At 53.5% G+C, this 54,832-nt stretch carries 63 protein-coding genes, 3 tRNA genes, 1 pseudogene and 1 riboswitch (1 of these 68 cut by a window edge); of the genes and pseudogenes, 34 read left to right on the top strand and 33 right to left on the bottom strand.

The genetic code is table 11. The features are described 5' to 3' along the window. From TRICHSKD4_RS04200 to TRICHSKD4_RS04190, 3 genes are all read right to left on the bottom strand, one after another. Positions 1-266: the 5' end (the start) of a tripartite tricarboxylate transporter permease gene (locus tag TRICHSKD4_RS04200; protein WP_009466187.1), read on the bottom strand. The gene continues 1,249 nt to the left of window position 1, outside the view; the window shows 266 of its 1,515 coding nt (coding positions 1-266); its start codon is at positions 264-266; its stop codon lies beyond the left edge, outside the window. A gap of 1 nt (position 267) precedes the next feature. Beyond that, positions 268-762, bottom strand: coding sequence for a tripartite tricarboxylate transporter TctB family protein (locus TRICHSKD4_RS04195; RefSeq protein ID WP_009466186.1), 495 nt, complete (start codon positions 760-762; stop codon positions 268-270). Between the two features lie 86 nt (positions 763-848). Further along, the gene (locus tag TRICHSKD4_RS04190; RefSeq protein WP_009466185.1) at positions 849-1,832 is read right to left on the bottom strand and encodes a tripartite tricarboxylate transporter substrate binding protein; all 984 of its coding nucleotides are present in this window, start codon (positions 1,830-1,832) and stop codon (positions 849-851) included. Between the two features lie 97 nt (positions 1,833-1,929). On the opposite strand from TRICHSKD4_RS04190, the gene TRICHSKD4_RS04185 reads away from it, so the two are divergent. From TRICHSKD4_RS04185 to TRICHSKD4_RS04170, 4 genes are read left to right on the top strand one after another with little or no spacing between them, the layout of a single operon-like run. Beyond that, on the top strand, positions 1,930-2,592 hold the full coding sequence (locus TRICHSKD4_RS04185; RefSeq protein WP_009466184.1) for a response regulator transcription factor: 663 nt from the start codon (positions 1,930-1,932) through the stop codon (positions 2,590-2,592). Further along, a complete protein-coding gene (locus tag TRICHSKD4_RS04180) occupies positions 2,592-3,971 on the top strand; it encodes a sensor histidine kinase (protein WP_009466183.1) in 1,380 nt (459 codons plus the stop codon). Before TRICHSKD4_RS04185 ends, TRICHSKD4_RS04180 begins: the two co-directional genes overlap by 1 nt. Beyond that, positions 3,941-4,960 carry an ABC transporter substrate-binding protein gene (locus TRICHSKD4_RS04175; RefSeq protein WP_009466182.1) on the top strand — a complete coding sequence of 340 codons (1,020 nt, stop codon included), beginning with the start codon at positions 3,941-3,943 and terminating at the stop codon, positions 4,958-4,960. Before TRICHSKD4_RS04180 ends, TRICHSKD4_RS04175 begins: the two co-directional genes overlap by 31 nt. Before the next feature lie 31 nt (positions 4,961-4,991). Continuing rightward, positions 4,992-5,768 (top strand): AAA family ATPase, encoded by a 777-nt coding sequence (locus tag TRICHSKD4_RS04170; protein ID WP_009466181.1) that lies wholly within the window; start codon positions 4,992-4,994, stop codon positions 5,766-5,768. Here the strand turns inward: TRICHSKD4_RS04170 and TRICHSKD4_RS04165 are convergent. From TRICHSKD4_RS04165 to TRICHSKD4_RS04155, 3 genes are all read right to left on the bottom strand, one after another. Then, positions 5,765-6,586 carry a citryl-CoA lyase gene (locus TRICHSKD4_RS04165; protein ID WP_009466180.1) on the bottom strand — a complete coding sequence of 274 codons (822 nt, stop codon included), beginning with the start codon at positions 6,584-6,586 and terminating at the stop codon, positions 5,765-5,767. The two genes, TRICHSKD4_RS04170 and TRICHSKD4_RS04165, sit on opposite strands and share 4 nt — an antisense overlap. Beyond that, the gene (locus TRICHSKD4_RS04160; protein WP_009466179.1) at positions 6,583-7,776 is read right to left on the bottom strand and encodes a CaiB/BaiF CoA-transferase family protein; all 1,194 of its coding nucleotides are present in this window, start codon (positions 7,774-7,776) and stop codon (positions 6,583-6,585) included. The genes TRICHSKD4_RS04165 and TRICHSKD4_RS04160 overlap by 4 nt, the downstream gene beginning before the upstream one ends. A gap of 178 nt (positions 7,777-7,954) precedes the next feature. Next, positions 7,955-8,030, bottom strand: a tRNA-Asn gene (locus tag TRICHSKD4_RS04155). A 294-nt stretch (positions 8,031-8,324) separates the two neighbouring features. Then, positions 8,325-8,541, top strand: a riboswitch (cobalamin riboswitch). A 94-nt stretch (positions 8,542-8,635) separates the two neighbouring features. Between TRICHSKD4_RS04155 and cobU the strand changes: the two genes are divergently transcribed. From cobU to TRICHSKD4_RS04100, 10 genes are all read left to right on the top strand, one after another. Next, the gene (gene cobU, locus TRICHSKD4_RS04145; protein WP_009466177.1) at positions 8,636-9,196 is read left to right on the top strand and encodes a bifunctional adenosylcobinamide kinase/adenosylcobinamide-phosphate guanylyltransferase; all 561 of its coding nucleotides are present in this window, start codon (positions 8,636-8,638) and stop codon (positions 9,194-9,196) included. Then, a complete protein-coding gene (gene cobW / locus TRICHSKD4_RS04140; RefSeq protein ID WP_009466176.1) occupies positions 9,193-10,290 on the top strand; it encodes a cobalamin biosynthesis protein CobW in 1,098 nt (365 codons plus the stop codon). The genes cobU and cobW overlap by 4 nt, the downstream gene beginning before the upstream one ends. Before the next feature lie 6 nt (positions 10,291-10,296). Then, a complete protein-coding gene (gene cobN / locus TRICHSKD4_RS04135; RefSeq protein ID WP_009466175.1) occupies positions 10,297-14,061 on the top strand; it encodes a cobaltochelatase subunit CobN in 3,765 nt (1,254 codons plus the stop codon). Beyond that, entirely contained in the window at positions 14,062-14,697 is a 636-nt protein-coding gene (cobO, locus tag TRICHSKD4_RS04130; RefSeq protein ID WP_009466174.1) for a cob(I)yrinic acid a,c-diamide adenosyltransferase, read from the top strand. Positions 14,698-14,707: 10 nt separating this feature from the next. Continuing rightward, positions 14,708-15,175: an N-acetyltransferase gene (locus TRICHSKD4_RS04125; RefSeq protein ID WP_009466173.1), complete on the top strand. Its 468-nt coding sequence runs from the start codon at positions 14,708-14,710 to the stop codon at positions 15,173-15,175. Positions 15,176-15,222: 47 nt separating this feature from the next. Further along, positions 15,223-16,677: a cobyric acid synthase gene (locus tag TRICHSKD4_RS04120; RefSeq protein WP_040616275.1), complete on the top strand. Its 1,455-nt coding sequence runs from the start codon at positions 15,223-15,225 to the stop codon at positions 16,675-16,677. A gap of 59 nt (positions 16,678-16,736) precedes the next feature. Then, positions 16,737-17,717, top strand: a complete 981-nt coding sequence (locus TRICHSKD4_RS04115; protein WP_009466170.1) for a DMT family transporter — start codon at positions 16,737-16,739, stop codon at positions 17,715-17,717. 143 nt (positions 17,718-17,860) lie between these two features. Beyond that, positions 17,861-18,529, top strand: a complete 669-nt coding sequence (locus TRICHSKD4_RS04110) for a helix-turn-helix transcriptional regulator (protein ID WP_009466169.1) — start codon at positions 17,861-17,863, stop codon at positions 18,527-18,529. A gap of 93 nt (positions 18,530-18,622) precedes the next feature. Next, complete coding sequence (locus tag TRICHSKD4_RS04105) at positions 18,623-19,594, top strand: carbon-nitrogen hydrolase family protein (RefSeq protein WP_009466168.1); 972 nt, start codon at positions 18,623-18,625, stop codon at positions 19,592-19,594. Further along, on the top strand, positions 19,594-20,247 hold the full coding sequence (locus TRICHSKD4_RS04100; protein WP_009466167.1) for a pyridoxamine 5'-phosphate oxidase family protein: 654 nt from the start codon (positions 19,594-19,596) through the stop codon (positions 20,245-20,247). Before TRICHSKD4_RS04105 ends, TRICHSKD4_RS04100 begins: the two co-directional genes overlap by 1 nt. Positions 20,248-20,292: 45 nt before the next feature. Here the strand turns inward: TRICHSKD4_RS04100 and cbiB are convergent, their stop codons facing one another. Together cbiB and cobD are read right to left on the bottom strand one after the other, a co-directional pair. Continuing rightward, positions 20,293-21,264 (bottom strand): adenosylcobinamide-phosphate synthase CbiB, encoded by a 972-nt coding sequence (gene cbiB, locus TRICHSKD4_RS04095; protein ID WP_009466166.1) that lies wholly within the window; start codon positions 21,262-21,264, stop codon positions 20,293-20,295. Positions 21,265-21,273: 9 nt separating this feature from the next. Beyond that, the gene (gene cobD, locus TRICHSKD4_RS04090; protein ID WP_040616274.1) at positions 21,274-22,275 is read right to left on the bottom strand and encodes a threonine-phosphate decarboxylase CobD; all 1,002 of its coding nucleotides are present in this window, start codon (positions 22,273-22,275) and stop codon (positions 21,274-21,276) included. A gap of 236 nt (positions 22,276-22,511) precedes the next feature. Here cobD and TRICHSKD4_RS04085 point away from each other — a divergent pair, with 236 nt between their 5' ends. Continuing rightward, a complete protein-coding gene (locus TRICHSKD4_RS04085) occupies positions 22,512-22,775 on the top strand; it encodes a hypothetical protein (RefSeq protein WP_009466163.1) in 264 nt (87 codons plus the stop codon). Between the two features lie 11 nt (positions 22,776-22,786). Here TRICHSKD4_RS04085 and TRICHSKD4_RS04080 read toward each other — a convergent pair. From TRICHSKD4_RS04080 to TRICHSKD4_RS32200, 6 genes and pseudogenes are all read right to left on the bottom strand, one after another. Beyond that, positions 22,787-22,860, bottom strand: a tRNA-Cys gene (locus tag TRICHSKD4_RS04080). 116 nt (positions 22,861-22,976) lie between these two features. Next, entirely contained in the window at positions 22,977-24,047 is a 1,071-nt protein-coding gene (locus TRICHSKD4_RS04075; RefSeq protein WP_009466162.1) for a tyrosine-type recombinase/integrase, read from the bottom strand. A 226-nt stretch (positions 24,048-24,273) separates the two neighbouring features. Then, positions 24,274-24,669: a hypothetical protein gene (locus TRICHSKD4_RS04070; protein WP_009466160.1), complete on the bottom strand. Its 396-nt coding sequence runs from the start codon at positions 24,667-24,669 to the stop codon at positions 24,274-24,276. Positions 24,670-24,886: 217 nt separating this feature from the next. Next, complete coding sequence (locus TRICHSKD4_RS27905; RefSeq protein WP_009466159.1) at positions 24,887-25,474, bottom strand: DUF5131 family protein; 588 nt, start codon at positions 25,472-25,474, stop codon at positions 24,887-24,889. Between the two features lie 36 nt (positions 25,475-25,510). Next, entirely contained in the window at positions 25,511-26,200 is a 690-nt protein-coding gene (locus TRICHSKD4_RS04060) for a LysR substrate-binding domain-containing protein (protein ID WP_247642775.1), read from the bottom strand. A gap of 36 nt (positions 26,201-26,236) precedes the next feature. Continuing rightward, positions 26,237-26,410, bottom strand: a pseudogene (locus tag TRICHSKD4_RS32200) (LysR family transcriptional regulator); the annotation flags it as partial. A 90-nt stretch (positions 26,411-26,500) separates the two neighbouring features. On the opposite strand from TRICHSKD4_RS32200, the gene TRICHSKD4_RS04055 reads away from it, so the two are divergent. Genes TRICHSKD4_RS04055 through TRICHSKD4_RS04045 form a run of 3 tightly spaced genes read left to right on the top strand, consistent with a single transcriptional unit; the run spans position 26,501 to position 29,066 of the window. Further along, entirely contained in the window at positions 26,501-27,649 is a 1,149-nt protein-coding gene (locus TRICHSKD4_RS04055; RefSeq protein WP_009466157.1) for an alanine racemase, read from the top strand. 11 nt (positions 27,650-27,660) lie between these two features. Further along, complete coding sequence (locus TRICHSKD4_RS04050) at positions 27,661-28,578, top strand: ornithine cyclodeaminase family protein (protein ID WP_009466156.1); 918 nt, start codon at positions 27,661-27,663, stop codon at positions 28,576-28,578. Then, positions 28,575-29,066: an asparaginase domain-containing protein gene (locus tag TRICHSKD4_RS04045; RefSeq protein WP_009466155.1), complete on the top strand. Its 492-nt coding sequence runs from the start codon at positions 28,575-28,577 to the stop codon at positions 29,064-29,066. The genes TRICHSKD4_RS04050 and TRICHSKD4_RS04045 overlap by 4 nt, the downstream gene beginning before the upstream one ends. Positions 29,067-29,328: 262 nt before the next feature. Here the strand turns inward: TRICHSKD4_RS04045 and TRICHSKD4_RS31545 are convergent, their stop codons facing one another. The 9 genes from TRICHSKD4_RS31545 to TRICHSKD4_RS04005 all read right to left on the bottom strand — a co-directional run bounded on the left by TRICHSKD4_RS31545 (position 29,329) and on the right by TRICHSKD4_RS04005 (position 33,708). Further along, positions 29,329-30,099 carry a DUF5131 family protein gene (locus TRICHSKD4_RS31545; protein WP_009466154.1) on the bottom strand — a complete coding sequence of 257 codons (771 nt, stop codon included), beginning with the start codon at positions 30,097-30,099 and terminating at the stop codon, positions 29,329-29,331. 89 nt (positions 30,100-30,188) lie between these two features. Beyond that, on the bottom strand, positions 30,189-30,563 hold the full coding sequence (locus TRICHSKD4_RS04035) for an HNH endonuclease (RefSeq protein WP_009466152.1): 375 nt from the start codon (positions 30,561-30,563) through the stop codon (positions 30,189-30,191). Beyond that, entirely contained in the window at positions 30,563-31,003 is a 441-nt protein-coding gene (locus TRICHSKD4_RS04030) for a hypothetical protein (protein WP_009466151.1), read from the bottom strand. Before TRICHSKD4_RS04030 ends, TRICHSKD4_RS04035 begins: the two co-directional genes overlap by 1 nt. Beyond that, positions 31,003-31,173, bottom strand: a complete 171-nt coding sequence (locus tag TRICHSKD4_RS30565) for a hypothetical protein (RefSeq protein ID WP_009466150.1) — start codon at positions 31,171-31,173, stop codon at positions 31,003-31,005. The genes TRICHSKD4_RS04030 and TRICHSKD4_RS30565 overlap by 1 nt, the downstream gene beginning before the upstream one ends. A 169-nt stretch (positions 31,174-31,342) precedes the next feature. Next, a complete protein-coding gene (locus TRICHSKD4_RS04020) occupies positions 31,343-32,119 on the bottom strand; it encodes a hypothetical protein (protein ID WP_009466149.1) in 777 nt (258 codons plus the stop codon). Then, on the bottom strand, positions 32,116-32,496 hold the full coding sequence (locus tag TRICHSKD4_RS04015) for a hypothetical protein (protein WP_009466148.1): 381 nt from the start codon (positions 32,494-32,496) through the stop codon (positions 32,116-32,118). The genes TRICHSKD4_RS04020 and TRICHSKD4_RS04015 overlap by 4 nt, the downstream gene beginning before the upstream one ends. Further along, entirely contained in the window at positions 32,493-33,080 is a 588-nt protein-coding gene (locus TRICHSKD4_RS04010; RefSeq protein ID WP_009466147.1) for an exonuclease RNase T and DNA polymerase III, read from the bottom strand. The genes TRICHSKD4_RS04015 and TRICHSKD4_RS04010 overlap by 4 nt, the downstream gene beginning before the upstream one ends. Before the next feature lie 50 nt (positions 33,081-33,130). Continuing rightward, entirely contained in the window at positions 33,131-33,286 is a 156-nt protein-coding gene (locus tag TRICHSKD4_RS30560; protein ID WP_009466146.1) for a hypothetical protein, read from the bottom strand. Continuing rightward, entirely contained in the window at positions 33,283-33,708 is a 426-nt protein-coding gene (locus tag TRICHSKD4_RS04005) for a virulence-associated protein E (RefSeq protein ID WP_009466145.1), read from the bottom strand. Before TRICHSKD4_RS04005 ends, TRICHSKD4_RS30560 begins: the two co-directional genes overlap by 4 nt. 26 nt (positions 33,709-33,734) lie before the next feature. Between TRICHSKD4_RS04005 and TRICHSKD4_RS04000 the strand changes: the two genes are divergently transcribed. Together TRICHSKD4_RS04000 and TRICHSKD4_RS03995 are read left to right on the top strand one after the other, a co-directional pair. Continuing rightward, positions 33,735-34,937 (top strand): DnaB-like helicase C-terminal domain-containing protein, encoded by a 1,203-nt coding sequence (locus tag TRICHSKD4_RS04000; protein ID WP_040616146.1) that lies wholly within the window; start codon positions 33,735-33,737, stop codon positions 34,935-34,937. 173 nt (positions 34,938-35,110) lie between these two features. After that, positions 35,111-35,590, top strand: a complete 480-nt coding sequence (locus tag TRICHSKD4_RS03995; RefSeq protein WP_009466143.1) for a hypothetical protein — start codon at positions 35,111-35,113, stop codon at positions 35,588-35,590. A 323-nt stretch (positions 35,591-35,913) separates the two neighbouring features. Here the strand turns inward: TRICHSKD4_RS03995 and TRICHSKD4_RS03990 are convergent, their stop codons facing one another. Further along, positions 35,914-36,789 (bottom strand): RimK family alpha-L-glutamate ligase, encoded by an 876-nt coding sequence (locus TRICHSKD4_RS03990; RefSeq protein ID WP_009466141.1) that lies wholly within the window; start codon positions 36,787-36,789, stop codon positions 35,914-35,916. Positions 36,790-36,989: 200 nt separating this feature from the next. Beyond that, positions 36,990-37,553, bottom strand: coding sequence for a hypothetical protein (locus TRICHSKD4_RS03985; RefSeq protein ID WP_009466140.1), 564 nt, complete (start codon positions 37,551-37,553; stop codon positions 36,990-36,992). A gap of 666 nt (positions 37,554-38,219) precedes the next feature. Between TRICHSKD4_RS03985 and TRICHSKD4_RS28970 the strand changes: the two genes are divergently transcribed. Continuing rightward, positions 38,220-38,974 (top strand): IS5 family transposase gene (locus tag TRICHSKD4_RS28970; protein ID WP_085979602.1). Its coding sequence is split into 2 segments (ribosomal slippage): positions 38,220-38,553 and positions 38,553-38,974, totalling 756 coding nucleotides; the frame shifts between segments, so codons are not numbered across the junction. Here TRICHSKD4_RS28970 and TRICHSKD4_RS03980 read toward each other — a convergent pair. Beyond that, positions 38,969-39,325, bottom strand: coding sequence for a hypothetical protein (locus tag TRICHSKD4_RS03980; RefSeq protein ID WP_009466136.1), 357 nt, complete (start codon positions 39,323-39,325; stop codon positions 38,969-38,971). The genes TRICHSKD4_RS28970 and TRICHSKD4_RS03980 overlap by 6 nt on opposite strands. 348 nt (positions 39,326-39,673) lie before the next feature. Beyond that, positions 39,674-40,978, bottom strand: coding sequence for a PepSY domain-containing protein (locus tag TRICHSKD4_RS03975; protein WP_009466134.1), 1,305 nt, complete (start codon positions 40,976-40,978; stop codon positions 39,674-39,676). 220 nt (positions 40,979-41,198) lie between these two features. Between TRICHSKD4_RS03975 and TRICHSKD4_RS03970 the strand changes: the two genes are divergently transcribed. Next, complete coding sequence (locus TRICHSKD4_RS03970; protein ID WP_009466133.1) at positions 41,199-41,573, top strand: DUF6362 family protein; 375 nt, start codon at positions 41,199-41,201, stop codon at positions 41,571-41,573. A 571-nt stretch (positions 41,574-42,144) separates the two neighbouring features. Continuing rightward, the gene (locus TRICHSKD4_RS28965; protein WP_009466132.1) at positions 42,145-42,318 is read left to right on the top strand and encodes a hypothetical protein; all 174 of its coding nucleotides are present in this window, start codon (positions 42,145-42,147) and stop codon (positions 42,316-42,318) included. A 365-nt stretch (positions 42,319-42,683) separates the two neighbouring features. Here TRICHSKD4_RS28965 and TRICHSKD4_RS32195 read toward each other — a convergent pair whose 3' ends face one another. Then, complete coding sequence (locus TRICHSKD4_RS32195; RefSeq protein ID WP_009466131.1) at positions 42,684-42,977, bottom strand: helix-turn-helix domain-containing protein; 294 nt, start codon at positions 42,975-42,977, stop codon at positions 42,684-42,686. Positions 42,978-43,210: 233 nt separating this feature from the next. Between TRICHSKD4_RS32195 and TRICHSKD4_RS30555 the strand changes: the two genes are divergently transcribed. The 4 genes from TRICHSKD4_RS30555 to TRICHSKD4_RS28960 all read left to right on the top strand — a co-directional run bounded on the left by TRICHSKD4_RS30555 (position 43,211) and on the right by TRICHSKD4_RS28960 (position 45,471). Then, positions 43,211-43,351, top strand: a complete 141-nt coding sequence (locus tag TRICHSKD4_RS30555) for a hypothetical protein (RefSeq protein WP_009466129.1) — start codon at positions 43,211-43,213, stop codon at positions 43,349-43,351. Beyond that, the gene (locus TRICHSKD4_RS03960; RefSeq protein ID WP_009466128.1) at positions 43,348-43,659 is read left to right on the top strand and encodes a hypothetical protein; all 312 of its coding nucleotides are present in this window, start codon (positions 43,348-43,350) and stop codon (positions 43,657-43,659) included. The genes TRICHSKD4_RS30555 and TRICHSKD4_RS03960 overlap by 4 nt, the downstream gene beginning before the upstream one ends. A gap of 150 nt (positions 43,660-43,809) precedes the next feature. Next, positions 43,810-44,400, top strand: coding sequence for an antA/AntB antirepressor family protein (locus TRICHSKD4_RS27900; protein ID WP_009466127.1), 591 nt, complete (start codon positions 43,810-43,812; stop codon positions 44,398-44,400). Continuing rightward, positions 44,345-45,471, top strand: a protein-coding gene (locus TRICHSKD4_RS28960) for an IS3 family transposase (protein ID WP_085979601.1) whose coding sequence is annotated in 2 segments (ribosomal slippage) — positions 44,345-44,609 and positions 44,609-45,471 — 1,128 coding nt in all. Because the reading frame shifts where the segments join, the coding sequence is not laid out codon by codon here. Before TRICHSKD4_RS27900 ends, TRICHSKD4_RS28960 begins: the two co-directional genes overlap by 56 nt. A 17-nt stretch (positions 45,472-45,488) precedes the next feature. Here the strand turns inward: TRICHSKD4_RS28960 and TRICHSKD4_RS30550 are convergent. The 5 genes from TRICHSKD4_RS30550 to TRICHSKD4_RS03925 all read right to left on the bottom strand — a co-directional run bounded on the left by TRICHSKD4_RS30550 (position 45,489) and on the right by TRICHSKD4_RS03925 (position 48,350). After that, on the bottom strand, positions 45,489-45,662 hold the full coding sequence (locus TRICHSKD4_RS30550) for a hypothetical protein (RefSeq protein WP_168156972.1): 174 nt from the start codon (positions 45,660-45,662) through the stop codon (positions 45,489-45,491). Positions 45,663-46,175: 513 nt separating this feature from the next. After that, complete coding sequence (locus tag TRICHSKD4_RS32190; RefSeq protein WP_009466122.1) at positions 46,176-46,430, bottom strand: phosphopantetheine-binding protein; 255 nt, start codon at positions 46,428-46,430, stop codon at positions 46,176-46,178. Positions 46,431-46,587: 157 nt separating this feature from the next. Next, positions 46,588-46,845, bottom strand: a complete 258-nt coding sequence (locus TRICHSKD4_RS03935; protein ID WP_009466121.1) for a hypothetical protein — start codon at positions 46,843-46,845, stop codon at positions 46,588-46,590. Then, entirely contained in the window at positions 46,842-48,101 is a 1,260-nt protein-coding gene (locus TRICHSKD4_RS03930; RefSeq protein ID WP_040616263.1) for an integrase arm-type DNA-binding domain-containing protein, read from the bottom strand. The genes TRICHSKD4_RS03935 and TRICHSKD4_RS03930 overlap by 4 nt, the downstream gene beginning before the upstream one ends. 159 nt (positions 48,102-48,260) lie before the next feature. Then, positions 48,261-48,350: transfer RNA gene (locus tag TRICHSKD4_RS03925), tRNA-Ser, on the bottom strand. Between the two features lie 567 nt (positions 48,351-48,917). Here TRICHSKD4_RS03925 and TRICHSKD4_RS03920 point away from each other — a divergent pair. The 7 genes from TRICHSKD4_RS03920 (at position 48,918) to TRICHSKD4_RS03895 (ending at position 54,545) form a co-directional block, all read left to right on the top strand. Further along, on the top strand, positions 48,918-49,823 hold the full coding sequence (locus tag TRICHSKD4_RS03920) for a septal ring lytic transglycosylase RlpA family protein (protein WP_371256668.1): 906 nt from the start codon (positions 48,918-48,920) through the stop codon (positions 49,821-49,823). A gap of 76 nt (positions 49,824-49,899) precedes the next feature. After that, a complete protein-coding gene (locus tag TRICHSKD4_RS03915; protein ID WP_009466117.1) occupies positions 49,900-51,069 on the top strand; it encodes a D-alanyl-D-alanine carboxypeptidase family protein in 1,170 nt (389 codons plus the stop codon). 56 nt (positions 51,070-51,125) lie between these two features. Then, positions 51,126-51,815, top strand: coding sequence for a dTMP kinase (gene tmk, locus TRICHSKD4_RS03910; protein WP_009466116.1), 690 nt, complete (start codon positions 51,126-51,128; stop codon positions 51,813-51,815). Positions 51,816-51,818: 3 nt separating this feature from the next. Next, positions 51,819-52,550, top strand: coding sequence for a DNA polymerase III subunit delta' (locus TRICHSKD4_RS03905; protein ID WP_009466115.1), 732 nt, complete (start codon positions 51,819-51,821; stop codon positions 52,548-52,550). A 20-nt stretch (positions 52,551-52,570) separates the two neighbouring features. Continuing rightward, entirely contained in the window at positions 52,571-52,903 is a 333-nt protein-coding gene (locus TRICHSKD4_RS31110) for a hypothetical protein (protein ID WP_009466114.1), read from the top strand. A gap of 47 nt (positions 52,904-52,950) precedes the next feature. Further along, positions 52,951-53,748: a TatD family hydrolase gene (locus TRICHSKD4_RS03900; RefSeq protein WP_009466113.1), complete on the top strand. Its 798-nt coding sequence runs from the start codon at positions 52,951-52,953 to the stop codon at positions 53,746-53,748. After that, positions 53,745-54,545, top strand: coding sequence for an MBL fold metallo-hydrolase (locus TRICHSKD4_RS03895; RefSeq protein WP_009466112.1), 801 nt, complete (start codon positions 53,745-53,747; stop codon positions 54,543-54,545). Before TRICHSKD4_RS03900 ends, TRICHSKD4_RS03895 begins: the two co-directional genes overlap by 4 nt. The last annotated feature ends 287 nt before the right edge of the window (positions 54,546-54,832 follow it).

The following is a 54,832-nucleotide window of genomic DNA, read 5'->3' as shown; positions in this document are numbered from 1 at the left end:
GTAGAGGCAACCCCCGGTGCATTGATCAGGATGGAAGATGTAGAGCCACCGAAAATGGCACCATAATAAACGCCTGCCAGCAGAATAAGGGCAGCGGATGGATCGCCAATTGTGATCGCGACAGGGATCATGATGGCGATAATTGACATTGGCCCAAGGCCCGGCAGCATTCCAATGAATGTGCCGATCAGACAGCCACCAATCACCATCAGGATATTTGTTACGGAAAGCGCGCTTCCCACGCCGATCAGAATACCTTCAAGCATGTTACGCGCCTCCGATCATGAAGAACGGCCATGGCCGCAGGAAAATGCCGAGTACTTCTTGCACCAGATACCAGATGCTACCTGCAGCCACCAAACCAACCGGGATCAGGATGTGCATTTTGCGTTCGCCCAAAATGGCGGCGCCTGCCACGAGAAACACGGTGGTCGAAATCAGGAACCCGGCGGGACGCAAAAACAGCGCATACGCCACCATCAATCCGAGCAGCATCAAAGCTTGGCCCAGCTTGTAGTCGGTCAAACGGCGATAGTTGATTTCCGGTGCCTTTTCCTCGCCATTCCCTTTTTCAAGACCCAGTAGAACGATGAGCGAGGTAATGATTGCGAGAACCGAGAGGACCTTCGGGAAGGTCGAGGGCCACATGGGATTGCGCTGCATAAAGGGCGGCAATCCGGCGTCCATGGTGAAAAAGGCTGTGTAGCCGTAAATGCTGCAGATGATCAAAATAATCAACGCGATCCATCGATCGAGCGCCATGATGCTCCCCCTGCGATTGATTATTGTTTTTGTGAGATAGCAGAACGCACCCGGAAAACCGGGCGCGCCTGAAAGGTCAGATCAGCTTAGAGGAAGCCCAGCTTCTTCATCAGATCGCCGATTTGCTTTTCCTGGTTTTCCAGAAACGCCTTGAAGTCATCGCCCGGGTTATGGATGTTGACCCAGCCATTGCGCGCACGCACTTCTTCCCACTCAGGGGTGTCGTACATTTTGGCAATCGCATCCTGATAGGCCGCAACTTTGGCGGCATCCAGACCAGGAGCTGCAAAGAACCCGCGCCAGTTGACGAACTCGGTATCGAGGCCTTGCTCTTTCATGGTCGGTGCGTCCGGATAAGCCGGAACGCGCTCGCCGGAAGTTACGCCGATGATCTTGACTTCGCCAGCGTTGGCAAGGTCAACAGCCTCAGAAAAACCGGTGGACAGGGCTGCAATTTCGCCGGACAGAAGGCCGGCCATGGCTTTGCCGCCTGCATCATACGGGATGTATTTGAACGCTGTTGGATCTTCGCCAGCAGCTTCCATGGCCATGGCTGCCACAAGGTGGTCCATGCCTCCAGGAACAGAGCCACCACCAATCGCGACCTTGGACGGGTCAGCCTTATAGGCTGCAACCAGATCGGACATGGAGTTGATAGGGCTGTCTTTGCCAACAACCACGGCTGCATAATCGCCGATGGTGCCTGCTACGAGCGTCAGGTCACGGAAAGATTGCGGAAACACGCCGGTCAAAGACCGGATCACGATTGGGGTGGAGTTCACCATCATCGTGTTGTCGAGGCTTTCAGCGTTTTCTATGAGGTAGGCAATTGCCTTACCGCCGCCGCCGCCAGACATGTTCTCATAAGAAGCTTGTCCAACGAGGCCGGATTTGGTCAATGCTTCGCCGGTACCACGTGCTGTACCATCCCAGCCACCACCGGCACCGCCGGGGATCAGGAAGTGAATTTCATCAACAACCTGATCGGCTGCAGATGCAAAATTCGGGTATGTGAAAGAAAGTGCTGCGGCTGCAGCGATGAACGTACGACGGCCTAGTTTCAAAGGCATGATGTTTTCCTCCCAATTGACAGGGGCGGTTGGAACCAACCAAGAATAGCGACCTTGATGGAAGAAGCTGACACAAACCTGACACGGACGCACAGAAATGCGTTTTTTACTGATTGAAGACAACGTCCAGCTGGCTAGTGCCATTGTAGAACGACTGAGTCTGGACGGGCATGTCGTGGATCTTGCGCCGTGTCTTGCAGATGCGCGTGCGCATTGTGCGACAGCGGAATATGATCTGATCCTCTTGGACATCATGTTACCGGATGGGGATGGCCGCACGTTTCTCGCCGACCACCGAGGGCGCGAAAACGCAACGCCGGTGATCGTCCTGACCGCCCGTTCTGAAGTTTCAGACAGAGTTGGTGTGCTCGATTTAGGCGCGGACGATTATATCGTAAAGCCATTTGACTTTTCGGAGTTTGAGGCCCGGTGCCGTGCCGTTTTACGCCGAAAGGGTGGCGCGTCTGGCAATCGGATTTCCCGTGGCGATCTGAAGTTCGATACACTTGCAGGAACATTGCAGGTCGCCGGGGAACAAATCCAACTGAGGAACCGGGAACTCCGCTTGTTTGAAATCTTCATCAACGCACCAGGACAGATATTTTCCAAATCCAAACTGGTCGACCGGCTGTTTTCCTATGATGAAGATGTGTCGGAAAACGCGATTGAAGTTTATGTCGGCAGGCTTCGCAAACACCTTTCTGCTTCTGCTGCGAACATCGTGACCGTCCGCGGTCTTGGCTACAAGCTGGAAGTCTGATGTCAGCTTACGTCCACATTCGCGGTTCAATCCATCGGCGGTTGATCACCCTGCTTTTGATCGGAGCGGCGTTCCTCGCGGTGCTGCTTTACTTCGTGGTCCAGTCTGTCGCCCGCCAGATCGCGCAGGAAAGTCACGACAACATCCTGATTGCCTCTGCCACATCGATCCTTGACAACGCCTCGGTGGTGGATGGCGAGATCATGATTGACGTCCCGTATTCAGCGTTCTCAATGTTGGGAAACGCCTCTGATGAACGCGTTTATTATGCAATCCGGCTGGGTCGTGAGTTTTTGTCCGGGTACGGCGATTTACCCGTCGCTGGCCTTGAAGAAGGATCTGCTCAGGTTTTTCAATCAACCCAGTTTCGCGGCGAGGACATTCGCCTTGCCACCTTGCAGCGCCCGATTTTTCTCGGCAGTGAGGCTGGAAAGCTGACCGTTTCTGTGGCCCAAACCATGGACGGACAGCGCAAGAAGCTGGCGGGCATCTCTCTGGTCTCCCTCCTGATCGGTGTGAGTTTCTTTCTCCTCACTGCGCTCTTGGCAACAATCGCAGCCAAAAGTGCGACCCGTCCTCTGCACAGATTAGCCGCCTCTGTGTCACGTCGAGGGCCAAGAGATTTGCGACCGGTCGAGGCTCCCGTGCCGTCGGAAATGGCGCCTTTGGTAACATCTCTCAATAGTTTCATGCTCCGACTGAAACACTCGCTGGCCGAATCGGAAGAGTTTATTGCTGAAGCCGCGCATCGGGTGCGCACCCCGTTGGCGGTGGTGAGGACACGTGCAGAAACAACCTTGCGACGGGTGGAGAAGCCGGAAAACCGTGAAACCGTGCGCGAAATGATCCGCGCGATTGATGAAAGTTCGCGCTCTGCGGGGCAGTTGCTTGATCATGCCATGGTGACCTTTCGGGCCGATCATCTTGAACAACAGCAAGTCGATCTGCCAGCGCTGGTGCTTGACCTGGTAGAGAGTTTACGCCCGATGTCGGAACTGCGGGATGTTGATCTGTCCGCTGCGAAGCTTGAGCCTGCGGTGGTCATCGGTGACGGCATTTTGATCCAGAATGCGCTGCGCAATGTCATTGATAATGCCATCAAGTACTCCGGTTCGGAGGGGCAGGTGGAGGTGAGCGTTCATACTGCCGAACAAACGGCTACTCTGACTGTCACGGACACTGGCCCGGGTTTTCCCGATGATCCGGACAACGCTTTGTTGAAGCGTTATGCACGGGGCGACAATGTCGCCGGAATTGTTGGCTCAGGATTGGGTCTCACCATCGTTGATGAAGTTGTGCGGGCGCATGACGGCACGCTCAACTACAATAACAAACCGGGAGGCGGAGCGTGCGTTACCTTATCCTTTCCCTGCTTGTAATTGTTGGGGTCCTTGGGCCGGTCAAGGCCTTTGAGATTGAAGAGCAGTCGCGCTTCGGGGCGGCGGAGACCGAGGATGTCCTGCGCGTGCTTTCTACGGCAGACCTTGCATTCATTCGCCCCATGCTCCTGCCGTTTCTCGCGGACAATCCAGCTATTGCCGTGGACTACACGGTGGCTTCGTCTTCGGAAGTGATGAAGGCAATTTTTGAAGAAGCGCAGTCCTACGATCTGGTTATTTCTAGCGCCATGGACCTTCAAACCAAATTGGCAAATGACGGGTTGGCGATCTCCTATTCCTCTCCTGCAACAGAAGCGTTGCCGGGGTGGGCCAATTGGGGAGACCTCGTGTTCGCTTTCACGCAGGAATCCGCTGCAATTGTGTTGTCGACCAAAGCCTTTGAAAACCTGCCTATTCCAAGAAGTCGGCAAGAACTCTTGTCCGTTCTCCGGCAAAACCCGGATGTATTTGAGGGGAGGGTCGGAACATATGATGTCCGCAAATCAGGCCTTGGATACCTGTTTGCCACGCAAGATGCCCGCACATCTGAAACCTATTGGCGGCTGTCGGAAGTGATGGGCTTGCTGGATGTTCAGCTTTATGCGTCATCGTCAACAATGATCAATGCGGTGGTCTCTGGCGAACTGGCCATCGCCTATAATGTGCTTGGCAGCTATGCCATGAACCGGACGGATCAGGAGGCCTTCACGCTTGTTTTGCCGAGCGATTTCATCACCGTCATGCTCCGGACGGCCCTTATACCAGTAACCGCCAAGCGAACCGATCTTGCAGGACTTTTTATTGATCACCTGATCGCACAAACCAATGCAGCCGGGCCATCCCTGTTGCAACTCGGTGGGTCAAATGGTCAGGTCGATGAAAACAGCCTGCGGCGGATACGTTTGGGGCCGGGTCTTTTGGTTTATCTCGACAAGTTCAAGCGCCGAAGCTTCGTCAGTGAATGGCAAAGCGCCATTTTGCAGGATTGAATAATAATTTGAAATATAGAGGATTTTTGTTTTGGGTAGCCGTAAGACAGGAAGCAGTTTATTTGCGCCATTTTTGAAGAAAGTATCTATCGATAAGAGGCTCTTGGCAAAACAATCCGGCTATCCCTTTGACCTGCCTTGGATCAAGGATCAGGAATTCGAACTAAATTTCACAACACCCGTGACCATTATTGTTGGCGAAAATGGGACTGGAAAATCCACGTTGATCGAAGCGATTGCGGGCTTTTGTGGATATGACGAATCTGGGGGTGGCAAAGGATACCGGCCCGTTGATCATTCTATAGCGCTTGACAAAAGCGGTGCCCGCTTGGGCGAAGTGATGCGCGCTGCTTGGTTGCCTAAAGTTACAAGTGGATGGTTTTTCAAAGCTGAATCTTTTTTCTCCGTCGCACGGTATTTGGACGAAGCAGCCCGAGAGCCATTGAGCGGGCCTCCACCAGATTATCTTTCCTGGAGCCATGGTGAAGGCTTCATCAGATTTTTCGAAGAGCGTCTGTCTCGTCGCGGAATCTACTTCATGGATGAACCGGAAAGTGCTCTATCGCCGCGTCGACAGATGGAGTTGCTGTCTATCCTTAACCGAATGAACGAAGCTGCTGACGCGCAACTGATCATGGCGACGCACTCGCCGATCTTGATGGCCTTACCGAATGCGACGTTGCTCGAAATGACCAGATTTGGATTGCAGGAAACCGATTTTCGCGAAACGACGCACTTTAAACTCTACCAGTCCTTTACCGCTGATCCCGAAGAATTTGTTGCGGAGGCTTTGAAGCTGGAGAGCTAGTTATTGTTTTCAATCGGATTGGGGCCAGTATAGGTCCACCGATAGGCAGGTGGTGTTGGGCCTTTGTTGCGACCGCCCTGGTTCATTTGTTCCCATGCATGAGACAGAATGCCGACGGACCGGGACAAGCAAAACAGTCCGCGAGCGAGGGGCGGTGCGAAGCCAAGTTCTGCGTAAATGACCGCTGTGGCCCCGTCGATATTCATTGGAACCGGTTTGCCTTTGCGTGCGTTCAAGACGGATTGAATGGCTCGTCCAATGTGAGCAAATTGACCGGTCACTTTTCCAGCTTGAGCCGCATCATCAACAAGCCCCAAAAGGCGCGGTGCACGTGGGTCTTCCGGCTTGTGAAACCGATGTCCAAAGCCCGGAATGAACTTGCCATACGTGCTTTGCCAGTGATCGAGTGCAGCGCTTGTTGCCGCTTCCACTTCTTCACCAGCATCAAGGCGCGCTGAAATCATGTGATAGAGTTCAACGGCTTGTTCACCTGCACCACCATGGACATCGTCCAGCATGTTGACGGCAGAGGCCATTGCGCCGTTTAGGCCAAGCCCGCAGGTGATAGCCATGCGGGCCGCAGCAATCGAAGGGGCCTGCGGGCCATGATCGACGGCTGCCACAAGAGCTGCTTCAAATAGCTGCGCTTCAGCCTCGCTTGGCAATCCGCCGCGCGTCATCAGCCAGATCATTTGCGTAAACGAGACGTTGCCAATCAGTTCCTCAATTGGCGTACCGCGCATCCGGATTTGCCCCGGAGCCATGTCGATGATGGACGTAGACCACCAGTCCGAAACATCTTTTTTCGTGCCGCTCATATTGCTCCGCCTTCTTTCAAAGCTGCGAGGTCTTTGGCGCTGACACCGAGGTCAGCCCAGATCTCGTCATTGTGTTCGCCCAATTGTGGTGGAGGAGAACCAACATTGGGTGCAGAGCCATCCACTTTGAACCCGGTCGTTGCCACATCAATGGCACGCCCAACTCCCGGCACATCTTCGAAATGGGCAAGAAAACCGCGATCGGCGACTTGCGGCATCGACAGTACTTCCGGAACACTCAACACCGCGCCGGAAGGAACGCCAATCCGGTTCAAATCCTTTGCCGATTCCCGTGCAGACCGTGATTTTAGGGCCGTTTCCAGATCTGCCTTGAGCTGCAGGCGGTTGGCCTTGCGATCCTCTCGGGTCTTGTACTCGGGGCGATCACGTAAGGTGGCCAGACCCAGATGGTCGGTCAAAAGCAACCATTGTTCATCTTTGTTGGCCTCAATGTTGATGAGACCTTCAGCCGTTTCGAAAGTGCCTGAGGGTGCGGAGGTCGGGTTTTCATTGCCGTTTGCAGATGGCTCCACTCCAGCGATCAGATGGTTGGATACCACCCATCCCATTGTCGCCAGAACTGATTCCGGCATGGACACATCAAGAAACGCGCCACGCGGACTTGCGTTGAGTTGAGCGGCGATTGCAAAGGCCGCCGTCATCCCGCCGACCGTGTCCGCAATCGGGTAGCCGACCCGCAAGGGCGCGCTCTCCTTGTTCCCGGTAATCGACATGACACCTGACGCGCCTTGAATGATCTGATCGTAAGCAGGGCGGTGCACCCAGGGGCCGTCCTGCCCGAAGCCCGAAATAGCGCAATATATCAGGTCAGGTTTGATCTGCTTCAGCGCCTCATATCCAACACCCAAGCGGTCCATGACTCCAGGGCGGAAATTCTCCACCAAGACATCAGCAGTCGCCACCAGCTTTTCAAAAAGGGCTTTGCCGTCCGGTTTTTTCAGATTGACCGTCACCGATTTCTTGCCAGCATTCTGTGCGAGAAAAGAGACGCCCATATTCTTCTTGTTAAGATCAGGATCCGCGCCAAGTTGACGGGCAAGATCCCCGCGCCCAACGGCTTCCACCTTGATCACCTCAGCCCCCATATGGACAAGCTGATGGCAGGCAAAGGGTCCTGCCAGCACATTGGTCAGATCAAGAACGCGAATTCCGGAAAGGGGTTTGGACATAGAGAAACCTCATTGGCTACCGAGGTGATCGCAAGCGCATCATACTTGCGCATCGTCGGAAACCTGACGTCGCTCAGCTCATAGAAAATGTCAAATGAGGTAAAATCAGCATTAAATACGAAAATCTCAGTGTGCAGACACCGAAACGTTCAACTTATTGATTTTCGCGGAAAAAGTATGGCTCCCTGAGTAGGACTCGAACCTACGACCCAGCGATTAACAGTCGCTTGCTCTACCAACTGAGCTATCAGGGATCAACCATGCGGGGCTCGGCGATGCGTCGCCCCCGTCGATGAAGATGCGTATAACAAACGCTTTGCCGGTTTGCCAAGCCCCCATTTCATTTTTTTATGTCAAATGATGAATCGATATGTGGATTGTGGAAAACCATCGATATTTCAGAGTGTTAATTATTTGTTGATTTAGCGAGCAGGGCACGTGAAGCGGTGCTGAAAGCGGAAAAGCGGATGCCCATGTCGGTTTTAGGTCACGCGCTATCAATGTTTCGGCGTTGAACGGAAGTTCCTTGTCCCGCGCCTCAAGACCTTATAAACACGAACGGTCACGGTTTTTCGGTGCGCGTTGTGCCGGAAAAGAAACGGGAATTCGGTGCGTGAGGGCTGTCCTTGCAATTCCGAAGCTGCCCCCGCAACTGTTGGCGGTGAGCGACCTGCGACGCCCACTGGCTTTTCAAAAAGGCTGGGAAGGGGCAGGTGCCGCGCTGAGCCGCAAGCCAGGAGACCGGCCGTGACTTGGTCAACTCAAGTGTCAAACCGTCGGGCGGACGGTGGGAGGAAAAGCATGGCACACAGGTCAAGACGACCAAATTGGTCTCTAAATGCACTGGGCGCGCTTTAGCATGCCCGGCCGGGCCTATTCGGGCGGCGCGCGCTCTACTCTGGTGTTTGGTGGTGCTCGCTCTGGCAAAAGCCGGTTTGCAGAAGACTTATGTCTCCAATCCGGTCTTGAGCGGGTGTATTTGGCAACCAGCGTACCCTTCGACGCGGAAATGACTGCGCGGGTGGAAAGCCACAAACAGCAGCGTGGGAGTGGATGGACCACAATTGAAGAGCCTCTCGATATCGCGGGAGCTCTGGAAACTCACGCTGCTCCGGGTCGTGTCATTCTCATCGATTGCCTGACAGTTTGGTTGAACAATCTCCTCTATGAAGAGAAAGACGTTGCGGCAGAAGCCGAGCGGCTGACGCAACAAATGCCGACGCTGCAGGGCCCTTGCGTTTTTGTGTCGAACGAAGTCGGGCACGGGATCGTGCCGGAAAACCGCCTCGCCAGGGCGTTTCGGGACGTGCAAGGCCGTCTTAATCAGGATATTGCCGCAGCAAGCGCGCAAGTTGTATTTGTCGCTGCGGGGCAGCCGATACTTCTCAAACCACGTAAAGAACCAGAGATAACACTATGACAACAGGTCAAAAAATCCCGGCAACCATCGTCACCGGATTTCTCGGTGCCGGCAAGACGACCTTGATCCGCAACCTTCTGCAAAACGCGGACGGAAAGCGGATTGCCCTGATTGTCAATGAGTTTGGCGATATGGGCTTTGATGGGTCACTGGTCAACGGCTGCGCCGATCCGGACTGCGCCGCAGAAGAGGTGGTGGAACTGACCAATGGCTGCATTTGCTGCACCGTGGCAGACGACTTTCTCCCGACCATGGAAATACTGCTGGCGCGGGAAAACCCACCGGAGCACATTGTCATCGAAACATCTGGGCTCGCCCTTCCTCAGCCTTTGGTCCGTGCGTTCTCGTGGCCGTCGGTCAAACCAAAAGTCACGGTTGATGGTGTGGTAACGGTGCTGGATGCCGCCGCGCTCGCTGAAGGCCGCATCGCAATGGATGAGGCCGCGCTGGAGGCACAGCGTGCGAAAGATGAAGCGCTCGACCATGAAAGTCCCGTAGAAGAGCTGTTTCAAGACCAGCTGCGCTGCGCGGATCTTGTGGTTTTGAACAAGGCCGATCTTGTGGCTTCAGAAAAGCTGACTGCGGTTCAAGAACAAATTGCAAAAGACCTTCGTGCAAACGTCCATATGGTCTCCTCGGAAAAAGGCCTATTGCCGATCGAAGTGTTGCTCGGGCGGGGTTCTGGCGCAGAAAATGACATGGCTGCCCGCCATGAGCATCATCACCATCACCACGATGATGATCATCATCACGACCATGACCACGACCACGAGGGTTACCATCACCATCATGACCATCATCACCATGATGATTTTGAAAGTCACGTTCTGCCGGTAGCTTCCTTTGCGAGTCTGAAGGAGGCAGAAGCCAAGGTTCTGGAGGCCATGGGGCAAAAGGGCGTGCTGCGTATCAAAGGTGCTGTGGCGATTGAAGGGAAAGCCGCGCCAGCCATGGTTCAGGCGGTGGGGCCACGTGTTGAAACCTGGTTTGCTGCCGGAGCAGACAAGGCGGGTCAGCTCGTTGTGATTGGCCTGAAGGGCATGGACCTTGCCGCGATCAGCGGATTGCTCGGCGCCCACAGAAAAGCGGCCTGATCCTTTATGCATATTCTTGCCAGCCAGACCCGCCGAATTGACGATGGTGGGGATGCGGTCGACCTCGGCCAAGACCCGGCCGATCTTGTATTTCTGTCTGCTGCCGACACCGAGCTTGGCAGCCTTGCGGCAGCTCAGGCGCGGTTAAACGAGGCGAAGGGCGAACCCGCAAGCCTTCGGCTGGCAAGCATTATGGCGCTCCAGCACCCTTATTCGGTAGACCTTTATGCCGATCAAACAGTGAAGGGCTCAAAACTCGTTGTCCTGCGGCTCTTGGGAGGGGCCGCCTATTGGCAATATGGAGTGGAGCGGCTGGAAGAAGAAGCGCGGGCCGGAGATGTCGGCCTTGTTGTCTTGCCCGGTGACGACAAATGGGACCCTGATCTCGCAAGCCGATCCACGATAGATGTCGAAAAGGCCCACCGCCTGTGGCGCTATTTGGTGGAAGGTGGCACGCAAAACTACGCCAACGCGCTGCAATTCGCGTCCCATCTGATTGGCGGTGCTGAAGAACCCGCACACCCGGTGCCACTGCCACGGGCAGGGGTCTATTGGTCCGGACAAACGCTCTCTGATTTTGCCGCGCTCAAGTCCAACTGGAACCATCTAAATGGTCCGGTTGCGGCAATCGTGTTTTACCGAGCCTTGGTGCAAGGCGCGCAGACCCCGCCAGTTGATGCGCTCGTCAAGGCTTTGGATCGAGCCGGGGTCAATGCGCTGCCGGTTTTTGTTGCCAGTTTGAAAGAGGCTGAGAGCATCGGTGTGTTGTCGAGCTTGTTCGACGATGCCCAGCCGGATGTGGTCATCAACGCTACGGCATTTGCCGTTTCAAAGGCAGGTGCGCCGCATACTGGAACGCCGCTTGATGCTCCGGGAAAGCCGGTTCTGCAAGTGGTGTTTTCCTCATACTCTCGCGAAGGATGGGAGGAAAGCGATCAGGGCCTTTCAATCCGTGATCTGGCGATGCATGTGGTACTCCCGGAAGTTGACGGGCGGATTTTGTCCCGCGCCGTTTCCTTCAAAGAGGAAGGTGCATTTGACGCGCTGACCCAATCAACGCCGGTTCAATTTGTTCCGGTTGCAGATCGGGTTACCTTCGTCGCACAGCTTGCCGCCAATTGGGCGAGGCTTGGGCATAGGCCTGCAGATGTAAAGAAAACCGCGCTAATCATGGCCAACTATCCAAACAAGGATGGCCGGATGACAAATGGCGTCGGGCTGGATACGCCAGCATCTTGCGCCAAGCTTCTGCAAGATATGGCGGCAGCGGGGTATTCGGTTGGCAATGCTCCAAGAACATCTGCGGAGCTAATGGCAATTCTCAGCGCTGGTGCGACGAACGCGCTTGAGGGGCGCGAAAGTCGCGGGGCTTATCAGGCCCTGTCTCTGGAAGAATACAGAACATCATTCGGTAAGCTGCCTGATAGCGTCCAAAACGCGGTTATTGAGCGTTGGGGGCTTCCGGAAAGTGATCCATTTGTGGTCAGTGATGAATTCCGGCTGGCTCTGCACCAGTTTGGCAATCAGGTTGTCGGTATTCAACCAGCACGCGGTTACAATATTGACCCGAAAGAGACCTACCACGACCCGGCCCTTGTGCCGCCGCACAACTACTTCGCTTTCTATATCTGGCTGCGTGAGCATTTTGGCGTGGATGCAGTCATTCACCTTGGCAAGCACGGAAATCTGGAATGGTTGCCCGGCAAGGCGCTGGCGCTCTCGGAAGGGTGCTTTCCTGAAGCTGTTCTAGGGCCTGTTCCGAACATCTATCCATTCATCGTCAATGATCCCGGCGAAGGCGCGCAGGCCAAGCGGCGCACCTCAGCGGTCATTGTCGATCATCTGACACCGCCGCTGACACGCGCAGAAAGCCATGGTGTCTCCGGTGAGCTTGAGACGCTGCTGGATGAATATTATCTGGCAAGCGGTGTCGATCCGCGCCGCCTGAAGGCGTTGACGCAGGATATTTTGGCTCTGGCCAGCCAGCATGGTCTCGACAAGGATATCGGCCTGACGCCGGATATGGATGAGGATACGCGGCTGGCGCGTCTGGATGCACATCTGTGTGATCTGAAAGAGCTGCAAATTCGCGATGGCCTGCACATTCTTGGTGAAAGCCCAAAGGAGGGCTTGCTGACGGATTTGCTGGTGGCTCTGGTCCGTGTGCCGCGCGGCAAGGAACCTCATCAGGAAAGCCTTCACCGTGCTTTGGCGGCAGACCTTGGGCTTGATGACTTTGACCCGCTCGACTGCGATTTTTCTGCCAATTGGGCGGGGCTCAAGCCCTGCTGTTTGCAGAGCGTATCCGATGCGCCGTGGCGGTCAAATGGCGACACTGTCGAGCGCATTGAATTGCTCGTGCAAAAGATTGTCGCTGGCGACAAAAGGGTGCACGAAAATTGTGTGCAGACGATTACCGTTCTCGATGAAATGGCATCAAGCCTGACCCCGGCTGTTACGTCTTCAGGCACAGAAGAAACCAAGGCTGTCCTGACTGCATTGTCAGGCGGGTTCGTGCCTCCAGGACCATCTGGCGCGCCGAGCCGTGGCCGCCCGGATGTTTTGCCAACGGGCAAAAACTTCTACTCGGTTGATGTGCGTGCTGTGCCGTCCGAAACCGCATGGCGGCTCGGGCGAAAATCAGCGCAGCTGGTCGCGGAACGGTATTTTCAGGACGAGGGCGAGTGGCCCAGCGCTTTGGTGCTGACCTGTTGGGGTACGGCCAACATGCGCACAGGCGGTGATGACATTGCGCAGGCTCTTGCACTCATCGGCGCAAGGCCGGTTTGGGAGCCTGCATCTGGTCGTGTGACTGGTTTTGAAATCATCAGCCTTTCTGAACTCGCACGCCCTCGTATTGATGTCACGTTGCGGGTGTCCGGGTTCTTCCGGGACGCGTTCCCGCACCAGATGGACCTTTTTGACAGCGCCGTTCGTGCGGTCGCCAAGCTGAACGAGCCGGATGACGCAAATCCCATCGCGGCTCGGGTAAGGGCGGATATGCAGGCCCTTGTGGCCGATGGGGTGCCGGAAGCCGAGGCGTCCCAGCGCGCCGGGTTCCGCGTGTTTGGGTCCAAGCCGGGAGCCTATGGGGCGGGACTGCAAGCGCTGATCGATGAAGGCATCTGGCAAGAGCGTGGTGACTTTGCTGAAGCGTTTCTGACTTGGGGCGGTTATGCTTATGGCGGCGGAGCATCTGGCACAGCCTCACGCGGCGAGCTTGAAATACGCCTTGGTGCCGTCGACGCGGTTCTGCACAATCAGGACAACCGTGAACACGATCTGCTCGACAGTGACGATTATTACCAGTTTGAAGGCGGACTGGCCGCAACGGTTGACACGCTAAAAGGCGAAGCGCCTGCTATCTATCACAACGACCATTCTAGACCGGAGCGCCCGGTTGTGCGGGCTTTGTCAGAAGAAATTGGCCGTGTTGTGCGCGCAAGAGCGGCCAATCCGAAATGGATCGCAGGTGTGATGCGCCACGGCTATAAGGGCGCTTTTGAGATCGCGGCAACTCTCGACTATCTGTTTGCTTTCTCGGCCACAACGCGGGCTGTCGGGGATCACCACTTCCATCAGCTCTACGAGGCTTACCTGAATAATTCAGAAGTACGGGACTTTCTGGAAGACGCCAATCCGGCAGCTTATGGCGAAATTCTGATTCGGTTCGAGGAAGCCATTCAGCGGGACCTCTGGACACCGCGCCGCAATTCTACTCATGCTCATCTGGACGAATTGAAAACAGCCTTTTCGGGAGGAAAATCATAAATGGTAGACAAAAACACGGACGGTTTGACCGAAGAGGAACTTAACGAGCGCCACGCGGAAAAAATGCGCAAGAAAAAGGCCGCGCGCGACAAGATCATGGCGACCAAGACCATCGAAAAAGGTCTGGTCATTGTCCACACCGGCAAAGGTAAGGGCAAGTCAACCGCCGGCTTTGGCATGGTGTTCCGCTCGCTCGGTCATGGTCACAAGGTTGGTGTTGTGCAGTTTGTGAAAGGGCGGATTGAGACCGGCGAGCGTATGGCTCTGGAAAGGTTCTCTGATCTGGTGACCATCAAGCGCATGGGCGAGGGCTTTACCTGGGAAACACAGGATCGTCAGCGCGATATTGAGGCGGCCCAACAGGCTTGGGAGGCGGCCAAGAAAATGATCCTGTCCGGCGAGCAGCGACTGGTCCTGTGTGACGAGCTGAACATCGTCCTGCGCTATGATTATCTCGATATTTCTGAGGTCGTCGACTTTCTCAAAAACGAGAAGCCGGAAGATGTGCATGTCGTTATCACCGGTCGCAATGCCAAAGACGAATTGATCGAGATCGCCGATCTCGTTACGGACATGACACAAGTCAAACATCCGTTCCGTTCCGGTGTTAAGCCACAGGAAGGCATAGAGTTTTAGGTGCAGGCGAATGCCATTTACCGTCAACAGGGCCAACAGCATTGATTGCTATGAGATTGCCGCACTCTTGCGGCGATCGATCATTGAACTGTGCACGGCAGACCATGACGGTGACCCTGAAAAATACGAGCCGTGGATTGCTAACAAAACCCCGGACTGGGTCGAAAAGTGGATCGAGGGGCAAGGCCGTGTTGTTGCTGCAAGAGACATGCAGAAGGTGATTGGCGTCGCCATGGCCAGTCCGGATGGCGAGGTGCTCTTGAACTACGTGTTGCCGGAAGCGCGGTTTACTGGTGTGAGCAAGGCCATGATGCGGGCGCTTGAGGATTATGTCCGTGACAATGGCCGCTCTGAAATTCGCCTGAAAAGCACTGTGACGGCAGCGCGGTTCTACCGCTCGCTTGGTTATGTGGAGAGCGACGACAAACTGACCGGCATGGACGTGGATGGTCTCTGGCTGAAAAAGGCACTGAATTAATGCCGTCAACAACGAGAAAGAGCGAAAAATCGCACGCTCCTGCGTTGATGATTCAGGGCACTGGCTCAAACGTTGGCAAAAGCCTGATTGTTGCCGGTCTGTGCCGTCTGTTTGCAAACCGCGGCATGAAGGTGCGCCCGTTCAAACCGCAGAACATGTCGAACAATGCTGCCGTTACATCCGATAGCGGGGAGATAGGCCGGGCGCAGGCGCTGCAGGCCATGGGATGCCGCACGCCTTTGACCGTGCATATGAACCCGGTTCTGTTGAAGCCGGAAACAGATACCGGCGCGCAAGTGATCGTTCAGGGAAAGCGCTTTGGCACCATGCGTGCGCGGGAGTACGGCAAGCACAAGGCTGAATTGCTGCCAAAGGTGTTGGAGAGTTTTGAAAAGCTACGGGCAGAAGCTGATCTGGTGCTTGTGGAAGGGGCGGGAAGTCCGGCGGAAATCAACCTTAGGGCGGGCGACATTGCGAATATGGGTTTTGCAGAGATAGCCAATCTTCCCGTGATCTTGTGCGGCGACATTGATCGCGGCGGCGTAATTGCGTCTGTCGTCGGAACACATGCTGTTCTGGAGTCGGACGAGCAGGCACGGATCAAGGCGTTTTTCATCAATCGCTTTCGGGGCGATGTGTCCCTTTTCGACGACGGGATGCGGGAGATTGAAAGCCGCACAGGCTGGCAAGGACTGGGTGTCGTACCTTGGTTTGCAGATGCGGGCAAACTGCCAGCAGAAGATGCGCTCGATCTGGCCAAGGGGGATGGCAATGGCGCGATCAAGATTGTCGTGCCGGTAATTTCCCGAATTGCCAATTTCGACGATCTGGACCCGCTGCGCATGGAACCGGGTGTGACGCTTGAACTTGTTCAGTCCGGCACACCTCTGCCGCTTGATGCAGACCTCGTGTTGTTGCCCGGCTCAAAGTCTACAATTGGTGATCTGAAGTTTTTCCGCAAACAGGGGTGGGACATTGATCTGAAGGCCCATTACCGGCGCGGCGGGCATATTATCGGAATATGCGGTGGCTATCAGATGTTGGGCCAAACAATCTCTGACCCAGATGGCATTGAAGGAGAAGCGGGAACCATTGAGGGGCTCGGGTTTCTCGCGGTCGACACGGTCCTCACGCCGAATAAATCCTTGGTTGAAACCAGCGGCAAGCATCTGGCCAGCGGTGCGCCAGTCAAGGGATATGAGATCCACATTGGTCAGACCGAGGGATTGGATTGCGCACGCCCTGCCTTTCATTTGCGCGATGAGACCGGCCGTCCCAAACTCGATGGGGCTACATCGGCTGATGGCCGAGTGATCGGTACCTATCTCCATGGCCTGTTCACTGATGACAGCTTCCGGAAGGTCTATTTATCCGGCTTTGGCGATGTGTCAGAGCTGGCTTATGAAGCGCGCATTGATGCCGTGCTCGATGATCTGGCCGACCATCTGGAAAACGCGCTTGATATTGATGCGGTTTTGAATATTGCCCATTCAAGCTCTTGAATGAGTTTCATCAATTATTTTGCTTGGACGCGGTTTTGAAACGGGCGTAAGCGAGAAGAATGACACAGTCCGCGACCAGCCCTGCACAGAACTCGGTATCCGTTGGCATTGGCTTCATGTTGATCGCCGTTTTGGTGATTTCAGTGAACGACATGCTGATCAAAAAGCTGTCCGGCGGTTATCCCTTGCATGAGATGGTGTTTTTCCGATCCTTAATCGGCTTGCCCATCGTGTTGTGGTTCGTGCATCTGGAAGGTGGCTTTACACAGTTACGCGCCAAACGATATGGGCTCTTGTTCCTGCAAGGCGGCTTTCTGGTTGTTGCCAATATTCTGTTTTTCATGGGGCTTGCCGCGCTTCCATTGGCTGAGGCAACAGCGCTCTTTTTCGCCGCCCCATTGATGATAACCGTCTTGTCCGTGCCATTTCTGAAGGAGCGAGTAGGGCTGTTTCGTTTGAGTGCGGTGCTGATCGGATTTGCCGGGGTCATCGTTATGTTGCGGCCTTGGGAGGGTGAGCCTGTTGAAGGCGGTCACCTTGTGCTTTTGTTGCCAGTTCTGGCGGCTGCCTGTTATGCGGCTCGGCAGATCGTGACACGCAAACTCGGGATGACGGTGAAGGCGTCTGTCATGACCGTTTATCTGCAGATCATCTTTCTGTTTGTATCCCTCGGCTTCTTTTTGGTTGCTGGAGACGGGCGGTATGCGGAAGGGTTGGACAATCCGAGCCTTCACTTTGTTCTGCGGGCGTGGATCTGGCCTGAGGGCAACGATATCTACCTGTTTTTGCTGCTGGGGATATGCTCGGGTGTTGGGGCATATTCTTTTAGCAAGGCATACAGCTCAGCTGATGTGGCTGTTGTTGCTCCGTTTGAGTATCTGGGCCTGCCAATCGCTGTCTTGTTTGGCTGGATGTTCTGGGGGGAATGGCCGGACAGCGTTGCAGGGCTGGGCATGCTGCTCATCTTGGCAGGCGGACTCATCGTCTTCCTGCGCGAACGCCACCTGAATCGCAAATTGACGCGCATGAAGCGCGTGTAATTAGGCGACTTAACTCCATATTATCGGTAGCAAGGTGGTTTTCAATCTGGTTCTACCCTTACGAAACTTATTCAGCTAATGTTGAGTTGCTCAAAGGTGATCCGCTTGAGAGCACATGCAAACGGCTGTGAGGGCGATACACCATGCTTGCTCCTCCAAAAGACATGCGTTCCGAGTTTGAAATGCTGGCCGATTCCGCTCTGCAGAACTCCGGCATGGACAGCGTGGGCCTCTATCGGTTCACGGCAGACCGTAAGTTTGATTGCGGTGTCATTCGTGGAATGCCCGACCAGTTTGTGCGCCGGTACGAAATCAGCGGTATTCCGGTCGATCCGGTGCTTGCGGACCTTCTGGAGACCGGTCTGCCATCCTCCACAGAAACGCTGCTCGGCGACCGTTGGGAAAAGAGCATTCTTTTCAGACGGGTGTCGGGCGAATTCGGTCTGACAGGTTTTGCCGCACTGCCGCTTTACGATTCTTCGCGTCTCTCGGGCGTGCTTTACCTTGGTGCGCTTACGCGGACCACAAAGGCCAAATTGTCCTTTCGGGGGATAGCGGAACTGAGCATTCAGGCATCGGCGCTTTCCACCGCCCTCATTCGACTGCCGAAACAGCATCATGCCTTGACGTCTCGCCAGAACGAAGTTGCGCGGCTAGCCTCGGCCGGACTTTCCAATCGTGAAATTGCCGAAGAGCTGCACACCGGGGAAGCCGCCGTACGCAAACATCTGAAAGCCCTGAACAGGATATTCGGTACAACCAGCCGCGGCGCAATGGCTGCCCGCTGGCGGCAGGATCTTGAAGTGGCTTAGCCGTATTCCGCCGTCAATGGTCCCCGTTCGGGGACTTCTGCACCGACCTGCGACCTCTCATTCTTCCATCTGTTTTCAAACAGGGAGGAAGACATGGTGAAAGTTGCAGCTGTTCAGGCCGCACCTGTGTGGATGGATGCCAAAGGCACGCTTGAAAAAACACTGACGATCATCGAGGACGCAGCTGGCAAGGGCGTACAGCTGGTCGCGTTCGGAGAAGTCTGGCTACCGGGATACCCGTTCACGATCTGGCTTCAGGCGCCAATGGTCGCCATGGATGTGGTCATGAAGCACCGGGTGAATGCAATTACACTCGATGGTCCTGAAATGGCCGCGATATGCGAGGCAGCGAGAACTAACCGGATGTGGGTCATGATGGGCTTTGCAGAGCGGGACCGGGGCAGCATCTATTGTTCGCAAGCCCTCGTAGATGATCGGGGCGAGATCGTCCTGTCACGCAGAAAACTGAGACCCACCCACATGGAGCGCACCGTGTGGGGCGAGGGCCCTGCAACGGATATCAAGGTTGTGGATACGCCTTTTGGTAAGGTTGGCGGTCTGTGCTGTTGGGAAAACATCCAGCCAGTCAATCGTCAGGGCATGTATCAGCTGGGCGAAGAGATACATGTTGCCTGCTGGCCGTCCTTCGGCATGTTCAAGGGCATGCGGCAGGCCTATGCGCTTTCAGCCGAGGCAAACATGGCAGAAAGCCAGAGCTATGCCATGCAAGGCGGCTGCTTCGTGATTGCTCCCAATTCGGTGATTTCGGAGGAAAGCCTAGAGGCTATCACTATGGGCAATCCGGACCTGCGGAATATCGTCTTTGCCGGAGGTGGGTCTGCCGCAGTCTTTGGCCCTGACGGTTATCGGCTGACCGACCCGATCCCCGATACGGAAGAAGGATTGGCAATAGCTGAGATCGACCTCGCCATGATCGAGGGAGCGAAGGTCTTTGCCGATCCTGCCGGACATTATTTTCGCCCCGATGTAACTCGGCTCGTTCTGGAAGCCTTTGCCGGGCCTGCAGAGGAACGGTCGGTTGATCAGCTTGAGGAGGCCTTGTGATGTCTTTCTACACGACCTCCCAACGCTCGTTGCAGGAGCAGTTTGGAACAAGAAAACTGGCGGACACGGTGGAGCAGGCAATTGTCTGGGACGTCGTTGAAGGTCCCGCTCAAGCTTTTATCGAAAGCCGCGATTTCTTCTTTCTCTCAACAGTCGACGGCGTGGGCCGTCCGACCGTCAGCTACAAAGGAGGCCCTGTCGGCATTGTTCATGTGAGAGGCCCAAAGACGCTGCTCTTTCCTGCCTACGATGGCAACGGGATGTTCAAGAGCCTTGGAAACATCGCCGATACAGGCAAGGTCGGCATGTTGTTCATTGACTTTGAAACGCCAAACAGGGTGCGGGTACAAGGCGAAGCACGTCTGGTGCGGCAAGGGCCCGAGCTGGATCTTTACCCGGGAGCATTTGCTGTTGTGGAAGTAGAGGTAGAACACTGCTTCCTGAACTGTGCCCGCTATGTTCATCGCTACAACCGCGTGGAAGCCAGTCCCTATGTTCCTGACGCTTGCGGAGATCAACCCCATCCGAGCTGGAAGCGGATAGACTTTGTCCAGGGCTCTCTTGGGGCCGAGGACCGCGAACGAACGCAGTCGGCAGGAGGTGAAATCACCATGGAGGATTACATGGATCACCTGATTGCCGGAAAGTCCTGAACAATGAACACAAAGTACCGGGGGAATCCATGACCCCCGGTGCTTTCAGCTGCCAATCGCTAGCACGGTCACGAAAACAGTCATCACACCCCATGCACCCCAGACGACCAAAACAGCGCGCCGAATGTCATTGGTTGACGCGTTTTTGCGGCCGGTCTCGTTGAGATAAGGTTCGTCTACCGAATAGCCCGCATAGGCCCGGGGACCGGCGAGCGCAATTCCAAGAGCGCCTGCCATTGCAGCCTCCGGCCAACCTGCATTGGGAGACCGGTGTTTGCTTGCATCTTTCGCAATGCTTTTCAGGCTCGTGAAAACAGAGCCTTTGACGATGGGGGCAGCGAGCGCAATGAAGAGGCCTGAAAGCCGGGACGCAGGCAGATTGACCAGATCATCAAACCGCGCCGAAGCCCATCCAAAGTCGCCGTAAGTCTCGTTCTTGTGGCCGATCATACTGTCAGCTGTATTGATGGCCTTATAGGCCAGAAGACCAGGTAGGCCCAAAACGGCAAACCAGAAGACAGGCGCGACAATCCCATCGGAGAAGTTTTCTGCACACGATTCTATTGCTGCGCGGGAAACGCCAGCTTCATCCAGCTGGTTTGGGTCACGCCCGACAATCATCGACACAGCTTTACGCCCGTCCACTAGACCCGTGTCGCGTAAGGCGGAGTAAACAGCTAATACATGATCGGAAAGGCTTTTTTGCGCAATGAAAATTGCAGCGACAACGACCAGCAATACTTCGCCAAAGGGCAGGGCGGTAAAAAGGGTTTGAAGCCCATACCCGGACCCAAACCCCATAATAACGAGAACAATCAACGCCAGTACCCCATGGGCACGCTTGCGAGCGCTGGGCAAGTCGGCCCGGTTTAGGGCAGCGTCCAGACGGGAAACGATTTTGCCGATCCCGACAATTGGGTGCGGTAACCGACGCCAAAGCCAATCCGGGTCACCGATTACCGCATCCAGAAAAAGCACGGCAAGCAGAAGCCAAAGTGCATGTGTATCAAATAGCATTCGCTCTGGTTAAGCAGCTTTCAGGGCTTGCGCAAGAGCGGTTGACAAACGCTCCATATTCTCTTTTGAACCCGGTAATCCGATCCGGATCCAGGTGGGCGCATAGTCAAAGATGCGCGTCCAGATATGCTGGTGGGCCAATGCAGTGTGAAGCCCAGCCGCATCTCGCGTTGCTGCCAGTGCATAGAGAGGCGTACCGCCAAAAACCGTCAGCATGTTTTCAGCCAGACAGATTGTCAGATCGGCCATTTCATCAGAGAGTTGGCGCGCCATTGAGGTTTGCCATGCCGTGTCTGCCAGTGCAGCTGTACCCACAAGAAGCGCTGGGCCGGAAACGCACCAGCTGTCCAGATTGGCCGAAACCTGCGAGGTAATCTCTTTTGGGCCTGCCAGAAAACCAAGTCGGAGACCGGCAAGTCCAAAAAACTTTCCAAACGAACGCAAAACCACGATGGGCTCATCGGTGATATGTGGAAGAATGCTGGAGCCGGGGATCACTTCTGCAAAGGCTTCGTCGAGAACCAAATAGCCACCACGGTCTTTCAGCGTGCGTGCAATCTCAAGCAGGCTTTTCACATCCACCAGTCGTCCGTCTGGGTTGTTCGGATTCACGACAATGACGATGCGCGCATCGGCCGGCAAAGCGTAGACGCTGGACAGTTCGGAAGGTGTTCGACCTGCACGAGACCAAGCGTGTGCATGACTTGGATAGGTTGGAACGGCCAAGGCAACGTCGCCTTCGGGCAAAACATGCGGCAACAAGGAAATCAACGCCTGTGTACCGCCCGCAGCTACCAACCCAAGATGGTCCGGAACCCGGTAAACCTGCCGCGCCTGTGTCAACAGATGATCCATTTCGGCTTGTCCCGGCAAGCGGGCCCAAATGTCTGGCGAAGACAGATCGGGTAGGGGATAGGCGTGGGGGTTGATTCCGGTGGAAAGGTCCAGCCAGCCGTCCGGCGCACCGCCAAAACGCTCCATGGCTGCAGAAAGGTCTCCACCGTGTTGCATTTGTTTCCCCGTTTTCAATCCAAACATGCGCGCACATCACCCGCGTTTTGTGTCCTAATGGAAAATGCGTATCCGGGGTGGGCTATGTGCGGCAAGGGTTTTTACGAAGGCGACGAATTTGTTTGCCGCGCTGGGCAAGTGTCAGAACTCGACCATCGTTTGCCTTGACAGTTCATCATGCTAACTTCAAAAAGAACAAAATAAGAACATATCACCTGTGCTGGAGCCTTATGTCCATGACCGCACCACGACGAACGCGAACACCGCTGGATTTCGATCAAGAGCAAGTCATGGCAAAGCTGCGGGAAGCGCGGGCGATTCTTGTCGAGGCTCGACGAACGATGCGGCCCAAATCAGGCCTTGCACGGGCAACTGACGCTGTGATTGGGGAGATTGATGAGTTTGCTTTGGTCATGACGGGCGACCGAACCTTCTTCCATGCGCGCTCGCATGCCAGCCTGTCCAAAGGGCAGGGACAAAAGCGTGAGAACAAGAACTGAATGGAAGAAGATGGAGGCCCCGACCGGAATCGAACCGGTGTACACGGATTTGCAATCCGCTGCGTCACCACTCCGCCACAGGGCCCCGATGTGGTGTGAGATCAGGCTTATCAACGACTTGGCAGATTTGGTCAAGAGCAGATTTCAGATGTTAGGCAATTTGATCCGATGTGTTAGGCAAATTCTGTTCATCTGACGTTCTCAGCGGTCCATAGCTTCCCTGACTTTCCGCGCAAATTTCCGCGCATCTGCACCCCGCCCATAGTGCTTGCCCATAGCTGTGGATTTATCACCAATCGCTCGCGCGATCTCTTCGTCTGTGAAGTCCTTCTCTCGAAGTTCACTGGCATAGGTCACCCGCAAGCCATGCAAAGTCAGATCTTGGCCGCTGGGGCAAGCTTCTTTGAACTCAGCACTTGCTTTGAACTCCTGCCAAACCTTTCGCATCGCGTTTTCCGATGGATAGGGGCGTCCCTTCGAGTTCTTGCAGATTGTCAGAGTCAAGCGCGTTTCTGACTGTAGAAGCGCGTTCAGGCTGGCAGGGATTTCGACAACACACTCCGCCTGATTTTTCTTGGCGATGTACTCAAGGAAAGTGTACGTCTCGCCTTGTCGTTCGAGGTGGTCCCATCGCAACACGGCGATGTCTTGACCTCGGGCACCTGTCCACCGCGCGAGCCCTAGAACCATCTTCAAATGATCTGGTGTTACTGACCAGACCCGGTTCCACTCCTCAATCGTCCATCTGCGGTTCGCAGCCTTTGAGTTTTTGTGCAGGCGTCTTATCCCAAGAACCGAATTCGTCTTCAGTCCGGCATATCCATATTCGACACCGGTTGAGAACGCGGCGGATAGGAGTGCCAGGGTTTCATTCGAGAACTTCGGAAATTTGTCTTGTGCGGCCTTGTCACGTGTCATGGCGATATCCGCCGGACGAATGACAATGACTGGTGTCTTCAAGCGGTTTCGCTCTTCCAGCCAATCAATCACTTTCTGATAATCGGCTTTCGTCCTCGGTGCGAGCTTCTTCCAGCGTTCTTTGGTTTTGTAGAACTCAAACAAACCGCCAAGGGTGCCAAATCCTTTGTTCTTTGGACGGTCCGCAATTTCGGAATACAGTTTCAGGATAGCCGGGGAGGCCAAATGCTTGTCCAGCTCTTCCCTCGTGCCGTCAAAGCCTTGCACCAATGCATGCCGATTGGCGCGGTAATATACATACCACTTGCCGCGGCGTTGATATATCGATAGCCCCTTAAGCCGCACTTTCGTCATCCCACATGCCTCCGGCGCCATTATCTTGGCTCGCCGGATATTTTACTGATTGTGCCCAAGCCTCAAGGTCTGAGACCAAATATCGCTCCATATCGGTTTATGGGATAACAGCGGGCATAAGTCGGAAATCCCGGTTCCGTAAACGCACGAAGGTTTTTACGCACATGCCGAGCATGGCCGCTGCTTCCTTCTGGTTTACGAGAATCGGGCGAGGTGACACTGGTTCCTATCCTGTCAACGCTTGGTGTATCGTTTCTTCGTCAAGTTCCGGGCTTGCGTTTTCTTCCCATTCCTCGGCGTTTTGATCTTCTCGAAATCGGTTTAAGTCGATCCGGTCAAAGCCTCTGGCTCTGACCTTGTTCAATGCGATGATGGCGCGGCGTTGCCTGCTCCCAACCATGAATCGGGCTTCCTGCCTCAAGACCTCGATCATTTCGATGATGTCTGATCGTCTGACAGGTTCCAGATTGCTCAGCCGGATCAGAGGTCGGTAGTCATCCATCATCTTGAGCAACAGCTGTTCTTGTTCTGAGGACAGCATTTCGCCGTTACCTGCTGCTTCCAGAACGGAAAGCTTCTGCAGGGCTTCACTGGCGCCGTGATGGATGATGATCTCGGTCATTGGTTAGGCTTCGATCTGACTTTTGATTATCGTAACTTCGTGCATGTCTAGGCCACCTGTTCTATCTCTGTGTTCTCTTTGTTCTCGTATTTTGGAGCGCATTTAATGCAAGTTGTAAGATGTTACTGAATATGAAGAATTTCGATTTACCTTCGTAGAAATCATCTATCGGGCCTCTACTGTTGCGGGTCGCGCGGCATCTATCGAACCTTTCTGACTACGCTGCGAACGACAGCGGATAGCCGTCATGAATGACACCATCGAGCATTCTGCCGGCCGTCTTCTTTCCGACCTTCTGAAACGCAGCGTGGTCCAGTCCTTCATTGATGAATGAAAGGCCATCGTTCCATTTGGGATCGTTATCTATGTCGGAGGGGAATAAGACGTGTCGGTCTTCGGACTTGCCGTTTTGCGATTTCCAGCAGGGACCATATTCCGGTTCCCACGGTAGCCAATCGCACCATTGTTTGAAGAAAAACGGAACACCAGCGGCGGCGCATTGGTCCCGGATTGACCGGACCCAGCCAGGGTGCATCGGTCTGGCACCTTTGCCGGTTTCGCCGCCGACTATGACCCAATCCAACCCTGGTTTACATCTGTCATCATGGTGATGATGAGGCATCCTCGGATCAGTCGCGTGCACAAGACCGTGGACTACATCTCCAACTCTACCATTGTGTTGATTATTGCCAACACAGCCGCGTTGACCACCCATCCACAGAGTGCCTCCAAAATTCGAGATCAGATTGACAGGGCTGAGCAGTGGCTCAACCGACACAAAACGAACCTGTGCCGGAACCCGCATCTCTCAACAGAGCTGCAATCCGGCGATAGAAAACTATCAGATCTTTTGAGGTACCCCTTCAACGAGCCTTTCCACCAAGCGTTTAATACGCTCAGTTCTGAGCGTCTTTGGACTAAGAAGCATGACAATATCAGCATCAGGAAGGGCAAACTTCTTAAGAGCTTGCCGCAATCTGCCGTCCCTCAACTCAGCGGCTACATTCCATTCAGAACGCATCACAATTCCTAAACCCTGACATGCCCAGGCCTTGACCACTTCACCATCATTACTCGTGAAGGCTGGGCGGATACGGATTGAATGTCGAGAGCCTTCTGGGTCTGTAAAACCCCACATTGTTACATCGGCTTGATCTTCGCGAATAACACCGCAAGCGTGCTTATGAAGCTCATCAGGGTGAGCGGGTTCTCCGTGCGCTCTGAGATAGTCCGGCGAAGCGCAAAGGAAGCGTTTATTTGACGCCAGCTTCCGCTGAACCAAGGTTGAATCAGCAAGTTGGCCGATATGTATGATGATATCCCAATTGTCCGACGCTGCCGCACCGTAAGGGTCATCGCTCAATACTAGGTCTGGCGTTATTTCTGGATACTCTTGAGCGAACTTTCCGATGATTGGCGCAATGTGGATGCGGCCAAAACCAAAGGGCGCGATGATACGAAGCGGACCTGCCACGTCCCCGCGTGAAGCAACAAGCTCATCGTTAAGTCGTGAGAGATCGGTAAGAACCATCTTAGCTCGGCGGGCGAGCCTGTCACCATCAGCGGTCAATACAAGTGGCCCACGACCTCTCTCAATCAAACGAAGCCCAAGCCGCGCTTCAATTTGAGCCAGGCGTTGAGACACCGCAGACGGTGTAACTCCTAATTCACGTGCTGCCGCAGCTAATGACGCCGCCGCAGCCAATGTCGTGAAAAATTTCAGATCAGGTGTTTCCAGCATTAAGGCCAACTTAATTCAAAATGCAGTTAGTGTTAATAGAAACTGACTTAGAAAACTGCTAAAAGTCTAATATTACGTGCAGGAGCTGCAATGTCATTCGAAGAATTCCAACTCAAAAATTTGCAGACGCCTGCACTCATTCTTGATGAAGCCAAGATGATGCGGAATATCCGACGTCTTGCGAGCCAAGTAGACAGTCTGGGCGTTTCTTTGCGCCCCCATCTTAAAACAGTTAAATCTATAGAGGTTGCGCGCCGTTTACTGACGGATGGTACTGGTCCGGCCACAGTTTCCACTCTCATAGAAGCAGAAGTTTTTGCAGGAGCGGGGATCAAGGACGTGATCTATGCCGTAGGGATCACGCCTCAGAAGCTCGACCGAGTGGCGGACATTCGGTCAAAGGGCTGCGATCTTGCTGTCATTCTCGATAGTGTTGCTCAAGCCCAAGCCGTTGCAGATGCTTCCGCTCGCCTCGGCTTGGCTATTCCAGCCCTTATTGAGTTGGATTGTGACGGGCACCGCAGCGGTGTTGCACCCGGCGATCCAATCTTGCTTGAGATCGGTCGCGTTTTGGATGAAGGGGCTGCAGAGCTTCGCGGTGTTCTTACGCACGCAGGTGAAAGCTATGAAATCGAAGGCCGTCACGGTCATAAGATGTTTGCCGACCGGGAACGTGATGCTGCTGTTCAATCCGCTAAAGCGTTGCGGGATGCAGGCATGCCTAGCCCTGTTGTCAGCATCGGATCAACGCCAACAGCACATTCTGCCCGTAACCTGGACGGTGTGACTGAAGTCCGCGCAGGTGTCTATGCGTTCTTCGACCTAGTTCAAGCTGGCATTGGTGTTTGCGATCTTGACAACATCGCTCTTTCCGTTCTGACAACCGTTATCGGCCACCAACGAGAGAAGGGATGGATCATTGTCGATGCGGGTTGGATGGCGTTATCGCAAGATCGTGGCACATCAAATCAACGTCTCGACCAGGGTTACGGCGTTGTCTGTGACGAAGCCGGGCAGGTGATCCCAGACCTTATTGTCATCAAAGCAAATCAGGAACACGGGATCATTGCGCTCAGGCCAGGTAGTAAAGGTCAGCTTCAAGCCCTTCCGTTAGGCACTCGTCTTCGCATCTTGCCCAACCATGCCTGTGCCATGGCCGCTCAATTCACTCAATACAATGTCATTCCCGCAGATCAAGAGGCCGGCTTGCATGCCTGGCCACGGTTTGGTGGTTGGTAGGAGAAATATCCATGCGTTACATCCCCGAAGAAGTCTCAGCCAAGCTTACGTCCCATGAAATAGCGTACAAGGCTGTTAAATCAGCTCTTATCGCTGCAAGCGAAAGTGCCACGATATTTCCCGTGGTTCTGGCGCATGGGAGCGAACCCACCAATAGCTATGCTATCAAGTCCTCTGCCGTCGCTGAATTGGCAGGCCTCAAAGTCGGTTCCTACTGGCCTGGCAATGATGCGCTTGGCGTGCCGCGTCACAACTCGATCATTTTGTTGTTTGATCAGAGTTGCGGGCGCATAGGAGCTGCGGTGGAGGCGGGAAAGCTCAACGCTTACCGAACAGCCGCGGCCAATGCTGTCGCAGCCGATGTTCTTGCACGGGCAGGTGCTCAAACGCTCGCCGTGTTTGGGGCAGGTCATCAGGCCGAATACGAGGTCAGAGCGCTCGCACGTATCCGCGATCTAAAGCGAGTGTTGGTGGTGACCAGAAATCCAGACAAAGGCGCTCAGTTCGTCTCTGCACTCAATGAAGAAGGCATTCTCGCTGAATTGATGGAGGCCGAAGAGGCGTGCCACGCAGCAGATATGATCGTCACCGTGACGCCAGCAAATGCGCCATTGTTCGACGCTGCATGGGTGCAGCCAGGTACGCACGTTGCGTCCATGGGATCAGATTCGACAGGGAAACAAGAATTACCGCCAGAACTCTTTCAGCGTGCCCATCTGTTCTGCGATCTGCCCGCGCAATCCAGACAGATCGGTGAGTTTCAAAATGCGCTAGATTCTACAGAGCTTACGGCGATTGGCGAGGTTCTGTCGGGCAAAACGAACGGACGAACGACACCCGAAGACATAACCGTGTTCGACAGTTCCGGGCTATCTGTCCAAGACCTTTATGTGGCGCAAACCATCCTTGATCTGGTGGACGCTAAATGAAAGACCTTCGGATCATCGCCACAGGTGGCACAATCGACAAAGTTCATAACATGCAAACCGAGGCTTTGAGCTTTGATAGCAACGGCGAAAGTCACCTTTCTCAGATTCTGGAACTTGGTCGCTGCTACTTTCCGGTTGTTGAAGTTCTATTGATGAAGGACAGCCTTTATTTCGACGATGCAGATCGACAAGCCATCCTTCAAGCCGCCGCCAGCAGTGCTGAAGACGCTTTGGTCATCACGCATGGAACAGGGACAATGGATGTGACAGCTCGGTTTCTGGAAGGCCAACTTCCAGGCAAAACTGTTGTCCTCACGGGTGCAATGCGACCGTTTTCCCTCTCAGCGTCAGACGGAGGCTTCAATCTCGGCAGCGCGGTTATAGCCGCACAGCTTTTAGAACCTGGCGTTTGGGGGGCTATGAACGGTCGTGTGTTCCCTGCTGGCTTGCTGAAGAAAAATACCGAGCATGGCCGCTTCGATCTCTGACCTTAAAAGGTAAGCATCTTCAGCCTTGGTTGCGTAGGGCGATTGCTCCGGCAGCTCCGGCAAGAAACACAGCTCCACACCGATTAACGATCCGCATCGCACGAAGCGTTTTTAGAAGAGCGCGAGCGCGTGAAGCTAGGGCAATCCATACGACATCAACTACTGCTAGGCTCAGCACAGATACTCCCGCTAAAAGAAACCATAGTGAACTTGTCACGTGCCCGTCCGCTTATCCCGCCCTGTTTCGTTTAGGCGGTGGCTGTTACGCTGCTTCAGTAGCGTAACGCCATGGGAGGAGCTCGTCGAGACGTGTGATCTTGTGGCCGGCGATTAGGGCAAGGACCCATGTGAGCCAGGCTTGCGGGTCAACATAGGTACGGCCATTCACCGTAGCGCGGCTGTCTGTCGGCCAGGTCACAGAACCCTCTTGCATCCAGATCTTGCCGCGCAAAGCGTCCTGATAGCTTGGCGCATTGCCAATCGGCATCCCATAGGGAAGCGAAGTTAAATCTACAGGGCCAAGCAGGGGCTCAACCGACGCAAAACGCACGGGTGCTGGAAGCTTCAACAAACGAGGTATCCGCCGATCCGCTTCCACCTGGTTCTCAACCGTTGTCCCGATCCAAGCATTCGAAGGCCAATCCTCCATAAGGTCCGGGTACAGGGTCGGGATGTTCTGAGGGCGCTTGGTTAGCAGCAGGATATCCAGATTGGTGTACTGTCGAATATCCCCAACCAGTTGACGGCGCCAAATCGGATCAATTGATCTGTGGTTGTCACCAATGTCCGCAAGGCTGGCACAGAAGACCCGGTACCGAACACCAAGTTCATTCGCCTTCTTGTCCCATTTCTGCAGGTTGGATCGGGTCTTCGTCCGCTTCCGCGCGGCATGCGGTCCCCAGCCTTCCGCCCATTTTCGGTGGTTGTTCTGGGTCTCCGCATAGCAGTGGTCACAGGCGGGACTGACCTTGGAACAACCAATCCATGGATTATAAGTGTGGTGGCACCATTCGATGTTGCTGTTCTCAGCCATTATTTGCACCTGCACAGTATTTGTTGTTTCTGATTTTCGCCTGTTCTGCTCAGTTCTCAAAACGGCAGAAAACCTATCGTTTTCTTGGTTCAGACATCCCGTGTTCTGGCAAAACCACGGCTCTTGATTTTCGCTCTGGAGGCGGGCCAAGTCCCCTGGTGCTTCCGTCTGATCCGGTCGGCTTTAGCGATCTGAGCCTTCTCGCTGCTGGTCTTCTCCTTGTGGGCTTCGACAAGGGCAGGGGCTAAATTAGATTCTCGGTTCTCTCCGCCCAAAGCAAGCGGTGTGATGTGCTCCAGCTCCCATGCGTCACCGGCTCTGATCTTGGTGCCGGAGATGTGGCAAATGCCCTTGTGGCGAGTGAAGACACGATCTCGGACCCGATCTGGGACGCGGCTATCCGGGGTGTCTCCGATCCACTCGTCGATTGATCGGCCACCAAATGGGTTTTCGATCTTGCGCATCAGTGTTCCTCCCAGGCAGCTACCTGACAGCAGGTCAAACCCTCTGCCCGCCACATATCGACAACGCGCTGACGGTCTTCGAAAACTAGGGTAGGGAAGTTGCCTCTGGCGCGTTCGGTCATGAGCATGTGGCGTTTTAGGTCAACGTCTGGGCGACGGTCGTCTACCGCTCTCATGAACCGCAGGTATTTTCCGAAGCCACCATGGCGATCCAGCCAATCCACGCTTTCCTCACGAACACGCTCGGAACGCCCGGTCCAGATTTCGACACGATGACCGCCTGACACAAGTCCGTCCATGACATGCAGGATTTCCCATTTCGGGGTGTCATCAACACAACAGTTGTAGAACGCATCCCAGTTCTTTGTGTCGCCAGTGATCCAAAACAGACGGTGCGAGATGTCGCAGAGCGTTCCGTCGAGGTCGAAGATTACGTACATTATGCATTCCTCCCATGGGTGATGACATGAGCCAGAAATTTTAAAACGGTGCTTGCGATGTTCCTTGGATCATTGGAGGTTTCCGAATTGGCCGCGGCTGCACTTAGTCCGATGAAGGCACAGGCTCCGAGAGCGGCGAATGGAATGGCGTACTTGAGGAGCGTGATCATATCGGCCACCCCATGAATCGAGCGAATGCAAGATGGGTAGACAAAAACGCAAGCAGTGCGGAATTGAAATTGAGTAGAAGTTTGCCCCACCATTCCCGTGATTCTACGAGAAAAGATGTCAGAAGGAGCTGACACCCGCAAAGAGCCAAGCCAATTGTGATCACATCAATCATGCCGCCACCTCGCTCAGTACGGTGTCGACATTGGCCTTGATGACCTCAAACGAGACTGCGACCACCCAAGGGTTGGCATCCCAAGCGTAGATACCGGCGTCGCGGTCGCCATTGAGACTGTCCCACAGGCAATTGAAAGCGGTTTTCGCATTCCCAAAGGTATTTTTGACCATTAGGTGGCGTAGTGGATCGGAGATATCACCCCAAGGGTATTTGGCCTGACTTTCCACCCATGCACAAACGCCCTCTGCCTTTGCGTCTTTTTCGCTGATTTCCTGCAAACGTTGCACCCTGACATCTGTCACCTTCAGGGTGATCCGAGACGCCCAACGGGGCATGTGCATGCCGGGACGCAAACGACCAAAAGCATTCAGGTCTTCTCTTACTTGGCTTTCGTGGCGTTCGCCGTTCGCTGAGAGTGACAGACCTGCATTGTCTGCGAGATACAGAATCCCTGCGCCACGTTTATCGTTCAGCAGCTCGCTTGGCTTCACCTTGTCTAGGCTGACAAAGGTCTTCCAAGCTTCACGGACATAGAGGAGGTCGCCAACCTGATAGGGCAGCACCTTGAGTAGCTTGTCATGTCGGAGATCATGCCAGCGCATTTCCCTGTCGCGGAAGTGCCAGTCATAACCACGCGTGTCCGAGGGGCCGAACTCTGTGATAGGACCGAAGCGCAAGAGCTTGTTCATCACCCTGCGCGTTTGTCTCTTCCTGTCCTCCAGAAGTCCGATAACCATGGAGCCGGTGAAGAGGGTGTCGCGAACTCTCATTGTGCTTCCCCCCGTGCTTTGGACAGGGCGGTTTCTCCATCGGAGACAATCTTGCTGAGGCGTCGGATATCCTTACGAACGAAATCAACACCGTCGCCATGTTCCGTGAGATCGGCAAGTACGGCTTTGACCTCATTGAGGGCTGCATAACCGAAGTCATACAGTTCCGGCGCGGCTGAGATTAGGTATGCATCGGCACGCATGAGCGCCCGCACGTTGCCGGATGCGCGAAAGCCTAACGCCGCACCGTAATCAGCCGCGTCTAATTGCGCCGGACCAACTGTAAGACCGTCGGATATGCAATCTCCGCCAAAAAGATAGGCGTCGAAATCGCCCACACCCCAAGGCCCCGCCGTCCATTTGGTTTCTGTGGTCATGCCGCTTGCTCCATTCCTTCGATCATTCCGCGCTTGTGCAGTTCCATGAAGATTTCCCGGCAGGCGTCGGCTTCTGTGCCGGCAGTTGAAACCGGCTTGCTGAACAAGTGCTCGTAGCTCTCGCTGAGCTTCGGCCACATATGGGAGCCGTCTTCGGCCTGCTTTCCCATGATCGGGGTCATCAGCTCTTGGAGATCGACTTTGATCAGGCCCGGTCGGATCAATGCCAGTGGGTCTTTGTTCATCCGGATCAGTGCCGCTCTGATGATGTCCAGATCGAAAGGCAGAGCCCAACCAGTTACGATCTCCGAAGCCTTGAGGCGATTGGTGAACCAAGCCACTGCGATAGCTTCAGGGATGCCAAGCGTCCTTGATTTGGTGTCGGTGATCCCGTGGACGTTCTCAGCGCTCTTGGATGTGCGCTTGTCTTCTTGCTGGATATAGTCTTGAGCCCGACCGTGTACCGTTCCATCTGTGGTGAACAGAACACCGCTGAACTGGACCATCCTTGGATAGTCCGGATCATTGATGTTGCGACCTCTGGGAAGGCCAGTGGTGGCGAGGTCCATTGGGGTCTGGCGCATCTATCTCAGCGCTGACGGCACCAACTTCCGGGATGAAACCGGTAAGAAGATCAAGAAAGCCTCACCATGCCTTCCCAGATCATGCGTGTGAGCCGGTTTGTGAAAGCTTCGGGCGGCACACGGGTTTGATAGGCTGCGATACTTGGCGGTGATTGAAGGATCAGGCCGATAAACTCGCATTCGTTGTCAGGGAAACCCTCGATCATGCTGCGACACCTCCAAAACGTTCGTAGAAGTCATTCCAGTTATCGAGAGGGTCAGTGCGGTTCCACTCGGTTGGGTTCATCCCGGTAACGATGCCCTCTTCCTGCACACGGCTTTCAAGGCTCAGCCAAGCCTTTTGACCCGGTGGCTCTCTCCATGTCTTTTTGTGATCGTCGAACTCGATGTCACCATCTGGAAAGCCGACGATCCGTTCGACTTCAAACGGTGGGATGAACCGCTTCATTCCGGAGGTGGACATCATCGGCCAGATCGGAAATTCCCGCCCTGCGATATTCCATGCTCCATAGCCGCTTTCGACACCTTCACAGGCTCCAATCGTGGTGCAGCCATCTGTTTGGAATAAGCGGATTGCCCCGCCCTTTTCAGCGCATGGTCCGAGCCCTTTCCAAGTCTGGGACAACACTATCGGTTCCAGCTTTACGGGAAGCGGTGAAAATTGATCCTTCGGCCTTTGGTATTCCGGGCCTGCCTGCCTTTTTGACAGTCTGCATGCAGAAGGCGAAAGGAGACCTAAGCCAAGACGAGCTGGCAGAAATCTTGTGTGCCCAAGCCACAAGGCTTCGTCTCAGTGAATTTGCCTCCAAGCTGATGAAAGACCTCAACGACGGCAGGAAATCAGGAGAGGAACTGGCGCTGGAGGGTTCCGCATTCCTTGCAAACATGGCAGCGGCTCAACGGCCTATGGTTGGCATATCCATTCACGAGGCCGGTCAGCGGGCAATCAAGGACCAAGACCAAACACTCCGCAATGGAACTGGCCGGGGCCATGACTGGGGTATCAGAGCGCTCGATGACATCATGGGGCGGATTGTTCCCGGTGATTTCGGTTTAATGATTGGGCCGTCAGGTCACGGGAAGTCTGCTAAAGCGCGAGGATTGGCAAATCACATCGCATTGCGGGATCCGGTTCTAACGATCTCAGATGAAGAAATGCCGGAAGACATAGCCATCAAGGATATGATCGCACGAACAGGTGTTGATAGCAGGAATATTGAAGACGGCACGCTGCGCCCTGACGATCTTGAAAAGCTCTGTGCAGCCAACATGAAACAGCACGGGCTCCAGTCCTATTTCGAATACACCGACGATATGCGGATATCGAACATCGAAGCCCTGATCCTGGCATTCAAGCACAAGCATGGCAGATGCGGTGCCGTGTTCATTGACACTATAGACGGTGTCGAGCCAGAGGAACGCGGTGTAACCGGGATCACCGAAAAAGTAATCGTCTCATGCAGAAAGTTCGACAAACTCGCCACGAAGCATGGCGTTGCTATCATCGCATTGGGTCAGGTCAAAACCATTTACAATGACCGCCCTGATATCTCTCTGAGGTTGTCAGACTCGTACGGTGGGCAAGGGGTCAGAAACAAAGCCTCATGGGTGCTTTTAATGCACCGTCCGCAAAAGAAGATACAGGATGTCCTTTTCAAGAACGCCAGCGGTGACAACGAACGTGCGAAACTGAAATCTCAGTACGAGGAATGGAAAGACAAAGCGCAGTTCATTTGCGCCAAACGCCGTAGAGGCCGCGATGGCGGTGTAGCGGTCATTGGTTGGGACGGTCCAAGAACCTCGTTCTTCGACCTCGACGATATGGATCAAGGAAACCTCTATGACGCGGCATTTTGAAGACCAGATCGAGGAAGCCGAGCGTCAGCTGTCCATTCGAATTTCAATCGTCGGCAAACCCGGCGCCACCATCGAAGATGAATGGGCACTTGAACGGGCTAGAAACACACTTCTGCAGGCGGAATTGAAGGCTGAAAGAGCCGAGAACATGGATCTGAAACGGAGGTTACGGGATGCCAGCCGAAAAGATCAAAGACACCACGCAGGCAGAGCAACTGTGCAAGAGCCTCGACATCAAATGTCTGCCGTCGAACGCGCCACATCGGATTTCGCAGGTATCTGGAAGCTGGACCAACGCTGTTCTACTAATCCAAAGGCAGATAAACCGCCACGGAGAACGCCACACATGGGCGGTTCTATATGCTCTGACACAAACCGAAAACCACAAATCGGACCTGACCAGCGCAATGATAGGGGCGATAAGCGACCTGTTCTGTCGCTACCCAAACTGGCTGGAACGGCTGGGTGAGTTCTGTGATGCATTGGATGCCATCGACCTTGCGGAACTCCGCACCATGGCGAAGCAAGGCCCTGGCATTGATGGAAAGCCGCCGAAACAACGCATGCTGCTTGCCGGATATCTCCAATATCTGTTGGAGGACATCATGGAGCCGCCTGAGCAAAAGGAGATGCCGCTATGGATGACTGGGTAGATTAAACTCCGCGCGCCCTGTTATCGAGTGCCTTGTAGGCAGACTTCCATAGAAGCTATAGCACACCCGCGCATGCGGTCTAAAATTAGACAAGACTTAATTTGTTCCTTGAAGACAAAAAACAAGCCACTTACGAATCGAGCTAGTGGCGACTAGAGTTTCAGGTGAGGAAATGACTTCAGAAAAAACGAAGCCGATGTCGCTGCTTGATTTGCTCGAGAAACCGCCGATAGACGCTCTTTACTCACCAGATCAGCTCTATAATAGCGACGGCCTATTTTCAGCAGATAGGTGTCACAGATTGCCGATTCCGCCATTTGCCTTCAAGCCGTGAGCCAGTCCAGCATGGCGTCACAAAGCGCGTGATCTGACACCTGATCAAACGCTGCGAACATCGGGTTGGAATTCGCCTCCAGAAAACACAGCGTCCCTGTATCGGAAGATGTCTTGAAATCGACGGCAGAAAAGTTGAGGCCAATGCGGTCCAACAATTTTCGCAAGGGTTCAACGAGATCCGCGGGCGGTGGTATCTGGGTGATCTCGATCTTTTCCCGGTCCACCGACCGGTAATCCAGCTCAACGGATTCAATTCGGAACGCCAGAAACTTCTCGCCCACGCGGAATATCCTGACTTCCGGGGAAAGCAAGCGTTCCTGATAGATATAGGGTCTTGGCAATCTGTCGGTCGGAAAGGCGGAGAGAATGTCCTCTCCCAGAACCTGACAATATCCCCCGCCAGTCACTGGTTTGTATACGGTCGCATGTTCGGAAATCTGATCGAGAGCCCGCTGCCTGGAAACATGAATTTGAGTACGCGGAATGTCGAGGCCAGCTTCCAGTGCCCATGCAAGCGCAAGTGGCTTGTTGACGCTTGAGCGCAGGACAAACCTGCGATTGAAAACCCGAAGTCTGGAATTTGCCCAAATGTACCCATCCAAAAGCCCCTTCCAGGCCTGGGCATTGAGGCTGTCAGTTTCGTCCTTTGTACGCAGATAACGGAAGACATTCTGCCGGAGAAATACACTTGCAACATTGAGAGGTTCATTCCGGACTTTCACAAGTCCTGAACGAACATCCCAGAAAAAATCGGTTTCCGAGTCATCGACATCCAGAAACAAGTGGTCAAGGCCGCGCGATTCCGCTCGGTTCTTGAGATGGGCAATTTGAGGATCTTCAGTTCCACCGGCAAGGAGCAACACTGGACTCTCCGTCCCTTTCACATGAAAATATCAAGTCACTAAACTCAAACAACCGGCAGTGACGGTTCGTTGCCTGCGACGACAACCATCGCGGATCGAAATTGCATCAAAGCACAATATGGGCATCAAGGGTCAAGCCGAAAGTTGATAACTTCCGGCTTCGACACGCCCCCATTTTGGTAGGCAGAGAGAGGAGGGGATCAGCCTTCTTCGCCCAACGCCAGAGTGGTGATCTTTCCCGGGGGCTTCAAACCTGGATCTGGAAGGTTTACACCGCCGTCTTCTTCACCGATCGCTGCCGTGGTGATATCCGCAGGAGGTTTCAGTCCCGGATCACCAGGGCAGACGCCTCCGTCTTCTTCACCGATCGCTGCCGTGGTGATATCCGCAGGAGGTTTCAGTCCCGGATCACCAGGGCAGACGCCTCCGTCTTCTTCGCCAATTGCAAGCGTGGTGATGTCAGTCGGAGGTTTCAGTCCCGGATCACCAGGGCAGACGCCTCCATCTTCTTCGCCAATTGCAAGCGTCGTGATATCCGCAGATGGCTTCCCACAATCGTCTGGGGGCGGTATCTGGCAGCCGCCCTTGCCGGGCTTCTGGGGACCGGGTCCTTTGGGCCAAACACTCTTCTTGCTAGCCTCACCTGCCTCATTATTATTATTTTTTAACAAGCGGGAAAACTTGTCCTTTTGTCCGGCACCCCTCGCAGCTTGCGGATGCCCTAAGGCTCCGGAAGTACACTTATCATCGAAGATCTTGCTCATGGGTTTATCCCTCGAATGCGGAAAACTGTACAAAATCAATAAACGCATTATTAACCAGTAGCACGTGGCCGAAAAATTCGGGTTCCGTACCGAAGTCTAGAGCAAACTACGTAAGTAGAGGGTGAGGGTCTTTCGCTGAATCTAAGCGCGTTATGGCAGGACTTTCCGAGATTCTAGAATTAGAGGCTGTGTTTGATTGGTCGGACAAGCCAAGGTACTCACCGGGTGATAACGTTGAGGTTCTGAAATACGAAAAGAACGGCCTGTCGGGTCCGGTCGAGGAAATTTGGATTCCTGCTGCCGTGGTCAGCTGTTCCGTTTAAATGATAATTGTTCAATACGCCAACAGTATGCGAGAGGCACTTCGCGGCAATCACGCAGGCATTCGGAAGCTAGTCACTCAGCAAAGCGAGTAGAGGAAGAACTTTATCGGGTTTCGAGTGAAGTAGTTTCAAAATTGCTTCGGTTTCGGGATTGAGATCCACGCCAAGTACAATGTAAGCGAAATTCAAGCCATTCCGGGAACACAGTGTTTGTAGTTTCGAAATCGTAGGTTCGGTTTCACCCTTCAGAATTGAATACTTTTAGGTTCAAAACTCATTGATACTCTTGATTAGATTTAACAAATCAGATTCAAGGTTTCATATCAGTGATTTGGAGGCTTGGATGTCACACTTATTTTGGTTGTCAGACGATCAATGGGCTGGGATAGCCCCCCTTTTGCCTCGTCACAAAGGTGGTGCGCACCGTGTGGACGACCGACGGGTAATTTCCGGTATAATCCATGTTCTGAAGACCGGTTGCCGGTGGTGTGATTGCCCAGAACAGTATGGCCCCTCGACTACGGTCTACAATCGCTTCAACCGCTGGTCCTACAAACGTTTTTGGAGTGCACTTCTGGAGGTGCTTGCTACCTCTAGTGCAGTTACCAAAAGCACTGCAATCGACAGCACCTATGTGAAAGCTCATCGTTCTGCCCATGGCGGTAAAGGGGGGCAAAAAATCAGGCGATTGGACCCTCACGCGGCGGCCAAACCACCAAAATTCACGCCCTTACAGACGTAATTGGCCGACCCTTTGCTTTCACCCTTACACGCGGTAATGAAGCAGATAGTCCGGTCGCACCGCGCCTGCTGGATGACCTTAAAGGGGCAAGATATCTACTCGGGGACAAGGGGTATGATGCAAATGCCTTGCGTAAGCGGTTGAGAGAACAGGCAATTGTTCCCGTCATTCCTGGCAGGTCAAACCGCCTGCGGAAAATCAAATATGACAAGGTTCGATACAAAGATCGTCACTTGATAGAGAATGCGTTTTGCAGGCTGAAAGATTTTCGCCGTGTCGCAACCCGATATGACAAGCTCGCCAGAAACTTCCACTCGGCAGTCGCTTTGGCAATGCTCGTCGCATTTTGGTTATGATTGCGTTTTCTGCATAACGGAAACAGATTCAAGGTAGGGAGTGCACAATTGTAACATCGTATCCAAACAGTCAGGGATAACCATGTCGGGTTTAATTGTGCGCAAAAAAGTTGAAAGCACCTCTTTGAGGCCAATTACATCGGTTCGTCCCAAAGGATCGGCTATGATTGCTACACGGTCCCCGGCAGTTCTGATACTGTAGACTTCACCTTTGATGCCGAAAACAGGGCCATATACGCCATCCTGAACGTCAGTCGATTCAAGGTGCAATTCTGCGGAAGCAATGGAATCATAGAAAAGAGCTGGTTCGTCAGCAGCAACTACTATCTCAACAGCACGGTTTGTATTCATATCGATAATCTAGCCGGAAAAAACTTTCTTTCAAGTCTCAGAATTGAGTCTGGACCCTAGAAAGTTATTTGAATTTTGAAATTGCGGCACAGCGGACGCTATAGCCACCCCCGAGGAATTTAAGGGCAACAGTACGCCATTGCAGCAACACAATGCACGTTTCTGCACAAAACCGCGTATTTATTTGGCTGTTACGTGACCGTTTCAATACCGGGGCTGTTTTCGTACACTCTCCGTTCAATTTAACAAGTATCAAACTGCAACATGAGATATATATTTAACGTTTATTCAATATCCGCATTTTGCAATTAACAACATGCCTCTAGCTGTGACCCCTCACTTGATCAGTCAGTTGGTGCGGGCACGGAACCAACCTAGATGGCGGAAAATCAGCCAGTCCAGAACTAGTGCCAAAACGAGCGTCCCTCCCATCAATGGAAAGAAAATAGCAAGACCGATAATGAGAATGATCATACCGTTCGACAGGGCCGCGTCGGGTGCGGCAGGTACCCCGAGGCTGCCCGCAGGCCTCCGCATCCACCAAGCAGCGAATCCGCTGACGGACAGGACGACGCCTACCAGGGCTGCAAATGTGTTTTGTGCTATATTGAGCCAGCCGTAGAGCTCCCCTTGGTGGAACGAAATCCCGTAAGACACCGTTTGCGCCAAAGCCGGATTGTCGCCGAAGTTGTGTCTCTTTAGTACCGTTCCAGAGTATTGATCGATGATCAATTCGGTCTGTTCAGTCCGGTCGATACTCGCCGAGCGCAACCAGAAAGCAGCCTCATTGTTTTTTGGTGGGCGGGTTTCATAGGGGGCGACCAGACCTTGCTTCTTCGCTACTTCAAATACCATTGCATATGTAATGGTATCTCCTTCGTTGGTAGTTGAGTTGGGCGCAGACCCACCAAATCGCAAGCTTTTGGACTTGGTATCGGTTTGTTCCTGAATATATTTCAAGCTACCGCCCCAAACATCCGTCCATGGCAGACCAGAGAAGATGATTGGCACAATCAAGATCGTAGCTAGGAATCCTGTAAACAAATGTGTTTCCCGCCACCAAGAGCGACCGATACCTGTAGGCAGGCTCACGGCCTTGATGAGGGTCCGTTGCCCCCGTGGCCACCAAAGAAACAGGCCAGTTGCGAACATCACCACAGCCCAATGGGCCGCCGCTTCGACGAATTTGGTCCCGAAACTACCCAAAAGCAGTTCACCATGGAATTTGCGCAGTACGCGCATCGCCATCTTATCGCGGGACGCGACTTTCAACACCTCCCCTGTGTAGGGGTTAACCCACGCGTAAGATCGCACTTTGTGTATGTCGTTAAACTCGATCTTGGTCGAGCGGTTCGGGTCGTCATAGGTAGTCACACCGCGTAGGCGGGTAATGCCAACAGCGACTTCGACAGCTGCAATTTGGTCTTCATAGGACAGCGTATCAGATTCCGGTGAAACGTAAAACGCATCGGCATATAACCAAGATTCGATCTGGGGTTTAAAGAGGTAAATCCCACCGGTTAAAGACAACATCATCATGAAAGGCAGAACATATAAGGCCGCCAGGAAATGCCATTTCCATACGAGGCGATAGAGCAAGCCACCTGTCGCATCGGTACAGGGCATCTCCCCGGTGTCATTGGTGTCAATCATTCTGCGTATATTCCCCATATGGCATTTTAGAGCGCTATTACTATGCTGTTGGCATATAAATACTAACTTTTGGATAAAATTATTCGTCCTCGAGGAATAATCGACTTTCGAAAAATTGAAAACAAACTCTTTCTCTGGTAGCTGCACCTAGGTAAATTGAAAGAAAAGACAGTAAACTAACAGGTGAACCTATTCGGACATATAACCGAAGGAACACCTGATGACTGTCGCACATCTCGAATTTCTCATCATCGAACGGCTGGTCGAAGCGCAGGTGGTCTTGGACCGCTCTGTGACCAGACCACGCCCTAAAGGACCGACGACATGTTGGCCTGAGGCAATGCCTGAATCTGAGCCTATCGATGCCGATGATCCCAGAACTCCGATACCTTCAGCAGCGGCTATCTCGCGTATGGAAGAGACGTGGATATGGCTTGCTGAAATCAAAGACCTGAAACTGAGAACGGCGGTAGTCGGCAAGGTCGCTGCATGGGTGCATGATCGTTCGACAAGCAGCCTTGCGCGGGAACTCGGGATCAATAGAGTAACGCTGAATCGAAGATTTAACACAGGACTTCATGTGTTGATTGTATAGTTCTGTAAATCAAGCGTTTTACCTGAGTGTGCTGATGAAGATTTGGTGCATCACTTTCGGGAAAAACAGGGTATAAGAACACGTAAGATGGCAGCAGTTGCAGCTTGACCATAAAGAGGTTGCGCAGCGGGCCGAATAGACGGTCGTTGGAACCCGCAAAACTCCCTGGCATGGACGGTGTACCGGTTTCGGCTGGTCTGGAGATGAAGTCAAAACACCCGTGACACGGCCATAGCATACTAGCGGCAGATTGGGATGCCCTGCGCACAGATTTAACCCTCCGGTAGTGTGCTGCCGGTCCTGATATGGCTTCGGTCACTTATCCGCGTCCTCGGATTACATCGGAGCCATTTCAGCGGGCCTCGTACAAAGCCCAAACGAGCGGATTGATCACCGCAGACGATGGGGACAAAAGCGAGGTCATCCTTTCGACTGCCTGCCGAATGAGTCTTGGAAGGCTTCGGTGGGACCGGAGGCGGCCCCATTGAGATGCTGTCTCATCTCAAATCGGGGCCGTTTTCACTGCGACCCGTCACCCTAACCGGTGGCGGGTTTTTCTTTGGAGAGAACAATGACCATCAACGGAGTTCCGGTCGTCTATACCGACCCCGGTTTCTACGGCTGCAAAGAGCGGCTGAGAGAAGCTTTCCCAAAGGCAGCCATGATCGAGGTTGCGGAAGGGAAGGTGACTATCGCTTGGGGGCAGGAAGTCCAGACGCATAAGTGCCCGAAAGCACACGGGTGAAACTGATAAAAACAGTCAGGTCAGCGATTTGCTGCAGGCATAAATCTGTATCGTAATTGGCGCAAATGGACTGAGCAAAACTCCGGCATGCAGAAGCGCAAGTCGCCATGTGTATTTAAGCCGAACTCGCCCCACCATAGCCAAAAGAGTTTCAGTGTAGCTCAGTCGGTAAGTCCGCCGGATGTAGGCGAATAAAAGTATCGCGCCGCAAACTGCGATCAAAAGAAAATACTGATTGGATTGAGCAATGCATGCCCATGACTCATTGGGTGTTGGGTTCATTTGCCTTTCCATATCTTCCCCGCTGACCGGCGGGGGCCACGGTGCTGTAACACCGTGAACGAAGGAGAATTGTTGAACGACTGCTAATCAGTTGTATTGGAGGGTGTTTGCCATCGGGTGCTGAGACGATTGTAGCAAACGCCGGGACCTGTTGCCTTGTCAAATTCACAAATGAAGGAGACGCCTTCTTTTGCAAGGGTAGAAACAAGGGCCTCCCCATTAAGTGTTGTGAAGGATTTGGTGCGCCCGGATTCGAATGAACGGATTGTGTCCTGAGGAACTCCCGATGCATTGGACAAGTCAGCCGCGCTCCAACCTAGTAAGGCTCGCGCGGCTTTGAGTGTTCTTGCATCAATTCGCCGGTCTTGGTCGGACATAAAATTTGTTATCCTACAAAATTTGTGTTTCTTTTTGTTTTGTGTTGGCCTACAAAAAATCTGTAAGGCAACAAGGAGCGAATGGCAAGGCAATGTTGAACAAGTCACAGATCATGAAGGAAGCACACAAGCGGGTACGTGAGAACCGCAAGCTGTACCCGGTGTCCTATGGCAGTGTTTCCTAAGCGGAAGCTTTTGCAGCCACTCTGAAATATGTCTGGCAGGACGCTCGTTTGGGCAAGCTGGAAGCGCCGGTTAGCCGGCAGGACGAAATCAAGGGTGAAATCATCCGGATTGAACTTAAAACCCGGATGGGCGCTGCGGACTTTGCTCGTGTTGATCGCCTGCGGGCTGAGTGGAGGATGGCGGCATGATGAACATGGACCGTCGTTCATTCTTCGGGTTGGTGGGGGCTGTGGCGGCAGCTCCGGTCCCGGTACTGGCAGATGTGCCGCCATCGGTTGCATCGGCTGTAGCGCGATATGTGAGCGTTATGGAAAGCGCCGGTTACACCCTGACCGCAGATGATCGGGGAGAGGGGTTTTCTCTCAAGGTTTCCGGCAGTCACGATTATAACGTGCGCAATCATGCTGCTGACGAGTTACACGCCAGCGGCGCCAATTTCTACGATGTCGGTAATTATCTGCTTATTCGCGCTGAACTAAGCTGCGTAGCGGGCTGATCGCTCGAACCTGAAATACTGAAATCACCAGTTTCTCCGCACCCAATGGAGAAGAAACGCAGACACCCAGCTTCATCGGCTCCGGTGTTTGCGAAAGCGAACCCCTGTGCGTTTCCGGGATTGGTGGCCGGACGCCGATGGAGACTAGATATGCAAAACGAACTGAACCTAGACCAGCAAAAATCCAGCTTTCCTGTCGTGTCTGAAGGAAATATCGGGCACGATTTAATCCAGACCGTCGATGCACGAGAACTGCACGGGTTTTTGGAGTGTGGTGAAGAGTTTGCTCACTGGATTAAGCAGCGTATCAGTCAATACGGTTTCGTTGAAAACCGGGACTTCGTGACTTTTCGGGAAAACTCCCAAAAAGGTCGGCCCCGGCAGGAATACGCTCTTTCCCTAGACATGGCGAAAGAACTTGCCATGGTTGAGCGGAACGACAAGGGCAAGCAGGCCCGCCAATATTTCATAGAGTGCGAGCGCAGGGCAAAACAGCCTGTCACGGTGGATGGTCTCCTTGCCAATCCCCGCCAACTTCTAGAGATCACCAAGGGTTACGCCCTTCAGATCGCGGAGAAGGACCGTCAGATCGAGGGAATGCAAAAGGAAGTGGACGCCCATGAGCGACTTGATCCTCCCCCTTTGAAGTGGTCCATCGTTATGTTTAGGAAAACGGAGGATCAACATGGCTACGAAACGTCACAAGCCAGAAGAAATTGTCTCGAAGTTGCGGCAGGTTGAAGTCCTTGTCGGCCAAGGCATGCCGCGCATTGATGCCATTCGGCAGGTTCGTATCACCGAACAGACGTATTACCGGTGGCGAAAGCAGTATGGTGGGATGGGAACCGACCAACTGAAAGAACTCAAACGCCTTCAGAAAGAGAACGAGCGGCTGCGCAAGGCAGTGTCTGACCTGACCCTGGACAAGTTGATCTTGTCGGAGGCCGCAAAGGGAAACTTCTGAGCCCCGCCCGTCGTCGAGCCTGCATCAATCACATTCGTCAGCATCTCGGCGTGTCAGAGCGCCGAACCTGTCGTGTTCTGGGTCAGCACCGGTCTACGCAGAGGAAACCTCCAGCAGGGCGTGCTGACGAAGAACGTCTTGTGGCGGATATGATCGCACTCGCCCGTGAGTTTGGCCGTTACGGTTACAGGCGTATTGCAGCTCTGCTCAGAGATGCTGGTTGGCATGTGAATGACAAGCGTGTTGAGCGGCTGTGGCGACGAGAGGGGCTGAAAGTGCCAATGAAACAACCGAAGAGAGGGCGGCTCTGGCTGAACGACGGATCATGTGTCCGGCTGCGGCCAGAGTATCCCAATCATGTCTGGAGCTATGACTTCGTGCACTGCCGAACCAATGAAGGAAAAGCGTTCCGGACACTGAACATCCTGGACGAGTATTCCCGAGAGTGCCTGGCAATCCGGGTGAAGCGAAATCTGAACTCCACCGACGTGATTGATGTGCTAACGGATCTCTTCATCCTGCGAGGTGTTCCAGCCTACATCAGATCAGACAATGGGCCGGAGTTCATTGCTCAGGCAGTCAGGGACTGGATCAACGCTGTGGGTGCAAAGACCGCGTACATCGAACCAGGTTCGCCATGGGAGAACGGATACTGCGAGAGCTTCAACGCCCGCCTCCGAGATGAGCTACTCAATGGTGAAATCTTCTACAGCTTAAAGGAAGCACAAATCCTGATTGAACAATGGAGGAAACATTACAATACCAAACGCCCACACAGCGCCTTGGGCTACCGACCACCGGCACCAGAAACCATCGTCCGGATGGACCAAAGCCCAGTCATGCACTAACAATCAAAACGGACCACTCAGGTGGGGCTGATCAATTCGTTGCGGGTTCTTAACATGCGATCAAACTCAATCCTAAGGTCAACCAACAAATCGGCATCGTCAGGAAAGTCTGAAATTTGTTTCACCGGGACACCTTCCTCATCAACGCGGATGTACAAAGCGGCCAAAGTCCTAGCTGGATCAACAGTCATTTCTGACGCTTACCAAACGTTAACCGTTTTTGCTAACTTTTTTCCGTGAAACTGCGTGAAATTTCCTTAAAGTCATCAATGTATTTATTGACCAGTGCTTGAACAATATCGTCCATCAGGTGCCCCACTGAGGATCGCCGGTTGAGTCCCGATTATTATCATACGCAACTTTCGGGAGTAAGTTAGCGTTAATTGACCGCGGTCGACACGATAAGCTTTCCGTTGTTTGTGCCGCATTTGGCACAGGTGGGTAGTGGGACACTGTGAATTTTCTGGCTGACGCTTTTTTTGTAAGGAACGCGTTTCTGTGGGGTAAGTTCGTGGTAAGTTGCACTTGGTACGATAGGCGGTCGCACGGATCGTCCACGGACTTGATTGCCGATTTCAAAGTCACCTTCAGTCAAGCATTATTGGAAAGTCTGCGATCTATCGCACATTCCATATTTTCGGATGGAGCGCGCGAGTGCCAAAGTGGTATGAGCTGCGAAGAATTTCGCGCTTGATAGGGCTCATTCATATTGAATAGTCGAAAGAATTCCAAGAGTGATGGCAAGCTTGTAGAATTTGGTTGAGGGCTTGCACGAAGGTCAAACTTTGCCAGTTTTGGTAATCAGTCTGCCCAATTTGTTGACCTTGTAGGTTGCACAGGAAAGCCAACTCAGCTTCCATAATGATTTCCAGACCACGCAAGCTGTCTGATCCAAGTTGTTCAAGGGTGCTGTCAGGCTTAATAGTTTTCGGGTCTATTTCCAGAACTTCCGCGACCAATCGGCGAAATCGAGATTCTATATTGTGCAAAAATTTAGTCCGTTTTAATTAAAAAAAAGCCCCTGTGAGGGGGCGGGGAGTGGGTGATAGCTGTCGAGCATTTGAAAATCCAAACGGGATTTGACAGTGCAATCTGTCTTCCTCGAAGACAACTAGCTTATGATAGTAGGTCGGTTGCATTTAACCGCGTGCCATAATCTTCAGGTTCTCCGGTGGCCACTACTAATGCGTTATTCATAAGCGGTTTTAACGTTGAATTGGCGGAAATTGTGGCCATTCCTTGGCCACGGCCTTTAATGTCAATTGCACCCGTCATGCTGCGACCACAAACCGGGTTGCCACAATGCGCGGTCAGTCGGTAGCTGCGGAGTTTCAGGTCCGCCAGTGTCTCAAGGGTGATGGGTTCTTTTTTCACTTCGACTTAAACACCCTGCGTGGCGTTTTGACGACCTCCGAGATAGGCATTTGATCCACCAGCAGAATATTAGCCCATTCCTGCAGAAGTTCTCTTCGTTGTTTCAGATAAAGAGCGCGGTTATACGCGGCTTCAACCTTGTCCTTCGGGACGTGTGCAAGCGTAAAATCTATGATGGCCCGGCTATCCGGATGGCGTTCATTCATTATTGTCGAAAAAGAGGAGCGCCAACCGTGGGGTACATGCTTGTGATGATATCCGGCTCTGTTGAGAAGATAGCCGATTGCATTCTCTGACATCGGCTTGTGCGCGTGCCGGCTGTTTGGGAAAGCAAAGGGTTGTCGACCAGAGAATTTTCTTAGAGCATCAATAATCTCGACAGCCTGTGCGGGAAGGGGGATTAGGTGATCCCTTGCGTCATCATTTTTCAAATGAAGTCTCATCTTCATTCTTTCTGCAGGCAGCACCCAAACAGGGTCTTCCTCATCCAGCCCGTTTAGTTCCGACCAAGGCGTGTTTATCAATGCGCCAGGTCGAAGTGCTGTAATCGCTAAAAGGCGATGCGCCAGCTTGGTCACGGGATGCCCCGGCGTAGTCTCGACCCTTTTGATTATCTCCCGACATTCAAGCAGATCGGTAACAGCGGGCTGTCGGCCCTTCTTTAATGGCGCCATAGCCTTTTGGACTTGGGCGGCAGGATCGTTTTCGCAAATCCCCATGGCGATTCCGTAGACAAACACCGCAGACATTCTCTGGCGAACTCGGCGAGCCTTTTCCTTTGCACCTCTAGCTTCGATTTTTCGCAGTGTTTCAAGAACCTGCAAGGCTGTGATTTCGTCGATGGGGAGTTTGCCCAAGGTCGGGAATACCTCGACCTCTAGACTCGTCAAAACCTCGCCGCGATGTTTCTCTGTCCAAGTGGTCTCATTCAGTTTGTGCCAATCACGTGCGATTGCCTCAAAAGAGCGATCTGGAGCGATGGCTGCAGCAGATTTTTCTGCTTTTTTGACCTTGGATGGGTCGTTTCCGGAGACCAGTATAGCTCTTGCCTCATCACGCAACGCCCTTGCATCGGCCAAGCTAACATGCGGGTACTCTCCCAAGGAGGGCAGCTTTTCCTTCCCCTCATAGCGGTACCGATACCGCCAGAACTTTCCGCCAGCTGGGGTCAGATAGAGATGAAGCCCATAGCTGTCTGCAAGCTTTTGCGGTTTCTCAGGAACTTTTGTTTTTCGGATTTTTGCGTCGCTCAACACCGGCCATACCCGCTTTTCAAATCCCGATACCCGCATTCGTACCCGCATCTGAGCGGGTATGTGTGGGAAAGGATGGGAACAAACGGGAACACGATTTCACGCCCAACCTGCGAAAACAAGCTGTTTTGGGCCGATTTGGGTTTGATTAGGAAAGGGAATTGGCGGAAGAGGTGGGATTCGAACCCACGGTACGGTTCCCCGCACGCCGGTTTTCAAGACCGGTGCCTTAAACCACTCGACCACTCTTCCGTTGCACACCGTTTCGTTTTTTCAGCTGCAAATGTCAAGAGGGGTTGTGCGCAATGTGCTCTGATATACTGGATAACTTATTCTGCAATTGAAATCCCTGTCGCTTGAGCCCTTGATGAACTGTACCAAGTCCCGTCTCGACGGGTGATTCACTTTGAGGTAATAAAGATCCTGTTAATATGGGCATTGGCGTTCTAGCGGGGGCAGAACGCTTATAGGGGTGTTAAGCCGATCTGTAAGGCTGGTTGCGTATTTTTCCGGCTGATTGGCTTGTAATTGTCCTGAACAAGAAGAGTTTGACGCGTTTTGCCAGGGGCCGCCGACGCGTGATGAATAGGACAGGTAGGGATGTCAGGGTTGGGCGTATTTTCGACCTTTGCACTTCAACAAACAAGCAAGGCAACCGGTTCTAAAACCAGAACCGGGCAAAAATGCTTGTTTAGAATTTGCGGCAGAACCGTAGCAGTTGCGGTGATAGCAGGCTTAGTAGCGGCTTGCGGGTCAACACCAGAATCGCCGAAAGCGAAATTCAGCCCGAAGAAATACGGCGTCAAAGGCAGCCCGAAAATGGTAGCCAAAGGCGAGCCGGTTCCCAAGGGTGGTGGACGGTATGTGGTTGGCAAGAAGTACAAGATTGCCGGCAAATGGTATTATCCCAAACATGATCCGGACTACAAGAATGTGGGTTTGGCTTCTTGGTATGGGCCAACCTTCCACGGGCGTAAAACGGCCAATGGCGAAGTTTTTGACCGTTACGGCCTAACTGCCGCCCACACCACCATGCCGCTGCCGTCTTATGCTCGTGTGACCAATGTCAAGAACGGTCGGTCTATGATCGTCCGGGTCAATGACCGTGGTCCGTTCCATGGCAACCGGATTATCGATCTTTCCGAGCGTGTCGCGGACATGCTTGGTACCAAACAGGGCGGCGTTGCGAAGGTAAAGGTTGAGTATGTCGGCAAGGCTCGTTTGGATGGCCTGGATGAAAAATACCTCATGGCCTCCTACAATGGGCCAGACGCGGTTGCGCCTGGAGGAACCTTCCCGGGGACGCAGCTCGCCCAAGCGGTTCCGCCACAATTGTTGTTCGGAGATGCTCCTCCACCTGCGCCGCGTCCCTACATGACCGCCAGTGCCTCAATCGCGCAAAGTGTCGATGCGCCGGAGAGCTACCGTTTGGCGTTTGATCCAGCTGCCGCGTTCGCTGTGCGGTCGGACACGGTCAAAATTGCATCCTCGAACGCTTTTACTCCGAAAGAGCCAACCGACCTAACAACTGGTTTCTCGGAACCTGTTGATCTTCCGTCGCCGGAAAACAGTGTTCAAAACGAGGGCTTTCAGGGGATTGATGCTGAGGTCTATGGCAGCGCATTATCGTCCTACTCAGTGCGCAAACGCATCCATGTTGCGCACGATGTCTTCGATTTTGCCCGCTCGGATAGTGTCGCACTTGCAGATCTTGCGCAGCGCTAAGACAATCTTTTAAGCTTGTGAAACTGAACGGGCCGGACCAATTGGTCCGGCCTTTGGTGCTTGCGGGGGCAAACAAGTGTCTGATTTCTTCAAGGGGCGGTTAGCGAGCCTTTGCATCGCGTTATTCGGGTGTTGCGTTGCGGCGCCGATCACTTCTGCTGAAACGCTTGATACTGCTGCGCCGATGGCGTTCTTGATGGAGGTGAAAACCGGGTCTGTTCTCTACGCAAAAGCAGCTGAGAAAACATTCCAACCTGCCGGCCTATCGAGGATCATGACTGCAGCCACTGTCTTCAAGGCATTGAAAGACGTTGAAGTGACTGAAGCGCAGGAATGTAAGGTAAGTGAGCATGCCTGGCGCACAGGTGGTGCACCTGCAGGCGGCACAACAATGTTTGCCGAGCTGGGGTCCTCCATCTCTGTGCTGGACCTATTGAAAGGATTGCTTGTTCATCAGGCGCATGACGCTGCGATCATTCTGGCCGAATGTCTTGACGGTGATGAAAAAACATTTGCGGACCGGATGACAGCATACGCTCGCGAGATTGGCCTTACCAACAGCCAGTTTTTAAGCCCAGCCGGGTTTGACGTTGACGGCGCAGCAACCACAGTCGAAGATATGGCCACTTTGGGCTTTCACATGTTGCAGGAATTTCCTGACCGGTATCCTCTCTTTGCGCTCAACGAGTTCACCTGGAATGATATTTACCAACGTAATCGCAATCCATTGATAGGCGAAATGCGTGGGCTGGATGGTTTGGGAACCGGCTCAAGCGAGAAGGGCGGGTTTGCGTCACTTGCCTCCCTTAATCGAGACGGACGCCGTGTCATCGCTGTTGTCGCTGGATCACCATCTGCAAAGGCCCGGATCAAGGCGTTAAAACAGGTTGTCGACGGTGCGTGGGACTATTTCTCGGTTCGACAGTTGTATTCCAAAGGAGACGTGGTTGCGATGGCTCGGGTCTTTGGTGGCATCGAGAGTGAAGTGCCATTGATCGCAGAGCGCAATATTGCCGTGCTTTTGCCCAAAAGTGGAGCGCTGGGATACAAGCTGCGGGTCACTTATTCAGGCCCGGTTGTTGCCCCTGTTGAGCCGGGAAAACGTGTTGGAAAGCTTCGTGTTTTTTCAGGAGATCGACAAGTTCACCACGTTGGGCTGCTAACCGGTGGAAAACGCATTGAAAAGGGCGATTTGCTCTCCCGCGCAAAGGACAGTCTCGGAGAGCTGTTGTTTGGCTGGCTGTAAACTTGTATGCAAAATATCCTGAGGCAATTGGCATTTTCTAAGCGAGTTCCGACCACGTGACAGGTCAATTCATTACCTTTGAAGGCGGAGAGGGGGCTGGCAAGACCACCCAGATAGCCCGCTTGAAACAGCGGCTTGAGGAGCTCGGGAAGACCATCTGCCTCACACGCGAGCCAGGAGGGTCGCCGGGCGCCGAGAAAATTCGTGAAATGCTGCTTTCCGGTGCTGCTCGTAAACTTGGGCCGCGAGGCGAGGCCATGCTCTTTGCAGCCGCTCGCGCAGATCACGTTGACGGTGTCATCGCCCCGGCTTTAGTCCGTGGAGATTGGGTCATATGCGACCGCTTTGCGGACTCTACCCGGGTCTATCAAGGTGAGGCAGGGGTCGACAATGAAACTCTCGATCTTCTTGAAACAATTGCTGTCGCCGGAACTCGGCCGGACTTGACAATACTGATCGACATTCCGGCCGATATCGGATTGAGCCGCGTTTCCAGCCGCTCAAAGACTGATGACAGCGGTGGCCCAGATCGGTTTGAGGCGGACACAATTGCCACACACGAACGGCGCCGCTCGTTGTTTCTGGACCTTGCAAAGCAACAACCGGAACGTTTTGTCGTCGTTGATGGCCGCCATGACCCTGATCATGTTGCTGGTGAAATCTGGTGGGCGGTCCATCGGCATTTTAAGGATTTACTTCCAGAGCAAAAAGACAATTCCACCACTGCCACATCGGCAGAGGGGTAGTTTATGGCAGCGCGCAAAGAAATAGTTGAAACGCCTGAGGTGGATGCGCTTATCGGTGCGCCACTGCCGCGTGAGCAAGACATATTGTTCGGGCATGAAGAGACGGAACGCGCGCTTCTGGACGCCTATCGGTCTGAGCGGTTTCACCACGCGTGGATACTTGGTGGACCAAAGGGAATTGGAAAGGCCACACTAGCTTTTCGGTTTGCCCGGTTCGTCCTTTCACATCCTGAGCGTTTTGGTGAAGCTGTACAAAGTGCCCAGTCTTTGGACGTTCCGAGCACATCTCCGGTGTTTCAACAGGTTGCCCATGGAGCGCATCCTAACGCACTTCACCTGCGCCGACCGTGGGACGAAAAAAGCAAACGCTTCAAGTCCGATCTGCCGGTGGATGAAGTCCGCAGGACGGTTTCTTTCTTCGGAACAACGGCTTCAGCGAATGCGTGGCGGGTCTGCATCGTTGATGCGGCAGATGACATGAACCAAAGTTCAGCCAACGCACTGTTGAAGATCTTGGAAGAACCGCCACCGCGCTCTGTCTTTCTGGTTTTGTGGCATGCGCCAGGGCGGTTGTCGCCGACAATCCGTTCCAGATGCCGCCGGTTGGATATGGAACCCTTGAGCGACACACATATTGGCGATGGCGTTCGGAGGTTTGCAGAAAATACTCAAGACTTGAACGCGATATTCTTGATGTCACAAAATATGCAGATGGGAGCTTACGGTCGGCTCTGATCCTTTTATCCGGAGATGGGTTGGCGATTGCGCGCGGTTTTGGCAAGTTGGCGGAGGAGGGCGCATCCCGGAATGTCAAAGCCCTACACGGTCTTGCCGATTTAGTTGCGGTGCGTGGGCAAAAAGATAACTGGGAGAGCTTTCAGCATGTCGTTGAGCGCTATCTTCATGGTCTGATGACAGGGTTTATTCGGACTGCGCCGCCGCGACTTGATCTTGCCAAATCCGTGACCGACCTTTGGGAAAAGTTCAATCAATCCGTTCGAGATTCGGACGCCTTGAATCTTGATAGAAAACAGGTCGTTCTGGATTTGATGCTCAAGCTCTCCACATTAAAGGAAACGATGCGCTGATCCAGCGCGTCGAATGCTAATCTCTCCTAGCTGGAATTTGCCTCACGATGCTTGTCGATAGCCACTGTCACCTCGATTTCCCAGACTTTGAAGGGGAGCACGAAGACCTGATTGCCCGAGCACATGGTGCGGGTGTCGGGCTCATGGTGACAATCTGCACACATATTAGAAAGTTTCAGCAGGTATTGGCGCTCGCTGAAGCTCACGATCCAGTATTTTGCTCGGTTGGAACCCATCCTCATAATGCAGGGGCAGAGGACGGCATACCGGCGTCAGAAATCATTGAGCTTTCACAGCATCGAAAGGTCGTGGCAATCGGTGAAGCTGGACTGGATTACTTCTATGACAAATCCCCGCGTGATGCCCAACAGCGCGGTCTTAGAACGCATATTGCAGCGGCTCGTGAAACCGGATTGCCCTTAGTCATACATTCGCGGGATGCTGACGATGATATGATCGCGGTTTTAAGGGAAGAAATGGCGAACGGAGCGTTTCCGGCACTCCTTCATTGTTTCTCCTCGGGCGAAGAACTTGCAAAAGTCGGCGTCGAGCTTGGCCTCTATGTGTCCTTTTCCGGCATTCTGACGTTCAAACGATCAGAAGAGTTGCGTGCGATCGCACGAGACCTCCCAGCTGATCGCTTGCTCCTGGAGACCGATGCTCCCTATCTTGCTCCGCAGCCCAGACGCGGCAAGCGCAACGAACCTGCCTACACAGCCATGACAGCCGCTGTTCTGGCAGATGTCCGGGGAGTGAGCTTGGAAGAGATGACCCAACAAACCACGGATAACTTTTTCAGGCTCTTTAGCAAGGTGCCCAAAGACGCTTTGCCGAGGGCGGCATGAGTAGACCTTTGGAAGTCACTATATTGGGATGCGGGTCTTCCGGTGGTGTACCGAGGATTGGGAATGACTGGGGGCAGTGTGACTCCAATGAGCCGAAAAATCGCCGTCTTCGTTGTTCAATCCTCGTAGAGCAGCGTGGGCCGAACGGAGCCACACAGGTCCTGATCGATACCGGACCGGATCTGCGCCAGCAGATGCTGAATGCAAACATTCAAGACCTTGATGCCGTTCTCTACACACATGCGCATGCCGACCACCTTCATGGGATCGATGACCTGCGTGTGTTCACGATCCGAAATCGCAAACGTATGCCAGTCTATATGGATGCGGTAACAACACAGCGAGCACATGAGGCGTTTGGTTATTGTTTCAAACAGCCGGAAGGCTCGTCCTATCCGCCAATACTCGATCATCACATGCTGGAAGCAGGTCGGAATTGTGAGATTGACGGGGCAGGAGGGACCATATCGTTTCTGCCGATAACGGTTCATCACGGCGACATCGATGCGCTTGCATTTCGCTTTAATGGGATTGGCTATATGCCCGATGTTTCAGACCTTTCTAGCGATGCGATCCATAGCCTTTCTGATCTAGACACCCTGATTATCGATGCGCTCCGCCGCACGCCACATCCGAGCCATTTCTCATTGGATGACGCACTTGGTTGGATTGAGAAGCTTCGCCCCATAAAGGCTGTTCTGACCAATATGCATGTTGATATGGATTATCAGAGTTTACTGTCAGAGCTGCCAGACGGAGTCATCCCCGCATTCGATGGCATGAAACTTCTGGGGTGAACACTTAACTTGCCAAGAAGAACGGGCAGAAGTCTTGCGACTTCTGCCCGTAGTTAGGCGTTCTTCGCGCATTTTGCGGTGGCAATGCAGGTTCCGGAAAAAGCCGCGAGATACTTTCACGGCTAGGCGTTCTTCCGGAGGCGTTCAGAACACGGATAGTAGAGTATCATTAATTACCCCAATAATCAATTTGTCTGTTCAGCACACTATTTTGGGAGACATAGTTGTTGTAGATGAATAATTGAAACGGGTTTTGAAATGTTATTCAAACGCCAGGTTGGGCCTTA

The organism is Roseibium sp. TrichSKD4, from assembly GCF_000148725.1.
Classification (GTDB): domain Bacteria; phylum Pseudomonadota; class Alphaproteobacteria; order Rhizobiales; family Stappiaceae; genus Roseibium.
The sequence above is the reverse complement of the archived record's forward strand: the minus strand, read 5'-3'. Positions and strand labels throughout refer to the sequence as shown.

Coding starts and splice junctions, on each gene's coding strand:
- TRICHSKD4_RS04075 (WP_009466162.1), bottom strand. CDS start 24,047: ATGACGAAAGTGCGGCTTAAGGGGCTATCGATATATCAACGCCGCGGC.
- TRICHSKD4_RS31545 (WP_009466154.1), bottom strand. CDS start 30,099: ATGGCTGAGAACAGCAACATCGAATGGTGCCACCACACTTATAATCCA.
- TRICHSKD4_RS04055 (WP_009466157.1), top strand. CDS start 26,501: ATGTCATTCGAAGAATTCCAACTCAAAAATTTGCAGACGCCTGCACTC.
- TRICHSKD4_RS04035 (WP_009466152.1), bottom strand. CDS start 30,563: ATGCGCAAGATCGAAAACCCATTTGGTGGCCGATCAATCGACGAGTGG.
- TRICHSKD4_RS04060 (WP_247642775.1), bottom strand. CDS start 26,200: ATGGTTCTTACCGATCTCTCACGACTTAACGATGAGCTTGTTGCTTCA.
- cbiB (WP_009466166.1), bottom strand. CDS start 21,264: ATGCTATTTGATACACATGCACTTTGGCTTCTGCTTGCCGTGCTTTTT.
- TRICHSKD4_RS04015 (WP_009466148.1), bottom strand. CDS start 32,496: ATGACCACAGAAACCAAATGGACGGCGGGGCCTTGGGGTGTGGGCGAT.
- TRICHSKD4_RS04165 (WP_009466180.1), bottom strand. CDS start 6,586: ATGAGCGGCACGAAAAAAGATGTTTCGGACTGGTGGTCTACGTCCATC.
- TRICHSKD4_RS04180 (WP_009466183.1), top strand. CDS start 2,592: ATGTCAGCTTACGTCCACATTCGCGGTTCAATCCATCGGCGGTTGATC.
- TRICHSKD4_RS04070 (WP_009466160.1), bottom strand. CDS start 24,669: ATGACCGAGATCATCATCCATCACGGCGCCAGTGAAGCCCTGCAGAAG.
- TRICHSKD4_RS03920 (WP_371256668.1), top strand. CDS start 48,918: ATGGTAGCCAAAGGCGAGCCGGTTCCCAAGGGTGGTGGACGGTATGTG.
- TRICHSKD4_RS04125 (WP_009466173.1), top strand. CDS start 14,708: ATGCCATTTACCGTCAACAGGGCCAACAGCATTGATTGCTATGAGATT.
- cobU (WP_009466177.1), top strand. CDS start 8,636: ATGCCCGGCCGGGCCTATTCGGGCGGCGCGCGCTCTACTCTGGTGTTT.
- TRICHSKD4_RS04010 (WP_009466147.1), bottom strand. CDS start 33,080: ATGCGCCAGACCCCAATGGACCTCGCCACCACTGGCCTTCCCAGAGGT.
- TRICHSKD4_RS03960 (WP_009466128.1), top strand. CDS start 43,348: ATGATGAACATGGACCGTCGTTCATTCTTCGGGTTGGTGGGGGCTGTG.
- TRICHSKD4_RS03905 (WP_009466115.1), top strand. CDS start 51,819: ATGGCAGCGCGCAAAGAAATAGTTGAAACGCCTGAGGTGGATGCGCTT.
- TRICHSKD4_RS03985 (WP_009466140.1), bottom strand. CDS start 37,553: ATGAGCAAGATCTTCGATGATAAGTGTACTTCCGGAGCCTTAGGGCAT.
- TRICHSKD4_RS30550 (WP_168156972.1), bottom strand. CDS start 45,662: ATGACTGTTGATCCAGCTAGGACTTTGGCCGCTTTGTACATCCGCGTT.
- TRICHSKD4_RS04085 (WP_009466163.1), top strand. CDS start 22,512: ATGACCGCACCACGACGAACGCGAACACCGCTGGATTTCGATCAAGAG.
- TRICHSKD4_RS04050 (WP_009466156.1), top strand. CDS start 27,661: ATGCGTTACATCCCCGAAGAAGTCTCAGCCAAGCTTACGTCCCATGAA.
- cobW (WP_009466176.1), top strand. CDS start 9,193: ATGACAACAGGTCAAAAAATCCCGGCAACCATCGTCACCGGATTTCTC.
- TRICHSKD4_RS27900 (WP_009466127.1), top strand. CDS start 43,810: ATGCAAAACGAACTGAACCTAGACCAGCAAAAATCCAGCTTTCCTGTC.
- TRICHSKD4_RS03980 (WP_009466136.1), bottom strand. CDS start 39,325: ATGAATACAAACCGTGCTGTTGAGATAGTAGTTGCTGCTGACGAACCA.
- TRICHSKD4_RS04020 (WP_009466149.1), bottom strand. CDS start 32,119: ATGAGAGTTCGCGACACCCTCTTCACCGGCTCCATGGTTATCGGACTT.
- TRICHSKD4_RS03895 (WP_009466112.1), top strand. CDS start 53,745: ATGAGTAGACCTTTGGAAGTCACTATATTGGGATGCGGGTCTTCCGGT.
- TRICHSKD4_RS04045 (WP_009466155.1), top strand. CDS start 28,575: ATGAAAGACCTTCGGATCATCGCCACAGGTGGCACAATCGACAAAGTT.
- TRICHSKD4_RS04030 (WP_009466151.1), bottom strand. CDS start 31,003: ATGTACGTAATCTTCGACCTCGACGGAACGCTCTGCGACATCTCGCAC.
- TRICHSKD4_RS03995 (WP_009466143.1), top strand. CDS start 35,111: ATGCCAGCCGAAAAGATCAAAGACACCACGCAGGCAGAGCAACTGTGC.
- cobN (WP_009466175.1), top strand. CDS start 10,297: ATGCATATTCTTGCCAGCCAGACCCGCCGAATTGACGATGGTGGGGAT.
- TRICHSKD4_RS04120 (WP_040616275.1), top strand. CDS start 15,223: ATGATTCAGGGCACTGGCTCAAACGTTGGCAAAAGCCTGATTGTTGCC.
- TRICHSKD4_RS03975 (WP_009466134.1), bottom strand. CDS start 40,978: ATGATTGACACCAATGACACCGGGGAGATGCCCTGTACCGATGCGACA.
- cobD (WP_040616274.1), bottom strand. CDS start 22,275: ATGCAACACGGTGGAGACCTTTCTGCAGCCATGGAGCGTTTTGGCGGT.
- TRICHSKD4_RS30565 (WP_009466150.1), bottom strand. CDS start 31,173: ATGATCACGCTCCTCAAGTACGCCATTCCATTCGCCGCTCTCGGAGCC.
- TRICHSKD4_RS04195 (WP_009466186.1), bottom strand. CDS start 762: ATGGCGCTCGATCGATGGATCGCGTTGATTATTTTGATCATCTGCAGC.
- TRICHSKD4_RS04110 (WP_009466169.1), top strand. CDS start 17,861: ATGCTTGCTCCTCCAAAAGACATGCGTTCCGAGTTTGAAATGCTGGCC.
- TRICHSKD4_RS32195 (WP_009466131.1), bottom strand. CDS start 42,977: ATGTCCGACCAAGACCGGCGAATTGATGCAAGAACACTCAAAGCCGCG.
- TRICHSKD4_RS03970 (WP_009466133.1), top strand. CDS start 41,199: ATGACTGTCGCACATCTCGAATTTCTCATCATCGAACGGCTGGTCGAA.
- TRICHSKD4_RS28965 (WP_009466132.1), top strand. CDS start 42,145: ATGACCATCAACGGAGTTCCGGTCGTCTATACCGACCCCGGTTTCTAC.
- cobO (WP_009466174.1), top strand. CDS start 14,062: ATGGTAGACAAAAACACGGACGGTTTGACCGAAGAGGAACTTAACGAG.
- TRICHSKD4_RS04160 (WP_009466179.1), bottom strand. CDS start 7,776: ATGTCCAAACCCCTTTCCGGAATTCGCGTTCTTGATCTGACCAATGTG.
- TRICHSKD4_RS03900 (WP_009466113.1), top strand. CDS start 52,951: ATGCTTGTCGATAGCCACTGTCACCTCGATTTCCCAGACTTTGAAGGG.
- TRICHSKD4_RS04115 (WP_009466170.1), top strand. CDS start 16,737: ATGACACAGTCCGCGACCAGCCCTGCACAGAACTCGGTATCCGTTGGC.
- TRICHSKD4_RS04105 (WP_009466168.1), top strand. CDS start 18,623: ATGGTGAAAGTTGCAGCTGTTCAGGCCGCACCTGTGTGGATGGATGCC.
- TRICHSKD4_RS04190 (WP_009466185.1), bottom strand. CDS start 1,832: ATGCCTTTGAAACTAGGCCGTCGTACGTTCATCGCTGCAGCCGCAGCA.
- TRICHSKD4_RS04100 (WP_009466167.1), top strand. CDS start 19,594: ATGTCTTTCTACACGACCTCCCAACGCTCGTTGCAGGAGCAGTTTGGA.
- TRICHSKD4_RS27905 (WP_009466159.1), bottom strand. CDS start 25,474: ATGCGGGTTCCGGCACAGGTTCGTTTTGTGTCGGTTGAGCCACTGCTC.
- TRICHSKD4_RS04185 (WP_009466184.1), top strand. CDS start 1,930: ATGCGTTTTTTACTGATTGAAGACAACGTCCAGCTGGCTAGTGCCATT.
- TRICHSKD4_RS30560 (WP_009466146.1), bottom strand. CDS start 33,286: ATGATCGAGGGTTTCCCTGACAACGAATGCGAGTTTATCGGCCTGATC.